At 35.1% G+C, this 48,381-nt stretch carries 43 protein-coding genes, 21 tRNA genes, 2 rRNA genes and 2 pseudogenes; 60 read left to right on the forward strand and 8 right to left on the reverse strand.

What is annotated here, in order from left to right; all coding sequences use genetic code 11:
• The first annotated feature begins 301 nt into the window (after positions 1–301).
• From rrf to glmS, 17 genes are all read left to right on the forward strand, one after another.
• Positions 302–417, forward strand: a 5S ribosomal RNA gene (gene rrf / locus FS935_RS21590).
• 12 nt (positions 418–429) lie between these two features.
• Positions 430–504 (forward strand) — tRNA-Asn (locus FS935_RS21595).
• A 2-nt stretch (positions 505–506) separates the two neighbouring features.
• Positions 507–579 (forward strand) — tRNA-Thr (locus FS935_RS21600).
• 28 nt (positions 580–607) lie between these two features.
• Positions 608–682, forward strand: a tRNA-Glu gene (locus tag FS935_RS21605).
• A gap of 57 nt (positions 683–739) precedes the next feature.
• Positions 740–815, forward strand: a tRNA-Val gene (locus FS935_RS21610).
• Between the two features lie 134 nt (positions 816–949).
• Positions 950–1,022 (forward strand) — tRNA-Thr (locus FS935_RS21615).
• Between the two features lie 13 nt (positions 1,023–1,035).
• Positions 1,036–1,119, forward strand: a tRNA-Tyr gene (locus FS935_RS21620).
• A gap of 139 nt (positions 1,120–1,258) precedes the next feature.
• Positions 1,259–1,333: transfer RNA gene (locus FS935_RS21625), tRNA-Gln, on the forward strand.
• Between the two features lie 4 nt (positions 1,334–1,337).
• Positions 1,338–1,410 (forward strand) — tRNA-Lys (locus FS935_RS21630).
• Between the two features lie 5 nt (positions 1,411–1,415).
• Positions 1,416–1,490, forward strand: a tRNA-Gly gene (locus FS935_RS21635).
• 12 nt (positions 1,491–1,502) lie between these two features.
• A tRNA-Ala gene (locus FS935_RS21640) sits at positions 1,503–1,578 on the forward strand.
• Between the two features lie 243 nt (positions 1,579–1,821).
• A complete protein-coding gene (sigW, locus tag FS935_RS21645) occupies positions 1,822–2,385 on the forward strand; it encodes an RNA polymerase sigma factor SigW (protein ID WP_146950708.1) in 564 nt (187 codons plus the stop codon).
• 13 nt (positions 2,386–2,398) lie between these two features.
• On the forward strand, positions 2,399–3,031 hold the full coding sequence (locus FS935_RS21650; protein WP_146950709.1) for an anti-sigma factor family protein: 633 nt from the start codon (positions 2,399–2,401) through the stop codon (positions 3,029–3,031).
• A gap of 337 nt (positions 3,032–3,368) precedes the next feature.
• The gene (cdaA, locus tag FS935_RS21655; protein ID WP_146950710.1) at positions 3,369–4,190 is read left to right on the forward strand and encodes a diadenylate cyclase CdaA; all 822 of its coding nucleotides are present in this window, start codon (positions 3,369–3,371) and stop codon (positions 4,188–4,190) included.
• Positions 4,183–5,433: a CdaR family protein gene (locus tag FS935_RS21660; RefSeq protein ID WP_158638682.1), complete on the forward strand. Its 1,251-nt coding sequence runs from the start codon at positions 4,183–4,185 to the stop codon at positions 5,431–5,433. The genes cdaA and FS935_RS21660 overlap by 8 nt, the downstream gene beginning before the upstream one ends.
• Before the next feature lie 28 nt (positions 5,434–5,461).
• The gene (gene glmM / locus FS935_RS21665) at positions 5,462–6,808 is read left to right on the forward strand and encodes a phosphoglucosamine mutase (protein ID WP_146950712.1); all 1,347 of its coding nucleotides are present in this window, start codon (positions 5,462–5,464) and stop codon (positions 6,806–6,808) included.
• Between the two features lie 476 nt (positions 6,809–7,284).
• Complete coding sequence (gene glmS, locus FS935_RS21670) at positions 7,285–9,090, forward strand: glutamine--fructose-6-phosphate transaminase (isomerizing) (RefSeq protein ID WP_146950713.1); 1,806 nt, start codon at positions 7,285–7,287, stop codon at positions 9,088–9,090.
• A 155-nt stretch (positions 9,091–9,245) separates the two neighbouring features.
• Here the strand turns inward: glmS and FS935_RS21675 are convergent, their stop codons facing one another.
• Positions 9,246–9,809, reverse strand: a complete 564-nt coding sequence (locus tag FS935_RS21675) for a glutathione peroxidase (RefSeq protein ID WP_146950714.1) — start codon at positions 9,807–9,809, stop codon at positions 9,246–9,248.
• 371 nt (positions 9,810–10,180) lie between these two features.
• On the opposite strand from FS935_RS21675, the gene glpK reads away from it, so the two are divergent.
• Complete coding sequence (glpK, locus tag FS935_RS21680; RefSeq protein ID WP_146950715.1) at positions 10,181–11,683, forward strand: glycerol kinase GlpK; 1,503 nt, start codon at positions 10,181–10,183, stop codon at positions 11,681–11,683.
• Positions 11,684–11,926: 243 nt separating this feature from the next.
• On the opposite strand, the gene FS935_RS21685 is transcribed toward glpK, so the two are convergent.
• Positions 11,927–12,247, reverse strand: a complete 321-nt coding sequence (locus FS935_RS21685) for a thioredoxin family protein (RefSeq protein ID WP_146950716.1) — start codon at positions 12,245–12,247, stop codon at positions 11,927–11,929.
• A 388-nt stretch (positions 12,248–12,635) separates the two neighbouring features.
• On the opposite strand from FS935_RS21685, the gene FS935_RS21690 reads away from it, so the two are divergent.
• The 5 genes from FS935_RS21690 to FS935_RS21710 all read left to right on the forward strand — a co-directional run bounded on the left by FS935_RS21690 (position 12,636) and on the right by FS935_RS21710 (position 16,989).
• Positions 12,636–13,394: a GTP cyclohydrolase II gene (locus tag FS935_RS21690; RefSeq protein ID WP_146950717.1), complete on the forward strand. Its 759-nt coding sequence runs from the start codon at positions 12,636–12,638 to the stop codon at positions 13,392–13,394.
• Positions 13,391–14,491 (forward strand): bifunctional diaminohydroxyphosphoribosylaminopyrimidine deaminase/5-amino-6-(5-phosphoribosylamino)uracil reductase RibD, encoded by a 1,101-nt coding sequence (gene ribD, locus FS935_RS21695; protein WP_146950718.1) that lies wholly within the window; start codon positions 13,391–13,393, stop codon positions 14,489–14,491. Before FS935_RS21690 ends, ribD begins: the two co-directional genes overlap by 4 nt.
• A gap of 235 nt (positions 14,492–14,726) precedes the next feature.
• Positions 14,727–15,533, forward strand: coding sequence for an alpha/beta hydrolase (locus FS935_RS21700; RefSeq protein WP_240050992.1), 807 nt, complete (start codon positions 14,727–14,729; stop codon positions 15,531–15,533).
• A gap of 156 nt (positions 15,534–15,689) precedes the next feature.
• Positions 15,690–16,175 (forward strand): GNAT family N-acetyltransferase, encoded by a 486-nt coding sequence (locus tag FS935_RS21705; protein WP_146950719.1) that lies wholly within the window; start codon positions 15,690–15,692, stop codon positions 16,173–16,175.
• A gap of 292 nt (positions 16,176–16,467) precedes the next feature.
• Positions 16,468–16,989: a YfiT family bacillithiol transferase gene (locus FS935_RS21710; protein WP_146950720.1), complete on the forward strand. Its 522-nt coding sequence runs from the start codon at positions 16,468–16,470 to the stop codon at positions 16,987–16,989.
• 122 nt (positions 16,990–17,111) lie between these two features.
• Here the strand turns inward: FS935_RS21710 and FS935_RS21715 are convergent, their stop codons facing one another.
• Positions 17,112–17,549, reverse strand: a complete 438-nt coding sequence (locus FS935_RS21715; protein ID WP_158638683.1) for a hypothetical protein — start codon at positions 17,547–17,549, stop codon at positions 17,112–17,114.
• Positions 17,550–17,961: 412 nt separating this feature from the next.
• Here FS935_RS21715 and FS935_RS21720 point away from each other — a divergent pair, with 412 nt between their 5' ends.
• The gene (locus FS935_RS21720) at positions 17,962–18,564 is read left to right on the forward strand and encodes a class I SAM-dependent methyltransferase (RefSeq protein WP_240050993.1); all 603 of its coding nucleotides are present in this window, start codon (positions 17,962–17,964) and stop codon (positions 18,562–18,564) included.
• 51 nt (positions 18,565–18,615) lie between these two features.
• Here FS935_RS21720 and FS935_RS21725 read toward each other — a convergent pair whose 3' ends face one another.
• The gene (locus tag FS935_RS21725) at positions 18,616–19,080 is read right to left on the reverse strand and encodes a divergent PAP2 family protein (RefSeq protein ID WP_146950723.1); all 465 of its coding nucleotides are present in this window, start codon (positions 19,078–19,080) and stop codon (positions 18,616–18,618) included.
• Positions 19,081–19,365: 285 nt separating this feature from the next.
• On the opposite strand from FS935_RS21725, the gene FS935_RS21730 reads away from it, so the two are divergent.
• Complete coding sequence (locus FS935_RS21730) at positions 19,366–20,433, forward strand: AI-2E family transporter (RefSeq protein ID WP_146950724.1); 1,068 nt, start codon at positions 19,366–19,368, stop codon at positions 20,431–20,433.
• 51 nt (positions 20,434–20,484) lie between these two features.
• Here FS935_RS21730 and FS935_RS21735 read toward each other — a convergent pair whose 3' ends face one another.
• The gene (locus FS935_RS21735) at positions 20,485–21,066 is read right to left on the reverse strand and encodes an LOG family protein (RefSeq protein WP_146950725.1); all 582 of its coding nucleotides are present in this window, start codon (positions 21,064–21,066) and stop codon (positions 20,485–20,487) included.
• A gap of 310 nt (positions 21,067–21,376) precedes the next feature.
• Between FS935_RS21735 and FS935_RS21740 the strand changes: the two genes are divergently transcribed.
• The 8 genes from FS935_RS21740 (at position 21,377) to FS935_RS21775 (ending at position 31,579) form a co-directional block, all read left to right on the forward strand.
• Positions 21,377–22,129 carry a hypothetical protein gene (locus FS935_RS21740; protein WP_146950726.1) on the forward strand — a complete coding sequence of 251 codons (753 nt, stop codon included), beginning with the start codon at positions 21,377–21,379 and terminating at the stop codon, positions 22,127–22,129.
• Between the two features lie 273 nt (positions 22,130–22,402).
• The gene (locus tag FS935_RS21745; RefSeq protein WP_146950727.1) at positions 22,403–23,485 is read left to right on the forward strand and encodes a D-alanine--D-alanine ligase; all 1,083 of its coding nucleotides are present in this window, start codon (positions 22,403–22,405) and stop codon (positions 23,483–23,485) included.
• 141 nt (positions 23,486–23,626) lie between these two features.
• Positions 23,627–24,988 carry a UDP-N-acetylmuramoyl-tripeptide--D-alanyl-D-alanine ligase gene (locus FS935_RS21750; RefSeq protein WP_146950748.1) on the forward strand — a complete coding sequence of 454 codons (1,362 nt, stop codon included), beginning with the start codon at positions 23,627–23,629 and terminating at the stop codon, positions 24,986–24,988.
• A gap of 350 nt (positions 24,989–25,338) precedes the next feature.
• A complete protein-coding gene (locus FS935_RS21755; protein ID WP_146950728.1) occupies positions 25,339–26,076 on the forward strand; it encodes an alpha/beta hydrolase in 738 nt (245 codons plus the stop codon).
• Between the two features lie 550 nt (positions 26,077–26,626).
• Complete coding sequence (gene cshA / locus FS935_RS21760; RefSeq protein ID WP_146950729.1) at positions 26,627–28,138, forward strand: degradosome RNA helicase CshA; 1,512 nt, start codon at positions 26,627–26,629, stop codon at positions 28,136–28,138.
• Positions 28,139–28,277: 139 nt separating this feature from the next.
• Positions 28,278–29,246, forward strand: a complete 969-nt coding sequence (gene uvsE / locus FS935_RS21765) for a UV DNA damage repair endonuclease UvsE (protein WP_146950730.1) — start codon at positions 28,278–28,280, stop codon at positions 29,244–29,246.
• A gap of 409 nt (positions 29,247–29,655) precedes the next feature.
• Complete coding sequence (locus FS935_RS21770; protein WP_146950731.1) at positions 29,656–30,135, forward strand: PH domain-containing protein; 480 nt, start codon at positions 29,656–29,658, stop codon at positions 30,133–30,135.
• On the forward strand, positions 30,125–31,579 hold the full coding sequence (locus FS935_RS21775; protein WP_158638684.1) for a PH domain-containing protein: 1,455 nt from the start codon (positions 30,125–30,127) through the stop codon (positions 31,577–31,579). Before FS935_RS21770 ends, FS935_RS21775 begins: the two co-directional genes overlap by 11 nt.
• Positions 31,580–31,769: 190 nt before the next feature.
• Here FS935_RS21775 and FS935_RS21780 read toward each other — a convergent pair.
• Positions 31,770–32,354, reverse strand: a pseudogene (locus FS935_RS21780) (rhomboid family intramembrane serine protease); the annotation flags it as partial.
• 472 nt (positions 32,355–32,826) lie between these two features.
• Here FS935_RS21780 and acpS point away from each other — a divergent pair.
• The 13 genes from acpS to FS935_RS21845 all read left to right on the forward strand — a co-directional run bounded on the left by acpS (position 32,827) and on the right by FS935_RS21845 (position 42,601).
• Positions 32,827–33,189, forward strand: coding sequence for a holo-ACP synthase (gene acpS / locus FS935_RS21785; protein WP_146950734.1), 363 nt, complete (start codon positions 32,827–32,829; stop codon positions 33,187–33,189).
• Between the two features lie 759 nt (positions 33,190–33,948).
• On the forward strand, positions 33,949–34,968 hold the full coding sequence (locus FS935_RS21790) for a LolA family protein (RefSeq protein ID WP_146950749.1): 1,020 nt from the start codon (positions 33,949–33,951) through the stop codon (positions 34,966–34,968).
• 222 nt (positions 34,969–35,190) lie between these two features.
• On the forward strand, positions 35,191–36,342 hold the full coding sequence (alr, locus tag FS935_RS21795; protein ID WP_146950735.1) for an alanine racemase: 1,152 nt from the start codon (positions 35,191–35,193) through the stop codon (positions 36,340–36,342).
• A gap of 566 nt (positions 36,343–36,908) precedes the next feature.
• A complete protein-coding gene (locus tag FS935_RS21800) occupies positions 36,909–37,190 on the forward strand; it encodes a CopG family ribbon-helix-helix protein (RefSeq protein ID WP_026562079.1) in 282 nt (93 codons plus the stop codon).
• Between the two features lie 4 nt (positions 37,191–37,194).
• Positions 37,195–37,545: a type II toxin-antitoxin system endoribonuclease NdoA gene (ndoA, locus tag FS935_RS21805; protein ID WP_026562078.1), complete on the forward strand. Its 351-nt coding sequence runs from the start codon at positions 37,195–37,197 to the stop codon at positions 37,543–37,545.
• Between the two features lie 217 nt (positions 37,546–37,762).
• Positions 37,763–38,593 carry an RsbT co-antagonist protein RsbRA gene (gene rsbRA, locus FS935_RS21810; protein WP_146950736.1) on the forward strand — a complete coding sequence of 277 codons (831 nt, stop codon included), beginning with the start codon at positions 37,763–37,765 and terminating at the stop codon, positions 38,591–38,593.
• Complete coding sequence (locus FS935_RS21815) at positions 38,594–38,959, forward strand: STAS domain-containing protein (protein ID WP_146950737.1); 366 nt, start codon at positions 38,594–38,596, stop codon at positions 38,957–38,959.
• 2 nt (positions 38,960–38,961) lie between these two features.
• On the forward strand, positions 38,962–39,363 hold the full coding sequence (locus FS935_RS21820; RefSeq protein WP_146950738.1) for an anti-sigma regulatory factor: 402 nt from the start codon (positions 38,962–38,964) through the stop codon (positions 39,361–39,363).
• A gap of 10 nt (positions 39,364–39,373) precedes the next feature.
• Positions 39,374–40,381 (forward strand): PP2C family protein-serine/threonine phosphatase, encoded by a 1,008-nt coding sequence (locus FS935_RS21825; RefSeq protein ID WP_146950739.1) that lies wholly within the window; start codon positions 39,374–39,376, stop codon positions 40,379–40,381.
• A gap of 55 nt (positions 40,382–40,436) precedes the next feature.
• On the forward strand, positions 40,437–40,769 hold the full coding sequence (locus FS935_RS21830) for an anti-sigma factor antagonist (RefSeq protein ID WP_146950740.1): 333 nt from the start codon (positions 40,437–40,439) through the stop codon (positions 40,767–40,769).
• Positions 40,766–41,248, forward strand: coding sequence for an anti-sigma B factor RsbW (gene rsbW / locus FS935_RS21835; RefSeq protein ID WP_146950741.1), 483 nt, complete (start codon positions 40,766–40,768; stop codon positions 41,246–41,248). The genes FS935_RS21830 and rsbW overlap by 4 nt, the downstream gene beginning before the upstream one ends.
• Positions 41,214–42,005 (forward strand): RNA polymerase sigma factor SigB, encoded by a 792-nt coding sequence (gene sigB, locus FS935_RS21840; RefSeq protein WP_146950742.1) that lies wholly within the window; start codon positions 41,214–41,216, stop codon positions 42,003–42,005. The genes rsbW and sigB overlap by 35 nt, the downstream gene beginning before the upstream one ends.
• Positions 42,002–42,601: a PP2C family serine/threonine-protein phosphatase gene (locus FS935_RS21845; RefSeq protein ID WP_146950743.1), complete on the forward strand. Its 600-nt coding sequence runs from the start codon at positions 42,002–42,004 to the stop codon at positions 42,599–42,601. Before sigB ends, FS935_RS21845 begins: the two co-directional genes overlap by 4 nt.
• A gap of 288 nt (positions 42,602–42,889) precedes the next feature.
• On the opposite strand, the pseudogene FS935_RS23750 reads toward FS935_RS21845, so the two are convergent.
• Positions 42,890–43,262 (reverse strand): annotated as a pseudogene (locus FS935_RS23750) (ATP-binding protein); the annotation flags it as partial.
• Positions 43,263–43,542: 280 nt separating this feature from the next.
• On the opposite strand from FS935_RS23750, the gene FS935_RS21855 reads away from it, so the two are divergent.
• Entirely contained in the window at positions 43,543–45,705 is a 2,163-nt protein-coding gene (locus FS935_RS21855; protein WP_146950744.1) for a Tex family protein, read from the forward strand.
• A gap of 217 nt (positions 45,706–45,922) precedes the next feature.
• Here the strand turns inward: FS935_RS21855 and cmpA are convergent, their stop codons facing one another.
• Positions 45,923–46,039 carry a cortex morphogenetic protein CmpA gene (gene cmpA, locus FS935_RS21860; protein WP_146950745.1) on the reverse strand — a complete coding sequence of 39 codons (117 nt, stop codon included), beginning with the start codon at positions 46,037–46,039 and terminating at the stop codon, positions 45,923–45,925.
• Between the two features lie 97 nt (positions 46,040–46,136).
• On the opposite strand from cmpA, the gene FS935_RS21865 reads away from it, so the two are divergent.
• The 13 genes from FS935_RS21865 to FS935_RS21925 form a co-directional block, all read left to right on the forward strand.
• Complete coding sequence (locus FS935_RS21865; RefSeq protein WP_146950746.1) at positions 46,137–46,595, forward strand: SprT family protein; 459 nt, start codon at positions 46,137–46,139, stop codon at positions 46,593–46,595.
• 134 nt (positions 46,596–46,729) lie between these two features.
• Positions 46,730–46,804: transfer RNA gene (locus FS935_RS21870), tRNA-Asn, on the forward strand.
• 3 nt (positions 46,805–46,807) lie between these two features.
• Positions 46,808–46,898: transfer RNA gene (locus tag FS935_RS21875), tRNA-Ser, on the forward strand.
• Between the two features lie 12 nt (positions 46,899–46,910).
• Positions 46,911–46,982, forward strand: a tRNA-Glu gene (locus FS935_RS21880).
• Between the two features lie 262 nt (positions 46,983–47,244).
• Positions 47,245–47,321 (forward strand) — tRNA-Asp (locus tag FS935_RS21885).
• Between the two features lie 94 nt (positions 47,322–47,415).
• A tRNA-Gln gene (locus tag FS935_RS21890) sits at positions 47,416–47,490 on the forward strand.
• Positions 47,491–47,529: 39 nt separating this feature from the next.
• A tRNA-Lys gene (locus FS935_RS21895) sits at positions 47,530–47,605 on the forward strand.
• Positions 47,606–47,617: 12 nt separating this feature from the next.
• Positions 47,618–47,700, forward strand: a tRNA-Leu gene (locus FS935_RS21900).
• Between the two features lie 39 nt (positions 47,701–47,739).
• Positions 47,740–47,825 (forward strand) — tRNA-Leu (locus FS935_RS21905).
• A gap of 89 nt (positions 47,826–47,914) precedes the next feature.
• Positions 47,915–47,991 (forward strand) — tRNA-Arg (locus FS935_RS21910).
• A 4-nt stretch (positions 47,992–47,995) separates the two neighbouring features.
• Positions 47,996–48,072 (forward strand) — tRNA-Pro (locus FS935_RS21915).
• 15 nt (positions 48,073–48,087) lie between these two features.
• Positions 48,088–48,161 (forward strand) — tRNA-Gly (locus FS935_RS21920).
• 109 nt (positions 48,162–48,270) lie between these two features.
• Positions 48,271–48,381: ribosomal RNA gene (locus FS935_RS21925) — 16S ribosomal RNA — on the forward strand; the annotation flags it as partial.

Here is a 48,381-nt window from a genome sequence, read left to right on the forward strand (position 1 = left end):
AGGTGGAAGCGCGGTGACGTGTGGAGCTGACAGATACTAATCGATCGAGGACTTAACCTAAACAAAAAGCGGAGGAAGCCCGCTTTAATCCATAGGGAATTGGAGCACTCGAAAAGAAGTCGTTAGACTTCGCAGGAGAGTGTGAAATAACCGTAGGATTTGGCTTCTGTAGCTGGACAAAGTAAGAGCGAAAACTCAGTGAATTGAATTGTAAAATCGTTATCTAGTTTTGAGGGAATCTAATGTTTGAAAAACACTTGATTTTTTCTTCTAAAGTTGTATAATAGTTTTTGTCACATTGTCTGGTGATGATGGCGAAGAGGTCACACCCGTTCCCATGCCGAACACGGAAGTTAAGCTCTTCAGCGCCGATGGTAGTTGGGGGTTTCCCCCTGTGAGAGTAGGACGTCGCCAGGCTTTGGATATTATTCCGCAGTAGCTCAGTGGTAGAGCTATCGGCTGTTAACCGATCGGTCGCAGGTTCGAGTCCTGCCTGCGGAGCCATTGCTTCCATAGCTCAGTTGGTAGAGTACTTCCATGGTAAGGAAGAGGTCACCGGTTCGAGCCCGGTTGGAAGCTTATGAAAATATTCTTCTAACTAAAGAACGGCCCATTGGTCAAGCGGTTAAGACACCGCCCTTTCACGGCGGTAACACGGGTTCGAATCCCGTATGGGTCACCAAAGTTTTTTCGCACAGCGAAAATAACTTACAATAATAATTTCCCTATATTAACTTTTGGAGGATTAGCTCAGCTGGGAGAGCATCTGCCTTACAAGCAGAGGGTCGGCGGTTCGATCCCGTCATCCTCCACCATAGATTTTTCGCAAAGCGAAAATATCTTACCATTTCATTTAACATCTTAAATACCTTCTACTAGCTTAGAGTATTTATTCCAAAGTGAAAACGGATTCTAAGATATTCAATGAAATAAATACTTAAAACTACACGCCGGTGTAGCTCAACTGGTAGAGCAACTGACTTGTAATCAGTAGGTTGGGGGTTCAAGTCCTCTCGCCGGCACTGTTTCATATATGGAGGGGTAGCGAAGTGGCTAAACGCGGCGGACTGTAAATCCGCTCCTTAGGGTTCGGCAGTTCGAATCTGCCCCCCTCCACCATCTTATTATATAATGAATGATGATAAACGATGATAGAGTTGTTTTAATACAATTCATTAATTGTTTTTTTATTTTCTCATTATCAATATTGTGAATAATTTCACGATGATATGGTTATTATAATTATTAAGACATTTATTGGGCTATAGCCAAGCGGTAAGGCATCGCACTTTGACTGCGACATGCGTTGGTTCGAATCCAGCTAGCCCAGCCATTTAGAGCCATTAGCTCAGTTGGTAGAGCATCTGACTTTTAATCAGAGGGTCGAAGGTTCGAATCCTTCATGGCTCATTTTTGCGGAAGTAGTTCAGTGGTAGAACACCACCTTGCCAAGGTGGGGGTCGCGGGTTCGAATCCCGTCTTCCGCTCCATATTAGTTTTTAGGGGCCTTAGCTCAGCTGGGAGAGCGCCTGCCTTGCACGCAGGAGGTCAGCGGTTCGATCCCGCTAGGCTCCACCAAAATTATAAACAATAATGTACCTATATAAAAAGCGATAAACATAGTTTATCGCTTTTAAAATTGTCTTTTTTAATTCCAATACTTAAAAATTATGAATTTTTCACGATTTATTTTACTTTATTTAAAACTTTCCTCCAAAGTTCTCCAAAATTTGTTAAAATAATTTTATGTGAAAAAAATGAAACCAAACGGTAACCTTAATCGTATAAAAAGAGACCCGCAGAGTGCGGAGGTATGACAAAATGGAAACGATCGTGAAAAAAAGGATTAAGCAAGTAAAAAAAGGTGATCAGAATGCCTTTGCTGAAATTGTTGATCTTTATAAAGACAAGATATATCAGTTGTGTTATCGAATGTTAGGAAATGCCCATGAAGCTGAGGACATTGCTCAAGAGGCATTTATTCGATCATATGTAAACATTCATACATATGATATGAATAAAAAGTTTTCTACATGGCTATACCGTATTGCAACAAACCTTTGTATCGATAGAATAAGAAAAAAGAAACCCGATTATTATTTAGATGCAGAGATATCTGGAACTGAGGGGTTAACAATGTATTCTCAGGTTGCATCACAGGATGCCTTACCTGAAGAAGAGTTAGAAACAATTGAACTACAGGAAACTATTCAGAAGGAAATTTTAAAGCTTCCAGATAAGTACAGAACTGTTATTGTTTTGAAGTATATTGATGAACTATCATTAATTGAGATCAGTGAAATTTTGGACATTCCTGTTGGTACGGTTAAAACCCGTATCCATAGAGGAAGAGAGGCACTCAGAAAGCAATTAAGGCATTTATAAAGAGGTGAGAAATGTGAGCTGTTCTAATGAGTTTATTCAGCTTTTACACAAATATATGGATCAAGAATTATCAGAGGAAGATGAAGCTAAAATAAAAGATCATCTTCATACATGTAAGGAATGTTATCATCATTTTCATGAACTTGAAAAAGCTGTTGCACTTGTTCAAAGTACATCTCATATAGAAGCACCATCTGATTTTACATCAGCTGTTATGAACAGACTTCCTAAAGAAAAGAAAACTGTATCTTGGAATAGATGGTTAAAAGGTCACCCACTACTTTCAGCAGCATCTTTATTCTTACTACTGATGACAGGTAGCTTATTTTCTGCATGGAATGAAGATCAGCATTTTAGCGTTTCTAAGCAGTCTAATTTAGTTGTTGAAAATAGCAAGGTGATTGTACCTGCAGGTGAAATTGTTGAGGGGGATGTTACAGTAAAGAATGGATCTCTCTTAATAGAAGGTAAAATAGATGGAGATGTTACTGTTATTAATGGAGATGTAACTTCAAATAATGGTGAAAAGTATGTAGCATCTGCTGGTCAAGTTACTGGTGATATACATGAAGTAAATGAGATGTTTGATTGGCTTTGGTATCATATAAAGTCAACTTCAAAGGATGTTGTTAGTGTTTTTCAGTAAATCACTGGTAGGCTCATCAGTTTGACTATCTAAGCCCTTCTCAGAAGATTTATTGCACTTTCTTTAAGGTCATCAAATTGGTGACCTTTTTACATGATTAAAGGTGAAGTGATATAATAGAGAAGTTACCTTTTGAAGCTATATACATAACGGTAATAATAGAAAAGGTAAGTAACTTTTTTTGAGGGGATTTTATATTAACCTCAATATGAGTTGGAAACAGTCTTTAATTAAGCTGTAATCTAGAAGATTCTTATTTATATTAAATTCTGTTTTAGGTGTTAATAACAAACTGGTTTGCTTAGAAAGACGATTAAAACTCATGGAGGACGAGTGAATGGGATATGAGGATATACCGTTATTACATTACCTCGGTATAGCTGTTGATATTCTCCTTGTTTGGTATGTTATCTATAAACTAATTATGGTAGTAAGGGGAACAAAAGCTGTTCAGCTATTGAAAGGAATTACAGTTATTATCGTAGTCCGTATGTTAAGTCAGTACATGGGTTTGAGTACATTGCAATGGTTAATGGATCAGGCTTTAACATGGGGATTTCTAGCGATTATTATCATATTCCAACCAGAGCTGCGCAGAGCTTTAGAACAGCTAGGAAGAGGTCGATTATTTACTAGAGGTGGTTTACCTGGGGAAGAAGATCCAGAAGTGGCTGTCGAAGCAATCGTAAAAGCTACTGATTATATGGCTAAACGCCGTATTGGGGCATTAATGACGATCGAAAAAGAAACAGGGATGAGTGACTATATAGAAACTGGAATATCTCTAGAATCTAGAATTTCATCTGAATTACTAATTAACATATTTATTCCAAATACACCTCTTCATGACGGTGCTGTTATCATTCAGAAAAACCAAATTGCAGCTGCAGCGTGTTATCTTCCATTATCGGAAAGCCCTTTTATTTCTAAGGAGCTTGGTACGCGACATCGAGCAGCATTAGGAGTTAGTGAGGTTACGGATAGTTTAACAATTATTGTTTCTGAAGAAACAGGAAGTGTATCAGCTGCTAGAAATAGTGAGCTTCATAGGAACTTAACTCAGGATGAATTAAGAAACATTCTACAAAAAGAGTTAAATGCTCCAACAAAAGCTGTTTCCTCAAACCGTTGGCAATGGAGGGGAAAAAAGAATGGATAAACTTATAGAAAGTCCATGGGTCATGAGGTTTATTGCATTATTTTTAGCCTTGATGCTTTATGCCTCGGTTAATATTGAATCAGGATCACCAAGTAAAAGCCAACCTCCACCATTATTAGGAGGAACCACTTCTACTACTGATAAGAGCACTGTTACAGAAGTACCCGTCGTTACATATTTTGATCAAGAAAATCTTGTTGTAACAGGAGTACCTGAAACAGTTAGTGTAACATTAGAGGGAACAACTGGTTCGATTACAAAAGCGAGTAAGCAAAAGGGTTTTGAGATTTATGCAGACTTAACGAATTTATCTATTGGAACACACCAGGTGAAATTAAAGCATAAAGATCTTCCAGATGATTTAACAGCAAGTATTAACCCTTCAATTATTACAGTTTCAATTGAAGAAAAAATAACAAAGAGCTTTCCAGTGACAGTTGATTTTCTGAATGAAGATAAACTTGAAGAAGGCTATGAACCAGATCAGCCAATTGTTAGCCCAAATAGTATTAATGTGACGGCTTCCAAAGAAGTAATAGAGCGAATTTCTGCTGTGAAAGCAACAATAAATTTGGAAAATGCAAAAGAAACAGTAGAATCAGATGCAACCATAACAATATATGATGGGGATGGAAATATTCTTCCTGTGGAGGTTGAACCTTCAGTTGTTGATGTAACTGTTCCTATAAAAAGTCCAAGTAAAGAATTACCTTTTAAAATAGTTAGAGAAGGTGAACTTGGAAAAGGATTAAGTATTTTAAGTCTAGAGCCTGATCCAAAGCAGGTGACTGTTTATGGTCCTTTAGATGTTCTAGAAAACCTGGAATTTCTGGATGGAATCAAAGTTGATTTAAGTAAACTGACAGAAGATACTGTTCTGGAAGTTGCAATTCCAAAGCCAGAAGGAGTTAACAAGGTTTCTCCAGAGAAAATTAACATAAAAGTAGATATAGATAATCAAGAAGAAAAATTGTTATCTGATCAATCAATCCAAGAGGTTGGAATGTCAGAAGGAAAGAGATTTGATTTTCTCGATCCAGATTTAGGCTCTATTGATGTACAGATTTTTGGGGCACCAAGTGTTATTGAGAGCATAACGAGTGATGATATAGAGCTATATATTAACTTATCAGATTTAAGTGATGGAGAACATGAAGTAAAGGTAGAGGTTAATGGTCCTCAAAACATCACATGGTCATTAGAACAAGAAACAGTAAAAGTGAAAATTTCCTCAGCCTCTTAGGCAGATAGGATAAAAGGAGCGAAACCCAATGGGAAAGTATTTTGGTACAGATGGAGTACGAGGAGTAGCAAATAGTGAATTAACACCTGAATTAGCTTTTAAAATAGGTCGTTTTGGTGGGTACGTTTTAACAAAGGATAAAGAGCGTCCTAAGGTTCTTATTGGCCGTGACACTCGGATATCAGGGCATATGTTAGAAGGAGCACTAGTTGCAGGGCTTTTATCAATTGGAGCAGAGGTTATGCGATTGGGCGTCATCTCAACACCAGGTGTTGCTTATTTAACAAAGGCACTTGGAGCAGAAGCTGGTGTCATGATTTCTGCATCACATAATCCTGTTGAAGATAATGGAATTAAATATTTCGGACCAGACGGTTTCAAGCTTTCTGATGATCAAGAGCTGGAAATTGAAGCATTAATGGATCAAGAAGAAGATACTTTACCTAGACCTGTAGGGAAGAATTTAGGACAAGTTAATGATTATTTTGAAGGTGGACAGAAATATCTTCAATTCTTAAAACAAACAGTAGATGAAGACTTTACTGGAATTCATGTTGCATTAGATTGTGCACATGGTGCAACATCGTCATTAGCAACACATTTGTTTGCTGACTTGGATGCAGATGTTTCTACTATGGGTACATCACCTAATGGATTAAATATTAACGATGGTGTTGGTTCAACACATCCAGAGGCACTATCAGCATTTTTAAAGGAGAAGAATGCTGATATTGGATTGGCATTTGATGGAGATGGTGACCGTATGATTGCAATAGATGAAAATGGGGCAATCGTTGATGGTGATCAAATTATGTTTATTTGTGCCAAGTACTTAAATAATGAAGGTAGACTAAAGAAAAATACTGTTGTATCTACAGTTATGAGTAACCTTGGTTTCTATAAAGGTTTGGAAGTAGAGAATATAAATAGTGTTGCTACAGCTGTAGGTGATCGTTATGTTGTAGAAGAAATGAGAAAAAATGATTATAATCTTGGTGGAGAACAATCAGGACATATTATTTTCTTAGATTACAATACAACAGGTGACGGATTGCTTTCTGGTTTACAGCTTGTTAATATTATGAAATTAACTGGAAAGAAATTATCAGAGCTTGCAGGAGAAATGCAAAAGTTCCCTCAATTACTTATTAATGTAAGAGTAACTGATAAATATAAAGTAACTGAAAATGCAAAAGTTAAAGAAGTAATTACAGCAGTTGAAGAAGAGATGAATGGAAATGGTCGTATACTTGTTAGACCATCAGGTACAGAACCGTTAGTACGCGTTATGGCAGAAGCTCCAACTGAAGAACAATGCCGTGAGTATGTAGAAAGAATTGTAGAAGTTGTAAAAGCAGAAATGGGATTAGAGTAGATGCTTTAGAAGCGGGGAAACCCGCTTTTTTATATGTTTCAAACTATTGAGGATTTGGGTTTCTCATTAACAAGAAAAGAAACCCATGCATATAGTATAAGTAAACAATCGATACTAAGGTTGTTAAACAATTGGAAAAAATAGATTGACGATTTAAATCTTCGTATTGTAATATTAACTTTGTGTTTAAATTTAATGTAAAGGAGCATAGGTTTTACCTGAAAACATCATAAAGCGCCTGAACTAAGTGGACGAAAAAGCTTAGTTGACGAGGATGGAGGTTATCGAAATTTCGGCGGATGCCTCCCGGTTGATTGGTTACAACCGTAAACTTTTCCTTAAAACAAAGAGGTAACTTTTTGAACAAAGGGAAAAGTGTAGCCTTCCAAATTACAAAAACATGTGTGAGGGGACAGTTAATGTCTCCGAAATTAAAATGACAACTGTCCCATGACACTCTATGGGAGGAAACAAATATGTGCGGAATAGTAGGATATATTGGACAAAAAGACTCTAAGGAAATTCTTTTAAAAGGATTAGAGAAATTAGAGTATCGAGGATATGACTCTGCAGGAATTGCAACGATGAATCAAGATGGAGTGCATATTTTCAAAGAAAAAGGTCGTATTGCTGAGCTTCGTAAAAGTGTAGATGAAAAAGTTGAAGCATCAACAGGGATTGGACATACAAGATGGGCAACTCATGGCGTACCAAGCCAGCTAAATGCACATCCACATCAAAGTACAACTAGCAGATTTACAATTGTACACAATGGTGTTATTGAAAACTATGCCATCTTAAAACGTGAGTATCTACAAAACGTTGAGCTAAAAAGTGATACAGACACAGAAATAATTGTCCAAGTTATTGATAAATTTGTTAATGAAGGATTAGAGGTTGAGGAAGCGTTCCGTCAAACGTTATCAATCTTAAAAGGCTCTTATGCAATTGCATTATTAGATGAGCAAAATCCTAACATGATTTATGTCGCAAAAAACAAAAGTCCTCTTCTTGTTGGTTTAGGTGATGGTAGCTTTAATGTTGTAGCATCAGATGCTATGGCAATGCTACAAGTGACTGATCAATATGTGGAGATCATGGATAAAGAAATGGTATTCGTTGAACGTGAAACGGTTACTATTAAAGATTTACAGGGTAATGTAATTGAACGTGCACCTTACAAAGCTGAAATTGATTCTAGCGATATTGAAAAGGGCACATATCCTCACTACATGTTGAAAGAAATTGATGAGCAACCTTTAGTTACAAGAAGAATTATTGATAAATATCGTAATGATGCTGATGAAATAACAGTTGATTCAGAAATCGTAGCAGCAGTTAATGCGGCAGACCGAATCTACATTGTTGCTGCAGGAACTAGCTATCATGCAGGGTTAATTGGTAAACAGTTTATTGAAAACTGGGCTAAAATTCCTGTTGAAGTTCATATTGCAAGTGAATTCTCATACAATATGCCTTTACTATCACCTAATCCACTATTTATTTTTATCTCACAAAGTGGAGAAACAGCTGATAGCCGTGCAGTATTAGTACAGATTAAAGAGCTTGGCCATAAAGCATTAACGATTACAAATGTTCAAGGATCTACACTATCTCGTGAAGCTGATTATACAATGTTATTACATGCTGGTCCTGAAATTGCTGTAGCATCAACAAAAGCATATACAGCACAACTAGCAGTGCTTTCTATTCTTGCAGCAGTTGCAGCTGAAGGAAAGGGTCGTTCATTAGAATTTGATCTAACGAAGGAGCTTGGAATTGTTGCTAATGCAATGGAAGTTCTATGTGATCAAAAAGAAGAAATGGAAGAGATTGCAAAGGAATACTTTGCAACAACTCGTAACGCATTCTTTATTGGTCGTTCTGTAGACTACTACGTAGGATTAGAAGGAGCATTAAAGCTTAAAGAAATTTCATATATTCAAGCTGAAGGCTTTGCAGGTGGAGAATTAAAGCATGGGACGATTGCTTTAATCGAAAATGGAACTCCAATAATTGCACTATCAACTCAAGAACATGTTAACTTAAGCATTCGTGGAAATGTCAAAGAAGTAGTAGCACGTGGTGCAAATCCATGTATCATTTCTATGAAAGGCTTAGAAGAAGAAGATGATCGTTTCATTCTTCCAAGTGTTCATGAACAATTATCACCATTAGTAGCTGTTGTACCATTACAATTAATTTCTTATTATGCAGCATTACACCGTGATTGTGATGTTGATAAACCAAGAAATTTAGCTAAGAGTGTTACAGTAGAATAAATAGAAAAGGCTCTAATACATAAATGTATTAGAGCCTTATTTATATACTCTTTTCCGGTTATGTTTTATCTGTTCTCCTTGTGTAGTCATTATTGATAAACTCACTGCAAAAAGGGGTCTGTCCCTCACCATTGTGAAGGACAGACCCCTTTTTGTTATACCGTAATTGTCTCTAGTAATTTTTCAATATCTTGTTCCATATCTATTGGATCTGTTGTACATTCAAATCTTTTTGTTACTTCTCCGTTAGGATCGATTAGGAATTTTGTGAAATTCCATTTGATTGAGTGGTCGTCAGTAAGATACTCAGGGTGTTTTTCATTTATTAATGGTATTAAGATTTTTGCGACAGGATGAAACTTGTTGAATCCTTGAAAGGGTATTTTATTTGAAAGATAATTGAATAATGGGTGTACATTTTCGTCACGAACATTTGTTTTTTGGAATAATGGGAAGCTAACTCCGTAATTTAATAAACAGTTTGCTTGAATTTGTGAGTTAGCGTCAGGCTCTTGATTATCAAATTGATTACAAGGAAATCCTAAGATAACAAAACCTTTATCTTTATAGCGATTATATAATTTTTGCAAATCTTCGTATTGGTAGGTAAAACCACAACGTCCGGCAGTGTTAACTATTAACAACACTTTACCTTTGTATTCCGCTAAAGATTTCTCTTGTCCAATCATTGATGTAGCTGTAAAGTTATGTATATTCATTTTAATTCCTCCGTTTTGATGATTCTTAAGTAATAGGTCTTTATTCTTAGTTCTTATTGTAGCATAAAGAAAGTGAATAGTTATATTGAAAAGGATTATTGACATTTTGTTTTCTACTTCGTAAACAAAATATATAGAATTTCACTAAAAGCGTTTACAAATAGTAATCTTATTTCTTATAATAGATATAAGTTAATATTTCGTGCTGATAAGAAACCAGAGACAGCTATGCGTAATTATCGAACCTTTCGATAGATGCATATGCTGTCTATTTTTATATTGTTAGATAATAATTTTTAAAAGCTATTAGGTTTATCTTAAATAACGAAGTGATTGATCTGAATTAATAGAAGCAAACTGGGGGAATTCCGATGGAAAAGAAATATGTATTAGCACTTGATCAAGGAACTACAAGCTCACGAGCAATTCTATTTAATAAAGAAGGAGAAATAGTTGATATTGCTCAACAAGAGTTCAAGCAATACTTTCCTAAATCAGGTTGGGTAGAGCATAATGCACAAGAAATCTGGAGCTCAATATTAGCTGTAATTGCACAATTATTAACTAAAACATCTATCTCTCCTAAAGAGATTGCAAGTATTGGAATTACAAATCAAAGAGAAACAGCTATTGTCTGGGATAAAGAAACAGGTTTACCTATCTATAACGCTATTGTATGGCAATCAAGGCAAACAGTGGATATTTGTGAGGAATTAAAGGAAAAAGGATATAGTGATTTATTTCATAATAAAACAGGTTTGTTAATTGACGCCTATTTCTCCGGTACTAAGGTGAAGTGGATTCTCGATCATGTAGAAGGAGCAAGACAAAAGGCAGAAGAAGGGAAATTGCTTTTTGGAACAGTAGATACATGGTTAATTTGGAAGTTATCTGGTGGACAAAGGCATGTAACAGATTATAGTAATGCTTCAAGAACACTTATGTATAATATTTATGACTTGGAATGGGATGATGAGTTATTAGAAATTTTAACAATTCCAAAGTCAATGCTACCAGAAGTTTGTTCTTCGTCTGAAGTGTATGCTACTACAGTTGATTATCACTTTTTTGGAGAAGCTGTACCGATTGCAGGTGTAGCGGGAGACCAGCAAGCAGCATTGTTTGGGCAAGCATGTTATGAAAAAGGGATGGCCAAAAATACTTATGGCACTGGCTGTTTCATGTTAATGAATACAGGTGAAAAAGCGGTAAACTCTGAAAGTGGGTTATTAACAACAATTGCCTGGGGAATTGATGGAAAAGTTGAGTATGCGTTAGAAGGAAGTATCTTTGTGGCGGGCTCTGCCATCCAATGGCTCCGTGATGGGCTAAGAATGATTGATGATGCTTCTGCTAGTGAGGTATATGCTAGTAAAGTTGAGTCTTCTGAAGGTGTATATGTTGTGCCTGCATTTGTTGGCTTAGGAACACCATATTGGGATAGTGAATCACGAGGAGCTGTTTTTGGTTTAACACGCGGAACAACAAAAGAGCATTTTATTCGTGCAACGTTGGAATCTCTAGCATTCCAAGCAAAAGATGTTTTAAAAGCAATGGAAGCAGATTCAGGTATTAAGCTTAAAAAACTTAGAGTTGATGGTGGAGCGGTTAAAAATAATTTCTTAATGAATTTTCAAAGCGATGTGTTAAATGTGCCTGTTGAACGACCTGTAGTTAATGAAACTACAGCATTAGGGGCTGCATATTTAGCAGGGCTAGCAGTCGGATTTTGGCAGGATCGAAATGAAATTGCGAATAAGTGGAAAGTGGAAACATCCTTTGATCCGAGTATGGGTGAAGAAGAAAGAAGTCAATTGTATGAAGGCTGGCAAAGGGCTGTTCATGCAACGATGAGCTTTAAGCCTATTAAATAAAGCTCTTTTCTGGTACATTGCTGCTAATTGCCTAATTACTTGTTAAAATAGCGATTATTTGAATTAAGTATGATTTTAAAAGAAAAGAAGCTACTAGACTTTATATAGTGCAGTTCCCATAAGCTTACTAAAAACTACAAAGTTTTATGAAAACCACCTTAAATAATCGAAAGCACTATAAGTAGATACGATAAAAGTTAGGCTGACAGATCACATAGAAATTCTGTCAGCCTTTTTTAACTTTTATGTAATTGAGGTAGTAAGAAATTCAATTACTTGATCAGGTGTTTTTGCATTTGCGCTATGTAAGTGTGCTTGTTTTTCACCATTTTTGAACACTAATAGGCTAGGAATCCCCATTACATCATACTTTTCTGCTATTTCAGGTAAATCATCTTTGTTGATTTCATACATTTCTACATTTTCAACTTCTTCAAAAACTGTTGGTAAAAACATATCCATTCTTTTGCAATCAGGACACCAATCTGTAAAGAATTTTAACACAACTGGTTGGTTGCTATTTATTAATTCCTTAAATTTCTCTTCTGTTTTTACATGTTCCATTACGATCACCTCATCCACTATTTTAACCTAATCATCTAGAAAATAAAGTAATCTATAAGATAATATTATTCAAAATCTTGAAGCTCTATTTTAGTTGGAGAAATTCATAGATGGAATGTGAGCCTTTATGATTAAATCGCCTTTTTATAGTTCATCTACCAAGATTTATCATGAGCTTTACTATAAGCTTTCATATATAATTTAAAACATCATAATTTCTAGAATAAAAAGCATAGAAAATTGACTTATTGATCATCCGAATTTAAACTTACTTACAATAAGTAACCATTAAGTTTTTACGAATAGTAGGATGTCCTCTATTCTATTTTAAGACAATGTAAGGTAAAGAACCCTTTATATAATAGATCGATAACCAGGAGGAAAAATGATGATAGAAGCAACTGAACAAACATCATTCCAAGCTTTAAAAAAGAAAATAAATAAAATTTCCCATGAATCTGGGCAGATTTTTATTGTTGGTCCGATAAAATTGCCAGTCCAACTGGATGGAGAAACTTTAAATTTTAACTGGTACAGTTGGTTAGAGATGGATAATTCTTTAAATCTTCCTTTAGAAGAGCAGAAGGATTTGTTAATCAAAAGCTTAGCAACGGCTAACTTAGCAGAAAGTCAGCAATCTAGTGTATTAGTTTACGGAGATTTTGAAAATAGTGAGGAAGCACTTATTCGTATGCATAGCATTTGTCATACAGGAGATATATTTGGGAGTAAGCGTTGTGACTGTGGGTTTCAATTGAAGAATTCTATGAAGATGATTGCTGAACATGGCTCAGGTGCACTTTTTTATCTGGCAAATCATGAAGGTAGAGGGATTGGGTTATTTAGCAAAGCAATGGCGTACATTTTACAAGAAGAAGGATTAGATACAGTAGAAGCTAATGAATATTTAGGCTTTAAAGATGATAGCCGTAATTATGATGAAGCCATTAGAGTATTGAAGTCTCTTCGTCAGCTACCTGTTACGTTAATAACGAATAATCCGAATAAATTAGAAGCACTTAAGAATTCAGGTGCAAATGTTACGGGTAGAATCCCATTATGGGGAGATATTTCGATGTATAATCAACGCTATTTAGAAACTAAAATGGAGAAAGCAGGTCATTTTCGAGGAGGATACCCAATTTGAGTGAACACGAATCTTATATGAAGCTAGCATTAGACAATGCGAAGGCAATGAAAGGACAAACAGCTCCTAATCCGCTTGTAGGAGCTGTTATTGTTAATGACAATCGTATTGTAGGTGTTGGTGCCCATCTAAAAGCAGGGGAACACCATGCGGAAATTCATGCATTACGCATGGCAGGAGAAAAGGCAAAGGGTGGTACCATTTATGTAACTTTAGAGCCATGTTCACATCATGGGCGAACTGGTCCTTGTGCTGAGGCACTTGTCACAGCTGGGATAAAGAAAGTGATCATTGCCACTCTTGATCCTAATCCAATTGTTGCGGGAAATGGTGTTAGAATTTTAGAAAAAGCTAATATTGAGGTTATCGTTGGAGTTTGTGAAGAAGAGTCAAGAAAAATGAATGAAGTATTTAACAAGTTTATTGTGAAGAAACAGCCGTTTATGACATTAAAAGCAGCTACCACTTTAGATGGGAAAATATCTTCCCATACATGGGACAGTAAATGGATCACTTCAGAAGAAGCTCGCCTTGATGTTCATCATTTACGCAATGAACACTCAGGTATTTTAGTCGGAGTTCATACTGTCATACAGGATGACCCTGAGTTAACAACAAGAATACCATACGGTCGAAATCCTATTCGAATCATTTTAGACAGTACCTTACGTATTCCATTGGAAAGTAAAATTGTGACTGATAAAAAAGCTGAAACATGGGTTTTTACATCGAAAAATCATAACCATAAGATCAAGCAAGAGTTAGAAAACCTGGGTGTGAAGGTATTTGTAACAAAAGGTAAACAGCGAGTGGATTTACATGACACCATGAATATATTAGGTGAACATAATGTTTCATCCGTGCTAATTGAAGGTGGAGGAGAAGTTAATTCATCCTTCTTAAAAGAACAATTAGTAGATAAACTAGTTTTATATGTTGCACCTAAATTAATTGGCGGTAAGCAATCACCAAGTTTTTTTGCAGGTGAAGGTATCGAAAAAATGTCCGATGCAATAGATCTTGAGGAATTAGATGTAACTAAAATCGGTAAAGATTTTAAATATACAGGATATCCAACCTATAAGAATTTAAAGTGAATAATAATAAACAAAACACGATGAAAGAACCTGAACTAATTCATCGTGTTTTTTAGTGTTGTCATGAAAAGAAATATCCTGTAGAATAAAACCGAGTAAACTTATAAGAATTGTTATAATAGACATATCATATATATGTGGCAATTATAAAGTACAATAGATTTTTGCCACTTTATTAATTGGAGTGAAAGGTATGAGACTTCTCCAATAATAAAAACGACTAGGAGGAAGGAACATGGAAATAAACTCATATCCTGTGATAAAAGGAGCAGAAAGCATATACTTCTCGGGAAATAAAACAGGAATTTTGCTATGTCATGGTTTTAATGGAACTCCACAGAGTATGCAATATATAGGAGAACAATTATCACAATATGGTTATACAGTATCTATTCCTCGGTTATCAGGTCATGGTACACATTACAAAGAAATGGAAAGCAGTACGTATGAGACTTGGATAATGGATTTAGAAGCTGCTTATGAGCATTTAAAAACAAACTGTTCCAACGTATATATTGTTGGTCAATCTATGGGCGGTGCATTAACTCTTCAGCTTGCAGCTAAAAAGCAGCATATTGATGGAATTTTTCTTATTAATGCTGCTGTAACAGAGGTTGCTTATGAAAGTTTAAAAGACGAAGAATCACCAAGATTTATTCATGAAGGAACACCAGATATTAAAAAGCCTTCAGTATTTGAAATTACTTATGATAAAGTGCCTCTGAAAGCTATACATCAATTATTATTTTTAATGGAAGATACGAAGCAGAAAATTAAACTAGTAAGCTGTCCTACTTTTATTTTTAAATCTGCCATTGATCATGTTGTGTCGCCGAGAAATTCAGATTTTATCTTACATTCTGTTTCATCAGATATAAAAAAACAAACTGTGTTAGAACATTCATATCATGTAGCATCAATGGATTATGATGCTCAACTTATTGTGGGTACTATCCACAAAGATATTAACAACTTACAATCCTCTAAATCAGTGAAAACAGGAAAAAAAAGTAGTGTAGAAAGCATAAAGGTGGATAACTAGGTGTGTTATCCACAAGTTATCCCCATAACCACATAGTTACCCACATTTTTGTAAGCACTTTATTTTTTATTATGTTATTCTCCAGAGCTGTCACAATCCTAAAAAATAATGCTATAATTTGTCATTATGAATCCATTTTAAATGAGGTCTAGTAAAATGAACTTAACAATTCGGAGTATGAGCAATGAAGATATTCAGAGTGTTCAACATGTAGCAAAAACCAGTTGGAACACTACATATGAAGGTATTATTCCAATCGAAATACAGGAAAATTTCATCAATACGGCATATTCTAATGCAATGCTTGAAAAGAGATTAACAAACACAGTTTTTTTAGTAGCTGAAATAGATGGGGAGATTATCGGATTTATCAATTTTACCCCTTTAAAGAGTGATACTAAAGTAGAATTAGGTGCGATTTACATTTATAAAGACTATCAAGGAAAAGGGATTGGCACATCTTTATTAAATGAAGGAATTAAATTCTTTCCAAGCGTGAAAAAAGTATATGTGAATGTTGAAAAGGATAATGAAGTGGCACTTTCCTTTTATAAAGCTAGAGGATTTATTATTGAAACAGAATATGATGATTTATTCGATGGACATGTATTAAAAACAGTCAGGCTGGTACTAAATTTATAGCTATGTTAAAGCGTAGTGTTGATTTTTAGCACTTTGTTGATTGGAGTGAAAGGCATGAGACTCCTGCTTAGAGAAGCGTGTCAAAGGGAGACCCCACAGGCGCTTGCGCTGAGGAGGCTCCCGGACCTTGGAAAGAAGGTACTTCTTTCTCGAGAAAGCGAATGCCTGTAACGGAAATCAACAACAAAGTTTAACAGAGCCAAATTTATAAAACTTTAACACTCGCTTTAATAGAGAGCCCGAAATATAATAAAAGTGAGATAATAAAAAGTTTTATAAGGGAGTGAAGATAGTGAGAAAAAGCTTACAGTATCCGATTGGTGAATTTGTCGTTCCGAAACAAATTAGTAGTGAAGATAGGAATCAATGGATTACTGATATAGAACAACTGCCTACTCAATTAAAAAAGGCACTTGATGATGTATCTAAACCATTGATAGATACATCTTACAGACCTGGGGGATGGACAGCTCGGCAAGTTGTTCACCATGTAGCTGATAGTCATATGAATAGTTTTATACGCTTTAAGTTAGCTCTTACTGAGGAGCGGCCAACAATAAAACCATATGAGGAGCACTTGTGGGCTGAGCTACCAGATTCTAAGTTATTTCCAGTGGAACACTCACTTGATTTACTTCATTCTCTTCATCATCGTTGGACATATTTATTAAAGAATATGTCAGCTTCAGATTTTAATAAAACCTTATATCATCCTGCAAGTAAGAAGGAAATGTCTTTGTTAATAAATACTGCTCTTTATTCTTGGCATGGCCGACATCATATTGAACATATTAAATTAGTGCAGGTTCATTAATAGAAAGAGGAACATATAGGATTTAAATAAGGATAGGTTACTAGTAGTAGAGCTAGTAACCTATCCTTATTTATTTGGGGTGTTTTTATAATTAGGTTGCTTTTTGTGAATTATTGATATTCCTATAATTGAAGGGAGTTGTAGTTGGTTTTAAAGTAGTTGAATAATGCAACTTCATTATTTGATAACCACTTTAATTCTCCTAAATGTCTTCCGAATACTAATTCATCTGGCTTCTCAGACGCTACCCTTTTTCGGACTTTCTCTTGTCCGTTCTTATCCTTTGCGATCAAAAATATATCACAGGAATATAAACCGTGTTCTATAAAAACTTCTGCTCGATAGTTTCGATTTGGACTATTTTTTGGCTTCTTCCAAACATAATTAGTGTTGTAACCAGCTTTTTTCATGCAGTTATATGCCTCATCGAAGGGAGTGCTGTCCCAGTTTTTCAGTTTAACCACTTTATCAATCCCTTGCTTCAACTTATCAAGAATAACTTCTCTTTTCTCTTCGTCATCTGACTTGAAAAATTCACTTGCATCACAAAGAATTTCCACATCGCAAAAGCCGCCTACAATAGTTAAATTTGACTTTGGAGATTGCTTCACACAGAAAATATTGATTTGTTTAATTTAATAGCGTTGTATTTCGTATGAAATTTAGGCTGTGATTTCGTATCCGTTAAAACTCAGTAGTCGTTATTGTACAAGTAAAAGTAAAAGACCAAATAGTAAATATATATTTGTATATGAGCAAATGAATTATTATGTAAGAAACCATTGCGAAATATTTACAGCAAACAACTCTTTCAAAATGTTAGAGTAACGAATACTTTAGCGGTTTAATTTTCATACAAAGAATCTAAACATAAGGTCATATTGTAACCTACACAAAGAGAAAATTCTCATTAAAAGGTTTAGTATGCATGAAAAAGTGGCATTTAAATGATAAACATGAGGTGATGTGATGATGAAGTCATTTAAGAAGCATTTTAGTAAACCAGATGGAATTTTAGGGATGATAGCTGGGAGAATTATGGCTTTAGAAAATAGAAAGTTAAATGCTTGGACTGTTTCTTTACTAGGGTTAAAGAGTCATGATCACATACTTGAAATTGGCTATGGAAGTGGCATGTGTATGGAGAGAATTTTAAAAAAGCACACCAATATCAATATTGATGGAGTGGATGTGTCCGAAACGATGCGAAAGCAAGCATCAAAAAGGTTAGAAGATAAAATAGTGAAAAAACAAGTCCATCTTATGACAGGCGATATAGAAGAGGTTACTTTGCCTAATCAAGCTTACGATAAAATTATAACAGTGAATAACTATACAATTTGGGATCATCCCAAAAAGGGTTTGGAGAATGTATTTGGTGCTTTAAAATCAAATGGTAAAATTGCAATCACAATGCAACCTCGGGAAGAAAATGCAAGCTCAGCAAAAACAAGGATGTTTGCTAAACAAATTTTTAATGATTTAACCAATTGTGGATTTTCTAATATAAAAATTCACTTCAAAAGAATTCGTCCAGAATTATCAGTTTGTGTAACTGCTGTTAAATTAAAATAAAAAACAGGGGAATTCCTGTTTTTTATTTTCGTCTATTTTTATGTTGAATTCTTATTTCTCAAGATAAGAGCTAACAAGACCGATAAGAATTCCAAGCAATGCTCCTCCTGCAACCTCAGCAGGTTGATGACCTAGTAATTCATTTAACTCTTTTTCTTGTTTGACATGAAATAATCCAGGCATATGACCTGACAAAACCTCAATATCAGCATCGATATCATTGACAATTTTAGCTATTTCTCCAGTATGTCTTCTAATGCCTTGAGCATCATACATAACAATGATTCCAAAAATAACAGCTAGTGCTGTATCTGTGGAGTTCCATCCTTTTTTTGTTGCTACATAAGTAGCTAAAGCAGAAACTCCTGCAGAGTGGGAGCTTGGCATACCACCTGTTTGAAAAATAGGTCTCCAATCCCACTCATTATTTACTTTTTTATTTGTGAGAACCTTCAATCCTTGAGCAATTCCAATTCCTGAAAGTGCTGTCCATATTCCTCGATTCATTAAACTCACCCCTATATATATAGTGTTCAACAAATTCATTTCTATATTCCAAAAAGGGTCGTGATTTCTCAAAAAACATTAGAGCTTTAAGTGAAAGTGTTTTAGATGAGAAGTTTTGAATTGATAGAAAGTAATGGCACTATCTTTTTTGATAAACAGAAGAATTTACTAACAACTCGTCAAATTTAGACAAATTATTTCCCGTAAAATAATTAGAAAATCATTTTCGATAAATGGTTCAAGTAATGCTAAGAAGGGAATGGATGGGTATAGATAAAAGAAAGGAGAAAATAAATGTGGATTAAACATTCCTTTTTTAAATATGTAACAGCTACTATCTTAGTATTAATTGTACTGCTTTTATTAGGTAGACTCGATTATTTAGTACAGCCGGTAATGACATTAATTGAGACTTTATTTTTACCTATTCTAATTGCAGGTTTTTTGTATTATCTAATCCGACCAATCGTAGTATTTGTTTCAAAAGCTCGATATATTAATCGAACAGTAAGTATTTTTTTAGTTTTTGGATTAATTATCGGGGGAATAAGTGGTCTCGTTTATTCAATGGGTGATGTTGTTCAAAGTCAGTTTAATGAATTAAAAAGTGAGGTACCAAGCAAATTTGAAGAATCTGTTGGAAAAACAGAGGCCTTTATTAATGAAAATAATCTCCCTTTTTCTATAACGAAAAATGTAAGAGAAACAGCATTCTCCTATATTGCAGATTTAGGTGAAAATCTCAGTGATCATATTTTTGGGATTTTATCAGCTATTGCGAATTTTGCAACAGTGTTAATTATCGTTCCTTTTATTTTGTTTTATTTATTGAAAGATGATGACCGTTTTTCGCCATACTTATTGAAATTCATCCCTGAAGATCATGAAAAGGAAGGTAAAAGGATATTGTCTGATATACATACGACGTTATCTACCTATATTGTCGGTCAAATGATTGTAGCAAGTGTAAATGGTGTACTTATGTATATTGGATATCTAATCATAGGTCTTGATTACGCCCTAGTTTTAGCATTATTTGTCGTCATTACGGCAATTGTTCCAATTTTAGGACCACTGTTAGGAGTTTTACCTGCCTTATTTGTTGGGTTAATGTATGATCCATTCATGCTCGTCAAAATTGGTGTGGTTTTACTCATCGTCCAACAATTAGAAGGTAATTTAGTATCGCCGCTTGTTATAGGAAATCGATTAAAGTTACATCCATTAACCGTTATTCTATTATTACTTGCAGCAGGTAGCATGTACGGATTCATTGGGATCTTAATCGTCATACCTGTTTACTCTGTATTAAAAGTAACAATCAATAATGCCATTCGCTTCTACAAGCTACGTTACAGCTAATTAACAATAGGAAAGCGCCTTGATCTCACAATCGATCAAGGCGCTTTTTCATTATGTTTGTTGACGTGTAATCCATTTAGTTAGCGGAGGAGGATCATATGTAAAGAATTTTTCAATAAGTGGTTTAGGGTCTTCCTCAACAATCATCATTGACTGATATTCAGATTTAAGAAATTGCTCTTGAACCATATGGTCGAAAAAGGTAAGTAACTTATCATAATAATGATTGCTATTGAGGATGCCAATTGGTTTTCGATGTTCCCCGAGCTGTGCCCATGTATATACTTCGAAAAACTCCTCCATAGTGCCAGGTCCTCCTGGTAAAACAACAAATCCGTCTGAAAGCTCTTCCATTTTAGCCTTACGTTCATGCATTGTATTGACTACAATTAACTCTGAAATACCTGTATGTGCTATTTCTCGTTCCATTAACATCTTAGGAATAACACCAATCACTTCTCCTCCAGCTTGTAGTGCTGCATTTGCCACAACACCCATTATTCCTACTTTTGAACCACCATAAACAAGAGTTAAACCTTCCTTTGCTAGCTGTGTTCCAAGCTGTTTTGCTGATTCAGAATATAATGGAGATGCTCCAGTGCTTGATCCACAAAAAACACTAATTCGCTTCATCGAAATTCACGTCCCTTTTTGGTTTTCGAGAGAATTTTTTGTTCGTAACTACAGTTAAGTGTAGTATGTTTTCCGTAATTTAAAAAGACTGTTTTTGTAAAATTTGTTACTTTGAATTTATTAAGAGGTAATATTCTTATTTACAAGCCTTTTTATGATAAAAGGTTAATGCAACTAATAAAGCTATTAAATTACTATATGCTTACTAAGGTTCTAAATAGTAAATGGAAAGTAAAAATTTAAAATTACATAATTTTCATGGATAAGAGAGAAAATGGAAACATATCAATGTAATTTAGGAGAGATAATGATGAATTTTGATTTTCGCTTGTTAGTGATGAAAGACGGGATAAAGCTTTTAAGTCCTAATGATAAAGAAGTGGCAATTACTTTTTATGAGAAGTACATACAGAAAACTAAAGGAAGATTCTTAGAAATAGCTATAAATCCACAGAAACCATTATTTCATAATAGCGATAATAAAATAGATAAATTAACACTCACAAATGAGGAGCTTAATACAAGTAGAAACCATGTTTTAGTGGAGAAGAAAGAATCAGGATCGATCTATAAAGCAACAACTAACCAATTTAGCCTACCTTATCTATATGATGTCATATTGATTCCATTTGGTGGGATATTGTCGGTAGGTGACAGAAAGATTGCCATAGGGGTATTAAAATCAATTTGTGATTCTTTAAAGACTGGTGGAGAAATCATTATTGATCTTTTTAGTCAAAATGAACTTTATCTTAATAAGCAGGATGAAAACATTGAGAATGCTGATGGCGATCTTACACTATTTGAATCGCGAGTTTTGGAAATTGATTTTTTTCAGCAAAAAGTAAACTACTTACTTTCACTTGAAAATTGGCAGGAAGGTAAATTAGTTAATAAAGAACGAAAGCTTCAGCCATTTATTTGGTTTGGTATGAAGGAATTTAAATTGGCCCTTGAAAGAGTTGGATTTAGTGAGGTTGAGCTAATTGGTGATTATCTTCATACAAATGAAAAAAGTTATTCAGAAAGTAAGGTTTTCACATTTGTAGCCAAAAAAGCATAAAGATTATGATAAAGCTTCCTGCTTTTAATAGTAGGATACCTACAGGTGCACTACGTCGGAAAGTGAATCGCTGTAACGGTCATCAACTACAAAGATGTACAGAGCCTATAAAAAAATATAATGAAGCCCCCTCAAACGTCATTTCTTGTTTCGAATATCTTTAGATCTAGAAAGAGATGGAAAATTTAATGAGAAATAGCTTAATCATTAATAACAATTTTGTCTTAAAGTGATAAAATAGGAATGATGAAAGTACTTGAGGAGGAAACCTACATGAAAATGAAATTAGGTCTAATATATGGTGGGAAGTCTGCAGAGCATAATGTGTCCCTGCAAACAGCCCTTGCGGTTATAAATGCGTTAGATATGAGTAAATTTGACATACATCCAATATATATTAAAGAAAATGGTGAATGGGTTAGAGGTCAATCATTACAAGAACCTGTAAAGGAAGTAAATACATTAAAGCTTGATAACAATGGTGAGGTTATTTCACCAGTTTCTTTAAATACAGAGTTATTTCCGACAAAGGTAGATAGTCCCGGCAAGATTGATGTGATTTTCCCGTTACTTCATGGGCCGAACGGCGAGGATGGAACTGTTCAAGGGCTGCTTGAGTTAATGAATATCCCTTATGTGGGGAACGGTGTCCTTGCTTCTGCAGCTGGAATGGATAAAGTAGTAATGAAAAACCTGTTTGCACAGGCTGGTCTTGCACAGGCTAAGTATGTTCATTATATACAAACAGATTATAATAAAAGACCTTTAGAAGTTGTAGAGGAAGTCGAAAATACACTTGGTTATCCTTGCTTTGTTAAGCCAGCAAATTTAGGTTCTAGTGTTGGGATAAATAAGTGTGATGATCGTAAAGGTCTAGAAGCTGCAATCAAAGAAGCATTTGAGTATGATCGTAAAATTATTATTGAAGAAGGTATTGTAGGAAGAGAAATTGAAATTGCTGTAATTGGAAATGATGATCCAATCTGTTCTGTTGTTGGAGAAATAGCTCCTAAGAAGGCATTTTATGATTATAAAGCAAAGTACGAAGATGGTGACACAGATTTAATTATTCCTGGCAATATTACAGAAGCTGAATATAAAATCATTGAAGAAATGGCAATAGCATCATTTAAAGCAATTGATGGCTCAGGCTTAGTGCGTGCTGACTTTTTCTTAACGAAAGATGGTGAAGCATTGATTAATGAAGTAAATACAATGCCAGGTTTTACACCATTTAGTATGTTCCCGTTGATGTGGAAGCATACAGGTTTAGAATATGCTAAATTAATTGAGAAGCTAGTTGAGCTTGCTTTAGAGCGGTTCGAGCAAAAGCAGAGCATTAAGCATACTGTTTAATGAGATGATCTCGGGTATGAAATTTTCTTGGTGAGAGAGAAGATATAAGATTGGTTTAAGATTAGTATGAGGAGCTGAATGTGTTCTAGTCAGTTCCTTTTTTTAGTCATGTTAAATGATACACAGAAAGGGGAGTTATATGTGATTGTAAAAACATTGTCTTCTGTAGAAAAAATGGTGAGTGGTTTTGGCTTAAAAGAAGAGCATATGAACATTACGATTGAAGGTGTCACAACAGATTCTCGTCAGGTTGAACAAGGGAATTTATTTTTCCCATTAGTTGGAGATGTTTTCAATGGCCATGAATTTGTTGATAAAGCAATTAATAATGGTGCAGCAGCAATTATTTGGAATAAATCAGAAAAAAATCCGCCTGAAGGTATACCAGTTATCTTCGTAGAGGATACACTTCTTGCGCTTCAAGCCCTTGCTAATACCTATATCGATCAATTGAATACTAAAGTAGTAGGCATTACAGGAAGTAATGGGAAAACGACAACTAAGGATATGGTTTCAGCTGTTTTAGAAACAACGTTTAAAGTACATAAAACAAAGGGTAATTTTAATAATCATATTGGATTACCCTTAACAATTCTAAGTATGACTGAAGATACAGAAATCGCTATTTTAGAAATGGGTATGAGTGGAAGAGGAGAGATTGAGCTTCTCTCAAAGCTTGCCAAACCAGATGTTGCGATTATTACAAATATTGGAGAAGCCCATTTGCTTGATTTAGGATCTAGAGATGCTATAGCAGAGGCAAAGCTTGAAATTGCTACAGGTCTTAAAGATAAAGGGTTATTAATTTATCATGGTGACGAACCACTGTTACAGGAAAAAGTAAAATCTGTGTTGAAGGAAAAAGTGACATTTGGTGAAACGAAGCAAAATGATTATTTCGCAACAAATATTATACAGGAATTAACAGGAACATCTTTTAAAGTAAAAGATGAAGATTATTTTATACCTGTTTTAGGTAAGCATAATGTTAGCAACGCATTAGCTGCATTTGCAGTAGCTAAAGCATTTGATGTAAAAGATGCTTCGATAAAAGAAGGGTTTAATTCGATTAAAGTAACTGGGATGCGCTTGGAGTTAATTCAATCCAAAAAAGGATTTTCAATTATTAATGATGCATATAATGCCAGCCCAACCTCAACAAAAGCGGCAATTTCTTTACTAGAAGATTTAAAAGGCTTTGATAAGAAATTTGTAGTGCTAGGAGATATGCTAGAACTAGGTGAAAATGAAAAGGAATTTCACCGTCAAGTAGGACGTTCGATAAGTAAGGATGGAATTTCTTATATCGTAACTTATGGAAAGCTAGGCGAAGAAATTGCAATAGGAGCTAAAGAAACACATGCTGAAGAAATTGTTCATCATTTTAATGATAAGCAAAAGCTAATACAGCACCTGGATACTTTAATGAACAAAAATGATGTTGTCCTTATAAAAGCATCCAGAGGAATGAAATTAGAAGAAGTTGTGGAAGCATTGAGTTAAAACTTATTTTTTTTAGGTTAAGTGGTTTGCTCCTTATAGAGATATCTTTTTATATAGGCTGTTTTCGCAAACTTTGTTGCTTTTAAATACACGAGAAATCGGCACAGTAGTAAGTCTAGTGGCATCTTTTCTTCATAAAATCGTAATCTTTATGCGAAAATACACTATTTCCACTGAATATTTTGGTTACATAGCAACAATATTTCAGAAAAGAGCCTTATATTAACCCCAAAATGATTTCAACAAACACCAAAAATAAGGAGCTAATTGTTTAGTGATTTTTCTAAATAAATCTTTAGAAAATAATTTGTAATTTGTGGGATTGTTTTCATAAAAAGGAGGGGGAAAGTATGAAGGGATGTCTATTCATACATGGTTTTACTGGTGCGCCATATGAAGTTGAGCCATTAGCAAACTACTTTAAGGAAACAACGAATTGGGTAATTAAAGTACCTACACTTCCGGGACATGGAGTAACACTTGCTCTAAAAGGGCATACATATAATGACTGGGTTTCACATGCTGAAAAAGAGCTTCTTGAATTAATGAAGCAAGTTGATGAAGTATATGTTATTGGTTTTTCAATGGGTGGAATAATTGCTTCTTATTTAGCTGCTAAATACAATGTAAGTAAGCTGATATTGCTTAGTGCTGCAGCTTACTATGTGAATCCAAAGCAGCTCATGCTAGATTTTAAAGAAATGGTAAAGGATTTTTTAAAAGGATCTATATATGAAAATGAATTGTTTAATCGTTACAAAAAGAAGATTGTGCAGACTCCTCTACGTTCAACATTAGAATTTCAGAAGTTAGTAAAAGTAATTAAGCCATATTTAGAGAAAATAACGTTGCCAGTTTTAATTGTCCAAGGTGAGTGTGATGGTATTGTACCGGTAAAAAGTGCACACTATCTATATAATACAATTCCATCTGAGATGAAAGAGCTATGCTTACTTCCAGGCTCTAAACATCTTGTTTGTCATGGTGAGGATTATGAACATTTAAAGAAACTGGTAGAGGATTTCTTACATGACCATAATAATGACGTAAAACATGTGAATCCAAGTCAACAAATAAATATTCATTAAAAGTAAGAGCTTACATGCTTATTGTAAGTAGTTTTTATCATTATTGCAGCAGGATTAAATCTTACAATAAGTTGAAATTACGTAATGGTAGTGGTATGATTACATTTAAAGTGTTTGCGGGCTTTAAATAAGGTAAACTGCTGCCCTTGGTTATTTAAGGGTATTTTTTGTGTGAGGGAAATGGAGACGAAGAAACGCTAAAGATGTAGCATATGCATTAAATAAAATGATTTTGCCATGTGTTTAGTAGTACTTCGTTCGCTATGCTAACGTGTATAAGGGTTTCGGCGATACTCAGTTTTTCCTTCATTTAGATGTTGGCGTCTTTAAGCCATAGCCGTATTGTAAACAATAAATCAGAACGGTTTTCTACATCTACTGTTTTTCATGATGACACAACAGTTGATAACTTACTTTGAGCTTTAAAGGCTACATGCCTATAGCTTATAAGGATTGGATATAAACATCGTTTCATTATGAACACGATATAAAATTACCTATAAGGTCTGTAAATATTTACAGCAAACGATATAAAAGGAGTATGAAAACATTGACATTAACGTTTCAAGAATTAGGTTTAAGTTCGTCATTAATGGAATCAATAAGTAAAATGGGGTTTGAAGAGCCATCACCAATACAGGCTCAAACAATTCCACTTGGTCTACAAAACAAGGATGTAATTGGACAAGCGCAAACTGGTACAGGTAAAACAGCTGCGTTTGGTATTCCACTTATTGAGAAAATCGACGTAAACAGTAACAGTATTCAAGCTGTAGTTGTAGCGCCAACACGTGAGCTTGCAATCCAAGTATCTGAAGAATTGTACAAAATTGGTTATCATAAGCGTTCTCGCGTGCTTCCAATTTACGGTGGTCAAGACATTAACCGTCAAATGCGTTCTTTAAAGAAAAATCCACATATTATTGTAGGAACTCCTGGACGTTTATTAGACCATATTAATCGTAAAACGGTTAAATTAAACGCAGTTCATACTATAGTATTAGATGAAGCAGATGAAATGTTAAACATGGGCTTTATTGAGGATATCGAGTCAATCCTTTCTAACGTTCCAAGTGATCGCCAAACATTACTTTTCTCTGCAACAATGCCAGATCCAATTCGCCGAATTGCTGAGAAATTCATGAGAGATCCTGAGTTAGTAAAAGTGAAAGCAAAAGAAATGACAGTTCCAAACATCACTCAATACTACTTAGAAACACATGAAAGAAAGAAATTTGACGTATTAACAAGATTGCTTGATATTCAATCTCCAGAGCTTGCGATTGTTTTTGGTCGTACAAAACGTCGTGTTGATGAATTATCTGAAGCTTTAACGTTAAGAGGTTATACAGCTGAAGGAATTCATGGTGACTTAACTCAAGCAAAACGTATGTCAACTTTACGTAAGTTCAAAGAAGGCACAATTGAAGTATTAGTTGCTACTGATGTTGCTGCACGTGGACTTGATATTTCAGGTGTAACTCATGTTTATAACTTTGATGTACCTCAAGATCCAGAAAGCTATGTTCACCGTATTGGTCGTACAGGGCGTGCTGGTAAAACTGGTATGGCAATGACTTTTGTAACTCCGAGAGAAATTGACATTATTAAAAACATTGAGCGTACAACAAATAGCAAAATGGAACGCATGAAGCCACCAACTGTTGATGAAGCTATTGAAAGTCAACAACAAATGACAGTTGAAAAGATCCGTTCTATTGTTGAAAGTGATAACCTTGCTTTCTACAAGCGTACTGCTGAAGAACTGTTAGAAGAGTTTGATGCACAAGTTGTTGTTGCAGCAGCTATTAAATATATGACAAAAGAGCCGAACGCTGTAGAAATTAAACTTACAGAAGAAGCGCCTATGTATAGAGGGAAAAGTAAAGGTCGTTCTTCATCTTCTTCTAACAACAGAAGAAGAGGCGATAACCGTAGTAGTGGTGGCGGTAGTGGAAGTGGTAGTGGACAAAAAAATCGTTCATACGGCAACCGTGACAGAGCTAAAAGCGGTAGTGGTGGACAAAGTAGCAGCAAACGTCGCTACTCTAATCCAAAATAAATAAAAAGAGATCGAATCCATTTATGGGTTCGATTTTTTTATTTATTTATATAAAATGACCCTAACATTCCGAGTCATAGCAAATTGAAATCACTACAGTTGGTGAAACTAGTAATAGATTCTAATTGAGGTGATTTTAATGACAATTGTACGATTAGGGTATGTTGCGATGAGTATGAATCTCCAAAACTGTTCTCCTTCGCAAACAATGACATTTGCGCAGTTCAGTAAAATAAAAAATCGAGATGCAGCAATAGCTAAGTTAGAGAAGATAGCGAGATCAAATTTAGGAAATTGCTTAAGATTATTAAAACATAATGAAGCAAATGATATTCGTTTTTTTCGCTTTAGTTCAAAACTCATTCCTCTAGCTAATCATGAAGAACTCAATGATTGGGATTATATGAGTGAGTTGGATGAACCATTAAAGAATATTGCAGAATTTTTAGCTATACATCCTATGAGAGTAGGTTTTCATCCAGATCATTTTGTTGTATTGAATTCTCAGCAACCAGATATTTTTAAAATGTCATTAAAAACATTACGAATGCATGAACATCTTTTGAAGGGAATGGGAGTTAACTCTGAGCATCGCTGTGTATTACATATTGGAGGAGCATATGATAATAAAGAAAAGGCTCTAGAGCAGTTTATCCATAATTGGGGACTAATACCAGTATCACTTCAAAAAATGCTTATGCTAGAAAATGATGATACAACTTTTCATGTTAATGATGCACTATATTTATGTGAAAAATTAGGTGTGCCGCAAATCTTTGATTATCATCATCACCTGGCATACCATGAAGATTTGAATTGGGAGCATCAGTGGGAAAGGGTCTTAAATACATGGAAGGAATCTCCCTTACCTGTAAAAATGCATATTTCGAGCCCTAAAAGTGAAAAGGAATTTCGTGCACATTCAGACTATATTGATGTTAGCATGTTTATGGAGTTCTTAAATACAGTTAAAGATGATCATACTAAGCAAATTGATTGCATGATAGAAGCGAAACAAAAGGATAATGCCTTGTTTCAATTGGTGAGGGATTTAAAAGAATACCCAGAGATTGAATGGATTGATAAAGCTTCTTTTAAAATTAAGTAAGATTTGCAATGAGTGATATACGCTAATCAAAGGTTTGTTTGTCTTCTATTCTTTTAGCTATCTGATCAAGGTGATATTAGCCAGGGTGTGATTAACATTGAGGAAGTTTCTAAAACTAATAATATAATTATGAAAATAATTCCAGTATGCTATAATCAAAAGAGATTATTTTCTTTGATATTTTTATTCGTTATTTTAGTTATTGGCTCTGTTAAACTTTGTTGTTGATTTCCGTTAAAGGCATTCGCTTTCCGCGGGCGGTCCGGGAGCCTCCTCGGCGCAAGCGCCTGTGGGGTCTCCCTTTGACACGCTCCTCCCGCAGGAGTCTCATGCCTTTCACTCCAATCAACAAAGTGCTAAAAATCAACATTAAGCTTTAACATAGCCTAGTTATTAAGGGGGGAGCATGTTGAGAGAATTACCGAAAAATCAGATTAGCTTGCAGGCACTGAAGGTTTGGAGATTAAGTGCTACTATTGTTGCAGGTATTTCTTTCGTTATTCTTATAGCTGGTGGAATTGGAGTGTATTTCTTAGATTTATCCTACTGGATTACAATCATATCAGCTTTATTATGGTGTATTTATTCACTTGTGACTATTGTTATTATTCCAAAGCTTAGGCACAGGATGTGGAGATATGAGGTCTTTGAGCATGAAATAGATTTACAGTACGGACTTTTCGTTATTAAAAGAGTGCTAATACCAATGGTAAGGGTACAACACGTTGATACACATCAGGGACCCTTGTTACGAAAACATAAATTAGCATCAATTGAAATTTCCACAGCTGCTACTACGCACGAAATTCCAGCGTTAGATTTAGAAGAAGCAGATATTCTTAGAGATTATATTTCAAAGCTTGCTAGGGTGACTGATGATGATATTTAAGCCAAAGCGAATTCATCCAGTAGGCATGATTCTATCTTTTGCTAAGATGATTAAATCTTATATTATCCCTGCTATCATTTTCTTTTTTGTTGGTGTAGAGGAAACTTTTAATATCTACTTTATTATTGGGGCAATTTGTTTAGTTGTCATCATAGTGATTGTTAGTGTATTAGAATGGTTAAAATTCACCTACTGGATTGAAGATGGAGAATTTAGAATCGAGCATGGTGTTATTGTGAAGAAAAAGCGGTATATTCCGATTGAAAGGATTCAAACAATCAATACTAGTGCAGGAATTGTTCAACAAATTTTTCGTTTAGTTAAAGTTCAAATTGAAACAGCTGGTGGGGGCTTAGAGGCGGAAGCAGTTTTGACAGCAATCAGTAAAAATGAAGCAGATGAAATTGAACAAGCCCTCTCTGCTTATAAAAACCAGCTACCTGAAGAGTCTATAGTAGAAAGCGAAGTCGTAGACAAGCCAGAGCATCCTACATATAAAATAAAGCCTAGAGAATTATTTGTGGCTGCGTCTACATCAAGCGGTATCGGAGTAATAATTTCTGCGGTTGCTGCATTTTTAAGTCAGTTTGAAGAATTTATACCATTTGAACAGCTGTTAAATCGTTTTGAGTTTCTTACTAACGCAAGCTTTACACTATACGTTATATTGGTGTTTCTTGCCTTTTTCATTGCCTGGATATTAAGCATTATCGGTGTTTTGCTTAAATATGCCTTTTTCACTGTACATAAAGTGGAAGATGATATTAAAATTTCTAGAGGTATTTTTGAAAAAAGACAGATTTCTATACCGATTGCACGTATACAGGCGATAAGGGTAGTCCAAAATCCTTTAAGGCAGTTATTAGGCTACTCAACTGTTTATATCGAAAGTGCAGGTGGAACTGCAGGAGATGATGGCAGCGCCTCTACAATCTTATTTCCTGTTATCTCTAAGAAAGAAGTAGTAGAGCTTCTCTCTATATACCTTCCTAGTTTTAAGGTGAAAGAAGAAGTGCATTCCTTACCTAAACGCTCAATGCTAAGATATATTATTAGAAAATGTCTCTTATCTTTAGTGATTATCATACCTTTAAGCTCACTCTTTTTCCCTTGGGGGCTACTTTCAGTTTCTTTACTTCTTGTTGGGATCTATTGGGGATATCAAACATTTAATGACACCGGTTGGAGTGTAATAGATAATCAGTTACAATTAACATATCGATTTGTTTCGAAGTCAACAATCTTAGTCCGGAAAAATAGAATTCAATCTATCAGTCATACAAAAAACTTTTTTCAGGATAAAAAATTACTTAGATCTTTTAAAGTATCAATAAAATCGGGCATATTAGGAAAGAGCTTTTCAATCAAAGACATGGATGCTGATGATGTTGAAAAGTTGTTATCATGGTATTCCTATTCCCCGGAAAATAAAACCAGACACTGATGGTTAAGTGTCTGGTTTTATTTACTTTACTATTTTGTGAATCTCATTAAAAGAGTCGAGATAAAATCCCAATTAAGATAATGATGAAGAAGATTAACCAAAATCCTTCTTTATATGTCCATTTTCCTTTTCTCAATTGGAATTTTGGTCTACGAGTCGGGGTATAATGGGTTTCATGGACAAAATGGTTCCTTTTTTTAATAAATAATGGTGCTAAAATAAATCCTCCAATAAAGCCAAATATATGGGCAATAACATTTATATTAGAATTTATGAAGGTCATAATTAAGCCGATAACCAAAATGCTAATAATAATTTGTGAATTTGCTTTATCGATTGTACCTTTTCTAAAGTAAACCATGAATAAATATGTACCAAATAAACCAAAAATTGCTCCAGATGCTCCGATATGAACATATTGCAAAGGTTCAAAGATAAATGTCGCGATATTAGCGATAATCCCTGCTCCTACATACAAAAGAATAAATTTAGTTTTACCTAAAAATTTTTCTAATGCTGGAGCAAATAGAATGAGGGAAATGGTATTAAAGAAAACATGACCAAAGCTAATATGAAGGAATACTGGTGATAGTAATCTCCAATACTCGCCATAGGCAATTCCGGCGTTATAGCCCTCTAATAAGCTTAAAGAAATTCTTATAGAAGGAAGAGGAATCTGGAATAACAACCAAAATAAAAGATGTATTCCTACTATGACTGATACAACTGGATATAATCGAAGAAAGGATTGAAAACTTTCTGATCTAGTGAACATCATCATTGCTCCTTTGCTTTATTTTGGCTCTTTTCTGAAGAATTGTTGCTAATAGAAGTCATTATCTATTGTAACCAATGTGTAATCGCATAAAGGGTTCGATTTGTAGAAGAAAAGATGCCACTAGCCTTTATACAGAGTTGTTTCCAACATGATTCTAAAAACAACAAAGTTTAAGAAAAAAGCCTTGGTCCTTTTAGCGTAATTTGTTATTTTTAATTAAATTTTAGATAGTAAGGAAATTTTCCATTTCATTCCACTATTCGATGTAAGTTTGATTGGAAAAACTGCAATCTGTTAGAAAAGAGACTTTGAGTTATTAAGAAGCACTAATGTATCGATAGTTATTTTTCCTATTTCAAAAAGTGTGAAAAGACCCTTTGAATGGAAAACTCACTTTATACTAACATGAATATGTACAAGTTGTATAAAATAGTACTATAAAAGGCTCATTGGAAGGTGTTGTTACATAATGATTATGGGGATTGGATTAGATATTATTGAACTAGATCGGATACGAAGAATCGTGGATCGACAGCCTGGTTTTATAAAAAGAATATTAACATTAAATGAAATAGAAAAATTTGCGTCTCTTTCCAAGGAAAGAAAGGTTGAATTTTTAGCAGGTCGATTTGCGGTAAAAGAAGCTTATTCTAAGGCATTGGGAACAGGGATCGGGGAAGAAGTCAGTTTTCAAGATGTTGAAGTGATGAATAATGATAAGGGAAAGCCGGTTATAAAGATATTAACTGAAAAAGAGGTGGACTTCTCTATTCATGTTTCGATTACACATACTCGTCAATGCGCTGCTGCACAAGTGATATTAGAGAAATAGAATATTAAGGAAGGCTACTCATGTTAAGGATTATAACTGAGTGGCTTTCCTTTTTTCTTTATAAGTCATAAGCTGCAATCTCTGAGACAACAAGACTGGATATAATTATACAATTTAAATATTAATCAGTTAATGGTGGGGAAATAAGTTTCGTTCCATTGCGCTGCAGACACTTGCTTTCCACGGGGAGGAAGCTGAGCCTCCTCGCCGCAAGCGCCTGCGGGGTCTCAGCCTTTCCTCAATTCCCGTAGGAGTCAAGTGTCTTCCGCTCCATTTCACTTGTGCTTATCAATTTTTATACAAAATCAAAAATCTATTGAAGACAGTTATTTAAGACCAAAAATTTTATCCGAAAGATTGAATGAAACCCTAATAATCGGGTGTAATATTAGCTTAAATACTTATGTCAGCCTCTTTTGAAATTTTTTTCATTCATATTATTGCTACTTTTTACTTTGATAACTTTGTGTTTTTAAAGTTACCAATAATTCCCCCCATTCTATCATACAATTTTCAATAAAGTCTTTGTAGAAAATTAGGATCTGTAATGTTATTAGTAAATTTTATAGCTAGTCTGCATATTTGGAAAGTTTGTCTCATATATTTGGTAATGCGATAGGGAAGACAAGTTGTTTTAGCAATTCATCTTTTCATTTTGGCTTTTTTAATAATTTAATAGATAAGATGTAGCTAAAAGAGATGAGTCTAGCAATACGATCTTCCAATTTAACGTTATATGAAGCAAAGGGGTTGAAAGAGTTGAAAAAAAGGCTTGTATTATTTTTAGTAGGGCTTTTAGCAGTAGTAGCTTTAGTTGGGTGCGGTGAGAAATCACAAGCTGATGTTGTTCAAGCGTTAGAAAAGAAGGTTGAAGAAATGTCCGGGTATAAAGCGAAAGGGAAAATGACGCTTCAAACCGGAAATGATCCACAGGAATATGAAATTGAAATTTGGCACAAGGGTCCAACGTATTACCGTGTGAACCTTAAAAATTCTCAAAAAGAACAAAGCCAAATGATTTTACGTAATGATGAGGGTGTATTTGTTTTAACTCCGGCACTAAACAAAAGCTTCCGTTTCCAAAGTGATTGGCCACAAAACAGTAGCCAGGCGTATCTTTATGAGTCTTTAGTAAAAGACATCTTAAAGGATGCAGATGCAAAGTTTAGCTCAGCTGAAGATAAATATGTTTTTGAAACAAAAACAAATTATCAAAACAACAAAATGCTTCCGATCCAAGAAATTACGTTTAACAAAAAGGATTTAACTCCTACTATGGTAAAGGTGATGGATACAGATCGTAATCCACTTGTTGTTGTTGAATTTACGAGCTTTGAATTCAATGCTTCATTTGATGATAATTCATTTGATGTAGAGAAAAACATGTCTAGTGCACAAATTGAAGTACCAACTATGGCAACTGGTGATCGTGAGCCTTTCGCCGTTAAATATCCATTAGAACAGCCAAATGGAGCAAAATTAGTAAAAGAAACTGAGATTGACACTGAAAATGGTAAACGAGTGATTTTAACATTTGAAGGAGAAAAGTCATTTACTTTAATCCAAGAAAGTGCTGAAATTGCGACACCAGCTTCAGCTTCAACTTCAACATATGTGAATGGTTCACCAGCTGATTTAGGATTTACTATTGGTGCAATGTCTGATACATCTCTAACATGGACACATGATGGAGTAGATTATATGTTAGCATCTGAAGATTTAACAACAGATGAATTAATAATGGTTGCTAAGTCAGTACAAGGTCAAACAGCAAAATAATTAAAATTGGGTGGTATATCCACCCTTTTTTTAATGGAGCTATTTTCGTAAACTTTGTTGTTGATTTCAAAGGTAATGGATTAGTTATCTTACTTTTCAAAGTAAAAGATCTTCCTCCTATTTATTAAATCTTCAATTATTTTCTTAGTCACTATTTGACAATTATATAGTATAGTCGAGATAATTATTTTTATAGAAGTAGGATGAGGAAGTGTATTAAAGATGTTGTCTGATTTTTATCGAGATACTTGGGTAGAAGTAAATTTGGATGCGATAACACATAATGTTTTATCTATGAAAAAGCATATAGGTGAGCAGGTTGATATTATTGCTGTTGTAAAGGCAAATGGCTATGGTCATGGAGCGGTACAAGTGGCAAAAACTGCATTGGATGTCGGTGCTTCAATGTTAGCTGTTGCTTTTTTAGATGAAGCAATTGCACTCAGAAAAGCAGGAATTGATGCCCCGATATTAGTGATGGGTGCAACACGTCCGAGTGATGTTGAAGTGGCGATTCAATTTAACATCACGTTAACTGTTTTTTCAATTGATTGGCTTATGGAAGCTAATCAATTTATCTCGTCTGATAAGGTACATTTGCACATTAAGGTTGATACAGGGATGGGGCGTTTAGGTGTTAGAGAAAAAGATGAATTAAGAAGGATATTTTCTTATCAAGAAAGCTCATCACATTTTGAAATTGACGGGATCTTTACACATTTTGCAACAGCAGATGAAAATGATTCGCTTTATTTTGTTGAACAATATGAAAAATTTGAAGAGTTATTAACAACAATCCCACATCAACAATTATTGGTTCATTGTGCTAATAGTGCAGCTGCTCTTAAATATCAACGGAAGCTGTATAATGCGATTCGATTGGGTATATCTATGTATGGTCTAACTCCTTCGATTGAGATGAAGCAGGAATTACCCTTTGAGTTAAAGGAAGCTTTTTCATTACAAACAAAGCTTGTTCATGTTAAAAAGATTAGTAAAGGTGAAAAGGTAAGCTATGGTGCAACATATGAAGCAAAGGAAGATGAATGGATTGGCACAATTCCTATAGGGTATGCTGATGGTTGGATAAGACGTCTAAAGGATTTTGAAGTATTGGTGGGGAATACACGTGCTCCATTAGTAGGAAGAATTTGTATGGATCAATGTATGGTAAAGCTTCCAAATCACATTCCTGTCGGTACCAAAGTTACATTAATTGGAGAACAAAATGGACATGTTATTTCAATAGATGATGTTGCCAAACGCCTTGATACGATCAATTATGAAGTTCCTTGTATGATAACTTTACGAGTTCCTCGTATTTTTTTAAAAAATATGCGTATAATTGAAAGGGTTAACTCAATTTTGCCTTAAATTGTTTACGTGTATGGTGTTGGACATAACTTAAGTGTTTAACAAAAATTTCGATCAAAGTAATAGCTTGGTGGAGACAGGAAAGCTGTAATAGCTATAACCATTGTGCAGTTTCTGTTTTGTTTTAAAAACTTTTGTCGCAGCTAAAGTGTTGTGACACCTTTCTTCTTGAGATTTGTACATTTAGTCAATACATTTCATAACGGTAATTACGTTTTTTTAGCACAAATTTTTCAGAAGAGAACTCGAAGTAAGGGAACCAAACATTGTTAATATGAGAAATAAAATCATATTGATGAATAATTACCCTTTACATGACGATAATATTGAAGGGTAATGAATTAGACGTGCAATTTTTTCGAAACATTTAGGAATTTGAAATTATACGATTATCTTTAATAAAAAATTAATTCAAAGACTAAATGACATGATCAAGGCATTTTTAGGAAATAAATTGGCGTAGAATACTGTGTTTATTAGGAAAAGACTTTGCTTATTGTGCTGTAGATGTTATTATTAAATTTGGAATGAATAATAGGTGGTAAGTTTGGTGGAGGTGTGTGTTTGTGTCTGAATCCAGCGCGACAACAGAAATCTTAATTCAGTTACCTCAAGCATTAGTATCAGAATTAGATGGACTAGTAAAACAGGAGAACGGAAACAGAAACGAGCTTATTTATCAAGCAACTAAAATGTACATTCGTGAGCGTAAAAAGCGCCAAATTCGCGAATCTATGAGACGTGGTTACATGGAGATGGCGAAAATTAATCTTAACATTGCATCCGAAGCATTTTTGGCAGAGTCTGAGGCTGACCATACCGTTGAACGCTTAGTAAGCGGGGGTTAATCATTTGATTGTTAAACGAGGCGACGTGTATTTTGCTGATTTATCCCCAGTTGTAGGTTCGGAGCAAGGTGGCGTACGTCCTGTATTAATTATCCAAAATGATATCGGAAACCGCTTTAGTCCTACAGTTATTATAGCGGCAATTACGGCCCAAATTCAAAAAGCAAAATTGCCAACTCATGTTGAGATCGATGCAAAGCGTTACGGGTTTGAGAGGGATTCGGTTATCCTGCTCGAACAGATACGAACGATTGATAAGCAAAGGTTAACTGATAAAATCACTCATCTAGACGATGAGATGATGGATAAAGTGGATGAGGCCTTGCAAATAAGTTTAGGACTTATTGATTTTTAACTAATAACTTTAACTTAAATAACATAAAAAACAAAAAGGTTGCTCAAAAAGCAACTTTTTTTATTAGAAATTGAAGGATTATGATCAATATGATAATTGAATGCAACATTACATATTTCTTGTAAAATCATGTACTTGTTGTATTCTTTTTTTTGTTCCATATTATAGGTATAATATTAGAATAGAGTTTGAATATGCTAAGGAGGAATAAAGCGAGATGAACCAACCGTCAAATCCATTTTTGAAGTTTATTCAAAATAATAGAGAAGAATTACTAGCTGAATGGACAGATAAAATGAAGGCTCTTGATGATCCAAAAGTGTCATCTGTATTATCGGACCAAGTTTATACAAATACTTGTAATGAGTATATTAATATATTACTACTTTCTTTTAGAGGTGAAGATAAAGAGATTACTAGTAAAATATGTGATTTCTCTCAAAGAATTGTTCAACAAGGGTGGTCTTTACGCTATATTTCAACTGGTTTATCTGAATTCAATAAGCTTTTATTTTTTGAAATGACTATTGATGATTCAGAAGAGGAAAAAATGAAATTAGTATGGTCCTTCGATAAATGGATTTCACCAGTTAATAGTGAGGTTCTTTATCAATATGCATCTTCTTGGGAAAGAACAGTTTCCTTACAAAAGATCGCTTTGCAAGAACTATCCGCACCATTAATTCCAGTTTTTGAAAATATAACTGTTATGCCTTTAGTAGGGACAATTGATACAGAGCGTGCAAAGCGTATTATGGAAAATCTTCTTCAAGGTGTAGTAAAACACCGTGCAGAGGTTGTGTTAATTGATATAACAGGTGTTCCTGTAGTAGATACAATGGTGGCACATCATATCATTCAGGCATCAGAAGCGGTAAGACTTGTTGGAGCAAAATGTTTGCTAGTGGGTATTAGACCTGAAATTGCCCAAACGATTGTGAATCTTGGAATTGACTTAAGTCAGGTAATTACTAAAAATAGTCTTCAAAAGGGTATTGAATCAGCTTTAGAAATGACAAATCGTCAAATTGTCTCATTGGAGGAATAGATTATGAATCCTAGAATACCAATATTAAAATTACATAATTGTTTATTAATTTCAATTCAATGGGAGCTAGATGATCAAACAGCACTTCAGTTTCAAGAAGATCTTTTGCATAAAATCCATGAAACAGGAGCAAATGGCGTTGTGATAGATTTAACCTCTGTGGATGTTATTGACTCATTTATTGCAAAAGTACTTGGTGATGTTATTAGTATGTCAAGGCTGATGGGAGCAAAAGTCGTGTTAACGGGAATACAGCCAGCTGTAGCCATTACACTTATAGAATTAGGCATTCAGCTTGAGGATGTCAAAACAGCCCTTGATTTAGAAAAAGGCCTTGAAACATTACAACAGGAGTTGGGGGAGTAAGCATGGAAAACCAATCCTGTGTTAAAATTGTCACCGAATGGGACATAGTAGCAGCACGACAACTTGGTCGGAATGTTGCGAAGGAGCTTGGATTCGGTACAGTTGATCAAGCTAGAATCACAACTGCGATTTCCGAATTAGCCCGAAATATATATCTATATGCAGGACAAGGTGAAATGCGAATTGAACGCATAAATGACCTTGGAAAAAAAGGTTTGAAAATAGTAGCCATAGATAATGGACCTGGAATTTCTGATATCCGTAAAGTGATGGAAGATGGATTTTCAACTTCTGGAGGGTTAGGTGCTGGATTACCGGGTGTTAAACGTTTAATGGATGGATTTGATATTACTTCCACTGTTGGTGAAGGGACAAATATCCAAGCGGTGAAATGGCTTCGGTAGGAGGACATAAATGGAATTTCGCGATTTTCTAGAGACAAAATATCGAGAGCTATTAAGAAACTATCTAAATGAACAAACAGAAACAGCCTTATATCAAGGGCAAAAATTTAGTAGAAAAACAATCGAACATCAAATACCACCTGAAGAGATTATTAGTGCACATAGAAAGGTCTTGCAAGAGCTCTTTCCTGATATTCAAACGGAGGTTCTCTCTTCGTTAGATTTTCTACTTGAGGTCATGATGGGATATGGTCTAGCTTACCAGGAGCATCAAAGTCTACGCGATCAACAATTAGAAATTCGATCTGAGATTGAAATCGCTGCAAATGTTCAAAAAACATTATTAGAAACAACGGTTCCTGACATTGATTCATTGGATATTGGTGCTATTAGTGTTCCATCAAAGCAGATGAATGGTGATTATCATCACTTTGTTCATGATGAAAAGGGAGTAAGTATTGCTGTTGCTGATGTTATTGGTAAAGGGATACCTGCAGCGTTATGTATGTCTATGATTAAGTATGCTATGGATAGTTTCCCTGAATCTCGTAAAAATCCTAATCAAATATTGGAAAATTTAAATCGAGTTGTTGAGCGTAATGTTGATCCAAGCATGTTTATTACCATGTTTTATGGAATGTATAATGTGGTTGACCACATTTTTACATATGCTTCAGCAGGTCATGAGCCAGGTTTTTATTATCACTCAGAAACAGATCATTTTGAAGATTTGATTACAAAAGGACTTGTTCTTGGTGTTGATCATAATGTTCAATACAGACAATATCAACAAAAGGTTGAGGTTGGAGACATGGTTGTACTCTTATCTGATGGTGTAACAGAGTCTCGAACTGAAGATGGATTTATCGAAAGATCAGCCATTACAGATCTGATTATTAAGAATAAACATCTTTCCTCACAGGAAATCGTTGAGAAAATCTATCGCCATTTCGAAAAAATGCAGGATCTCCAGTTAAGGGATGATTTTACATTAATAATTATTAAACGTTTGGTTTAGTTATTATGATAACGGGGTATGTATTAACATAAATGATCCTTAGAGGTGAAGAAAGATGAATATGAAAATCGATATAAATAAAGAAGATGATAAAACCGTGGTATTAGTTGCTGGTGAAATCGATGCGTATACAGCACCTAAGCTTAGAGAGGCATTACTACCATTAGCGGAAGAGGAAAATCCACAGATTTCTGTTAATTTAAAAAATGTATCTTATATGGATAGCACGGGATTAGGAGTATTTGTTGGTTTATTGAAAAATGTAAGAAAGAATAACGGGAATTTACATTTAGTGGAGTTAACAGATCGCTTGGAACGATTGTTTAGTATAACAGGACTAAGTGACATCATTGATATATCTTCAAAATCAGAGGGTGGGTTACAATGAAGCAACTAGTAGATTATATAGAAATGAAGGTTCCAGCTAAGCCAGAGTATGTGGGAATCATCAGATTAACTCTTTCAGGGATTGCTAGTAGAATGGGTTATTCATATGATGAAATTGAGGATTTGAAAATTGCGACAAGTGAAGCATGTACAAATGCTGTTCAGCATGCTTATAAAAATAACGAAGAAGGCGAAGTTGTAATTGGTTTTGGTCTTTATGATGATCGCCTTGAAGTAATGATTGCTGATAATGGGAAAAGCTTTGATTTTGAAAAGACTAAAAATGAACTTGGTCCTTATTCCTCACAAAGTCCTGTAGATCAGCTACCAGAGGGAGGGTTAGGTCTCTATTTGATGGAAACGCTCATGGATGAAGTCCGTGTCTTAGTTAACTCAGGTGTAACGGTCTTCATGATTAAGTATTTAAGCGGGGAGCGAATAGAACATGGCACAACCATCTCAAAGTATGAAGCTAACTAAAGAACAAGTAATTGAGCTAATAATTGAGTTTCAGAAAACAGAAAGTAATAGTGCCCAATCAGCGCTTGTTGAACATTTTACAGGTTTAGTTGAAACCTTAGCGAAGAAATATTCAAAAGGGAAGAGCTTTCATGAAGATCTTAGACAGGTTGGCATGATCGGTTTATTAGGTGCGATAAGAAGGTTCGATCCTACTATTGGTAAACCTTTTGAAGCATTTGCGATCCCGACAATTATTGGCGAAATCAAGCGCTTTTTAAGGGATAAAACATGGAGTGTACATGTCCCTAGAAGAATTAAGGAACTTGGGCCAAAGATAAAAGCTGCAGTTGATATATTAACAAATGCAAATGAACGATCTCCACAAGTGCAGGAAATCGCTGACTATATTGGGGTTTCAGAAGAAGAAGTGTTAGAAACAATGGAAATGGGAAAAAGCTATCAAGCTTTATCTGTAGACCATTCGATTGAAGCCGATTCAGATGGAAGTACTGTCACAATCCTTGATATTGTTGGTAACCAAGATCAAGGATTTGAAAATGTGAATCAGAGGCTTATGCTTCAAAGTGTTCTACATGTTTTATCAGAAAGAGAAATGGAAATTATTGAGTGTACATTTATACAAAATAAGAGTCAAAAGGAAACTGGAGAACATCTTGGTATCTCTCAGATGCATGTGTCGAGATTGCAGCGGAGAGCCATTCAAAAGCTTAGAGAGGCTCTAGCTAAAGACATGCCATCGGAGATGAAACAATGATTGTAAGAGAATCAAATAATCAAATTGATACACTGGCTTTTCAACTTTCTAAAGAAGGTAAATTATGCTGTGGTGACAGCTTCTACATAAAAGCAACTGATGAGTATTATATATGTGCATTAGCTGATGGTTTAGGTAGTGGGGAACGAGCAAATGATTCTTCTTCGGCAATCAGTACATTAGTCGAAAACAATCATGCTGAAGATGTAGACGTATTAATTGACCTATGTAATAAAGAATTGAAGGATAAACGTGGAGCTACTGTGTCGATATTGAAGATATTTTTCAAAACTAAACAGTTCACGTATAGTTCTGTAGGAAATATTCGATTTATACTCTGTACACCTTCTGGGTCATATATCTACCCTCTTCCTCTACTTGGCTACTTATCAGGAAAACCACAAAAATACCGTACCCATACCTACGATTATGAAGAAGGATCTAAATTTATCATTCATACAGATGGATTGGTTTTACCGGCTATAAAATCTCTCTTGAAAAAGGGTGAGTCGGTAGATGATTTATCAAAGCAATTAGAAGAATATACATTGACACGAAATGATGATTTAACATACATAGTCGGTCAACTGTTTTAATTTTAAAATGGTTGACCGATTTTTTGTTTTTTTTATTTTGGCTATGTTAAAGCTTAATGTTGATTTTTAGCACTTTGTTGATTGGAGGTGAAAACATGAGACTTCTGCTTAGAGAAGCATGTCAAGGGGAGACCCCACAGGCGCGCATCTTACGAGGGAGGCTCCCGGACCTAGGAAGGATTGTCCAGAGAAAAAGCGGACAGTTGGGATTTTTCATTATTCTTCCTAAGAAAATGTAAATGTCAAGCTAACGAAGTACAATTTTGATCGTTTATGAATGTACAAAAATTAATCAACATCTTCTTTCTCTAAGTGATCTTTAATTCTGAAAGAAGGCCAAACATTCTTTACGACTGTTGAGTGGTGTAGAACACAATTTAATATTTCATTTGATAATCTAGTATCATGGAACATCGCATCTCATTCTTTAAAGCTAATTTTTGTAGTTAAAATAGTACTTTTCTTTTCATATCTTAAATCAATTAGCTGACAAATTAGAGTGGCATCTTCTTTGTCATTTGGAAGGTAACCAATTTCATCAGTAATTAATAATTTATACTTTCAATAGTGCTTTAATTTAGATTACAACCGGTTTTCTAGCTTTGTCTTTTTAAGTTCAATAATTCCATTAACATTTAATAAAATAGGTACTCAAGTCCTTCATCGGCTTTATGACGGACTTTTGACAGGGCTTTCCCCTCGCTTATGTCCTTCATTCTCTATGACGACCCTATTTTTCCCGGGAAAGCGAATGCTTGTAACAGAAATCAACAACAAAGTTTAACAGTGTCTATTTTTAAGAAAATAAAATAATTGTGAGATACCTAAATTTGTTATCTATTTCAATAAAGCTCTAAAATTTGGTAAAATGTTAGAATGTATGAAGAAGTAAATAAGCAGGATTGGCTGTAATAGGTAATTTCTGATTTGGAGGATTTTAAATGACAGAAAAACAAGGCAAGATGATGCAGCATGTTAGCAAGGAACTTTCTATTAATGAAAAGCAAGTTGCAAGTGTAATTAAGTTATTAGAAGACGGCAATACGGTACCATTCATTGCTCGCTATCGTAAAGAACAAACAGGAGCACTTGATGAAGTGCAAATTCGGGATATATCTGATAAATGGACATACATACAAAATCTAGAGAATCGTAAAGAGGAAGTACTTCGTTTAATAGAAGAACAAGGAAAGCTAACAACAGAGCTTGCAGAAGAGATTCAAAAATCATTAAAGCTTCAGCAGGTAGAAGATTTATATAGACCGTATAAACAAAAAAGAAGAACAAAAGCAACAGTTGCGAAAGAAAAGGGACTTGAACCACTAGCAGAATGGATTCTTACTTTACCGCAACAAGGAGATTTACAACAAAAGGCTCAAGAATTTGTTAATGAAGAAAAAGAAGTAAATGCTTCTGAAGAAGCAATTCAGGGAGCAAAAGATATTATAGCTGAACAAATTTCTGATCAGCCAAAATATCGTCAGTGGATTAGAGATCTTACCTTCAAAAGAGGGACAGTTTCTTCAGTAGCAAAAGATGAGAAAAAAGACGAAAAGAATGTTTTTGAGATGTATTATGATTATGAGGAACCGATTCAAAAGATTGTACCTCATCGTGTTCTTGCGATGAATCGTGGAGAAAAGGAAGATGTTTTAAGAATATCTGTCAAACCACCTCAAGATCAAATTATTAGTTATCTAACAAAAGAAGAGTTGAAAAATAATATAACAACAGTAAGAGACGTGTTAATAGAGGCTATAGATGATGCTTATAAAAGACTGATTCAGCCATCAATTGAAAGAGAAATACGAAAAGAGCTTTCAGAAAAAGCAGAAGACCGTGCGATTCATATTTTCTCAGAAAACTTAAGAAACTTATTACTTCAGCCGCCATTAAAAGGGAGAATGGTATTAGGTGTGGATCCGGCTTATCGGACAGGCTGTAAATTAGCAGTAGCGGATGAAACAGGCAAAATGATGCATATTGGTGTGATTTATCCACATCCACCTGTAAACAAAAAAGAAAAAGCGAAAGAAACGGTTGTTTCGATTTTGAAGGATTATAAAATTGAGGTCGTAGCCATTGGTAATGGAACAGCATCTAGAGAAACAGAACAATTTATTGCTGATATATTAAAAGAAGTTTCAGAAGAAATTTCGTACCTTATCGTAAATGAAGCAGGAGCAAGTGTTTACTCAGCATCTGACTTAGCGAGAGAAGAGTTCCCGGATTTGCAGGTAGAAGAAAGAAGTGCTGTCTCCATCGCAAGGAGATTACAGGATCCATTAGCTGAATTAGTAAAAATCGATCCGAAATCAGTAGGAGTTGGTCAATATCAGCATGATGTATCACAAAAGAAGCTTAATGATTCATTAACATTTGTCGTAGAAACTGTAGTTAACCAAGTTGGAGTAAATGTAAACACAGCTTCATCATCTTTATTACAATATGTAGCTGGACTTAGTAAATCAGTGGCAAATAACATAGTGAAGAAAAGAGAAGAGCTAGGCAGGTTTACGAATAGAAAAGAACTTAAAGATATTCCTAGACTAGGCGCCAAAACGTATGAGCAATGTATTGGTTTCTTGAGGGTATCAGATGGTGATCAGCCTCTTGATCGAACAGGCATTCACCCAGAAAGATATGCAGAAGTAAAGAAGCTACTCAAACAGTTAGATGCAACTGCTGAAGATTTGGGAACTACAGAATTAAATGAAAAGGTGAAAAATCTAAATCTTAAAGAAGTGTCTGATATCCTTTCAATAGGTGAGCTGACGTTAAAGGATATATGTGATGCCTTAGTTCGACCTGAGAGAGACCCTCGTGATGAAGTTTCAAAGCCATTACTCAAAAAGGATATTCTTAAATTAGAAGATCTTCAACAAGGTATGGAATTACAAGGTACTGTAAGGAATGTTGTTGATTTCGGTGCTTTTGTAGATATAGGTGTAAAACAGGACGGACTAGTGCATATTTCAAAAATGAGCAATAGCTTTGTTAAGCATCCATTAGATCTTGTTTCAGTTGGTGATGTTGTTACAGTTTGGGTTGATGAAGTTGATTCGAAGAAGGGTAGAGTTGCTCTTACGATGTTAAAAAATTAATCTAGCTTACTGTAGGTCGAATACTGTTATTTTTAAAAATGTAGACTCCTCATTTCTATTAAAAAGTTTCTTTTTAAAGAGGAGTCGCATATTTGTCTATGAATATAAAGTGAAAATTGTGCTGGTTTTTTAATATAGCTTTTTAGCAGTATGACATTTTGCAAAAAAAGTCAGATGCTTTTCGCCTACTAAACTTCAGATTATCTGACAATGATAATTATGAATTTGCTTCTTTTTCTCTATAAAAAAACCAACATTGATTAAGTAACTTTATTTGATACCGATTTTTTTCTAAAAAGGCACGTTGCATTTGATTTTGTAACCATGATGGCATTTGCTCATACCTCCTTAACCATTATAATGGTGTATAGGTGTTTATAATGTATGCAATGGACGAGTGCTGTGTTCCAATTTAAAACGGGGGATTTATCATGGATGATGTAAAGCTTCAGAAATTAGTAGAAGATCTATCTTTGAGTCTTTTTCATAAAACGTTTAAACATAAAGCAACCTTTAATAATAGGCTACGAACGACTGGTGGAAGATACATGCTAGGAAGTCATAATATTGATATTAATCCGAAGTACTATGCTGAGCATGGTCTTGATGAGATGATTGGGATTATTAAACATGAGCTATGTCATTATCATCTTCATATAGAAGGAAAAGGGTATAAGCATGGTGATAAAGATTTTAAAGATCTTCTTTTGAAAGTTGATGCTCCTAGATTCTGTACCCCATTAATAAATACACCTAAACCTAAAGCTGTAAGTTTAACGTATAAGTGTACAAGATGTGGTCAAGAGTATAAGAGGAAAAGACGAGTCGACACATCTCGGATGGTTTGTGGTAAATGTGCTGGAAAAATCTATCTTATTGAAAAGGGTTGACTATGATATAGTGGCTATGATAAATTATAAAAGCCGTCGTTGATGGCAATGAAATTTCTTGAAATATTGATTGATCGTCTTGACAGGACATGCCACAATCAATATAATAAAGAAAGTCTGTTATAAATAATTATTCCGCAGTAGCTCAGTGGTAGAGCTATCGGCTGTTAACCGATCGGTCGTAGGTTCGAGTCCTACCTGCGGAGCCATATGGGGAAGTACTCAAGTGGCTGAAGAGGCGCCCCTGCTAAGGGTGTAGGTCGCGCGAGCGGCGCGAGGGTTCAAATCCCTCCTTCTCCGCCATATGAAAATTCAGGCCCGTTGGTCAAGCGGTTAAGACACCGCCCTTTCACGGCGGTAACACGGGTTCGAATCCCGTACGGGTCATCATATACTTTAGAGGGTAGGAAGTGGGCGCACTTGTAGCTCGCCTCCTATTTCTTTCTGGATTGGTATATGATAAGGGTTTTTGAGAGGCTTTTCACTTATTAAGATTAAAAGTTATTACGTTTTTAGGTGAGAGTTTCGCTTTTAATGCTAGGTTGTTTATTTTCGCTTCGTTTTCAAGAGCGAGTGCAAGGATGTTTATTTTCACTACGTTTTAAGAGCTAGTGCAAGGGTGTTTATTTTCACTTCGTGAAAAAAACTTGGTCCGGTAGTTCAGTTGGTTAGAATGCCTGCCTGTCACGCAGGAGGTCGCGGGTTCGAGTCCCGTCCGGACCGCCATTAATTTATTTAACGTAAATAATTTTCACTTGTGTTTAAGGTTTAATCATGATAATATTTAACTCTTGTCACTTTTGATAATTAAATAGTTTATTGGGCTATAGCCAAGCGGTAAGGCATCGCACTTTGACTGCGACATGCGTTGGTTCGAATCCAGCTAGCCCAGCCATTTTTAATTAATTTCATCATTTTATGTACTATATAAAATGAGCCATTAGCTCAGTTGGTAGAGCATCTGACTTTTAATCAGAGGGTCGAAGGTTCGAATCCTTCATGGCTCACCATTTACACACCATGCGGGTGTGGCGGAATTGGCAGACGCGCTAGACTTAGGATCTAGTGTCCTTGTGACGTGGGGGTTCAAGTCCCTTCACCCGCATCAAAGTTTTTACGAAAGTAAATAACTTTCATATGTTTCGCGGTCGTGGCGGAATGGCAGACGCGCTAGGTTGAGGGCCTAGTGGGGGCGACCCCGTGGAGGTTCAAATCCTCTCGGCCGCACCAATAAAATAATTACAAGAAATTGTTGACTTAGAAATAACAAGATGTTATGATATAAAAGTTGCTCCTTTGGACAACGATAAATGATATTTGCGCCCGTAGCTCAATTGGATAGAGCGTTTGACTACGGATCAAAAGGTTAGGGGTTCGACTCCTCTCGGGCGCGCCATTGACGGGAAGTAGCTCAGCTTGGTAGAGCACTTGGTTTGGGACCAAGGGGTCGCAGGTTCGAATCCTGTCTTCCCGACCAGTCGAGACACTTTTTGCGGGTGTAGTTTAGTGGTAAAACCTCAGCCTTCCAAGCTGATGATGAGGGTTCGATTCCCTTCACCCGCTCCAATTATGATCTTTGAAAACTAAACAAAACCAAGCGTGCCAACGTTAATTTCGATTAACAAAACGTACTATATAGTACAAAATGAAATACATGAGCATGTCAAACACTACTTTATTGGAGAGTTTGATCCTGGCTCAGGACGAACGCTGGCGGCGTGCCTAATACATGCAAGTCGAGCGAATTGATGGGAGCTTGCTCCCTGATATTAGCGGCGGACGGGTG

The sequence above is a fragment of the Metabacillus litoralis genome (genome assembly GCF_007994985.1).
GTDB lineage: Bacteria > Bacillota > Bacilli > Bacillales > Bacillaceae > Metabacillus > Metabacillus litoralis.

What these genes read in the sequence shown, in the direction of transcription:
- cmpA (WP_146950745.1), bottom strand. Translation starts at nt 46,039, where the DNA reads ATGCCATCATGGTTACAAAATCAAATGCAACGTGCCTTTTTAGAAAAA.
- FS935_RS21720 (WP_240050993.1), top strand. Translation starts at nt 17,962, where the DNA reads ATGAAGTCATTTAAGAAGCATTTTAGTAAACCAGATGGAATTTTAGGG.
- FS935_RS21675 (WP_146950714.1), bottom strand. Translation starts at nt 9,809, where the DNA reads ATGAATATACATAACTTTACAGCTACATCAATGATTGGACAAGAGAAA.
- FS935_RS21735 (WP_146950725.1), bottom strand. Translation starts at nt 21,066, where the DNA reads ATGAAGCGAATTAGTGTTTTTTGTGGATCAAGCACTGGAGCATCTCCA.
- FS935_RS21745 (WP_146950727.1), top strand. Translation starts at nt 22,403, where the DNA reads ATGAAAATGAAATTAGGTCTAATATATGGTGGGAAGTCTGCAGAGCAT.
- FS935_RS21830 (WP_146950740.1), top strand. Translation starts at nt 40,437, where the DNA reads ATGAATATGAAAATCGATATAAATAAAGAAGATGATAAAACCGTGGTA.
- FS935_RS21820 (WP_146950738.1), top strand. Translation starts at nt 38,962, where the DNA reads ATGGAAAACCAATCCTGTGTTAAAATTGTCACCGAATGGGACATAGTA.
- FS935_RS21865 (WP_146950746.1), top strand. Translation starts at nt 46,137, where the DNA reads ATGGATGATGTAAAGCTTCAGAAATTAGTAGAAGATCTATCTTTGAGT.
- acpS (WP_146950734.1), top strand. Translation starts at nt 32,827, where the DNA reads ATGATTATGGGGATTGGATTAGATATTATTGAACTAGATCGGATACGA.
- FS935_RS21690 (WP_146950717.1), top strand. Translation starts at nt 12,636, where the DNA reads ATGATAGAAGCAACTGAACAAACATCATTCCAAGCTTTAAAAAAGAAA.
- glmS (WP_146950713.1), top strand. Translation starts at nt 7,285, where the DNA reads ATGTGCGGAATAGTAGGATATATTGGACAAAAAGACTCTAAGGAAATT.
- FS935_RS21700 (WP_240050992.1), top strand. Translation starts at nt 14,727, where the DNA reads ATGGAAATAAACTCATATCCTGTGATAAAAGGAGCAGAAAGCATATAC.
- rsbRA (WP_146950736.1), top strand. Translation starts at nt 37,763, where the DNA reads ATGAACCAACCGTCAAATCCATTTTTGAAGTTTATTCAAAATAATAGA.
- FS935_RS21825 (WP_146950739.1), top strand. Translation starts at nt 39,374, where the DNA reads ATGGAATTTCGCGATTTTCTAGAGACAAAATATCGAGAGCTATTAAGA.
- glmM (WP_146950712.1), top strand. Translation starts at nt 5,462, where the DNA reads ATGGGAAAGTATTTTGGTACAGATGGAGTACGAGGAGTAGCAAATAGT.
- FS935_RS21685 (WP_146950716.1), bottom strand. Translation starts at nt 12,247, where the DNA reads ATGGAACATGTAAAAACAGAAGAGAAATTTAAGGAATTAATAAATAGC.
- glpK (WP_146950715.1), top strand. Translation starts at nt 10,181, where the DNA reads ATGGAAAAGAAATATGTATTAGCACTTGATCAAGGAACTACAAGCTCA.
- rsbW (WP_146950741.1), top strand. Translation starts at nt 40,766, where the DNA reads ATGAAGCAACTAGTAGATTATATAGAAATGAAGGTTCCAGCTAAGCCA.
- FS935_RS21705 (WP_146950719.1), top strand. Translation starts at nt 15,690, where the DNA reads ATGAACTTAACAATTCGGAGTATGAGCAATGAAGATATTCAGAGTGTT.
- cdaA (WP_146950710.1), top strand. Translation starts at nt 3,369, where the DNA reads ATGGGATATGAGGATATACCGTTATTACATTACCTCGGTATAGCTGTT.
- alr (WP_146950735.1), top strand. Translation starts at nt 35,191, where the DNA reads ATGTTGTCTGATTTTTATCGAGATACTTGGGTAGAAGTAAATTTGGAT.
- FS935_RS21660 (WP_158638682.1), top strand. Translation starts at nt 4,183, where the DNA reads ATGGATAAACTTATAGAAAGTCCATGGGTCATGAGGTTTATTGCATTA.
- FS935_RS21755 (WP_146950728.1), top strand. Translation starts at nt 25,339, where the DNA reads ATGAAGGGATGTCTATTCATACATGGTTTTACTGGTGCGCCATATGAA.
- sigW (WP_146950708.1), top strand. Translation starts at nt 1,822, where the DNA reads ATGGAAACGATCGTGAAAAAAAGGATTAAGCAAGTAAAAAAAGGTGAT.
- sigB (WP_146950742.1), top strand. Translation starts at nt 41,214, where the DNA reads ATGGCACAACCATCTCAAAGTATGAAGCTAACTAAAGAACAAGTAATT.
- FS935_RS21845 (WP_146950743.1), top strand. Translation starts at nt 42,002, where the DNA reads ATGATTGTAAGAGAATCAAATAATCAAATTGATACACTGGCTTTTCAA.
- FS935_RS21775 (WP_158638684.1), top strand. Translation starts at nt 30,125, where the DNA reads ATGATATTTAAGCCAAAGCGAATTCATCCAGTAGGCATGATTCTATCT.
- FS935_RS21855 (WP_146950744.1), top strand. Translation starts at nt 43,543, where the DNA reads ATGACAGAAAAACAAGGCAAGATGATGCAGCATGTTAGCAAGGAACTT.
- uvsE (WP_146950730.1), top strand. Translation starts at nt 28,278, where the DNA reads ATGACAATTGTACGATTAGGGTATGTTGCGATGAGTATGAATCTCCAA.
- FS935_RS21730 (WP_146950724.1), top strand. Translation starts at nt 19,366, where the DNA reads ATGTGGATTAAACATTCCTTTTTTAAATATGTAACAGCTACTATCTTA.
- FS935_RS21740 (WP_146950726.1), top strand. Translation starts at nt 21,377, where the DNA reads ATGAATTTTGATTTTCGCTTGTTAGTGATGAAAGACGGGATAAAGCTT.